This window comes from Rhodococcus sp. HNM0569 (assembly GCF_012726205.1).
GTDB lineage: Bacteria > Actinomycetota > Actinomycetes > Mycobacteriales > Mycobacteriaceae > Rhodococcus_F.
This window is the reverse complement of the sequence record NZ_JAASAE010000003.1, coordinates 285,635-343,041: the sequence shown is the minus strand read 5'-3', so window position 1 is coordinate 343,041 and position 57,407 is coordinate 285,635. Positions and strand designations below refer to the sequence as shown.

The following is a 57,407-nucleotide window of genomic DNA, read 5'->3' as shown; positions in this document are numbered from 1 at the left end:
TCGGCGTCGCCGCGCGACGACCACCCCGACGTCAACTCGACGAACCGGTCGCGCCCCGCGTCGAGAACGGCGCGGGCCAGCGCCTCCTTCGACGCGAAGTGGAAGTACATCGCACCCTTCGTGGCGCCGGACCCCTCGAGGATCGCGTTCACCGACGCGGCGGTGTAGCCGCGTCGCGCGAACTCGTGCGCTGCCGACTCGACGATCGCGGCGCGGGTGCGTCGGGCACGTTCTTGCTGGAGTGGCGCCGGATCGGCACCGTCGGTGTTCCGGCTACGACTGCGGGGCATCTGGGTATCTCCATCGACGGGAACCGGGGTCTCCATCCTCTCGCACGAGAGGGCACGCGAGCGGCTCCGGACTGCGCGGCGCTGTCACCGAATGGTGCCATCACCTGGATGTTCTCATCATGCCGACGTCCCGACTTCGCAGAAAACACACCGACTGGTACTGTTTGTCGCGGCTCGGGTGCGCTGCAGGGGGTGTGCACCCGAGCCGACTGCTGTGCGGGGGATGTCACCACCATGTGGGTGAACTACTTCCGGGCCGACCTGCACCGACGGGCGCCGTCGCACCACGGCGGACCAGCCGGCCGACGTACGACGCGGCGGACGAGATGGTGCCCCCAGTAGGGCTCGAACCTACGACCTGCGGATTAAAAGTCCGTAGCTCTACCAACTGAGCTATAGGGGCGTGCCGCCAGAGTGTAACCGCACGCACCGGCCCGTCACACGGCCACCCGCCGATGTCTCGGACGGGCCCGCACGCGGCGACGATCACCGACGGCCGGTGAAGATCCATAAGTGGTTCGGTGCCTTTTTGGGCATCCCGACCAAGACGCCGCGTACGGCCCCGCAGCCATTGCGCCGCCGGCGAGCGACCGCCCATAATCGGACGCTGGTTCGCGTGCCGACCGGAGGGCCGCGCCCGCGGACCACCGCCACCGAAGCACAGACCGCGCGGTACGAACCGGCCAGTACACTTCACTCGAGGCTCCTGGTTCCGTCACGCTGTTCGGTAAGGACCCGACGGTCGTGGCATGTAACGGCCGGCGGTCCGGACTCGACAACTGCGGAGCGCGTGCTTACGCACCGCCCGCCGACACTCCCTCCACGACGAGGGCGACGAACATCAACCTACGGTGCCGTAGGCTGGGCCACAGACCGATTCGCATGGAGGCATAGGAATGGCGAGGGATCTCACCCAACTCGAGCTGCTGCAAGAGCTGGCGCCGGTTGCCGAGGACAACGTCAACCGCCATCTCTCGATGGCCAAGGAGTGGCACCCCCACGATTACGTCCCGTGGGACGAGGGTCGCAACTTCGCCGCACTCGGCGGTGTCGACTGGGACATCGAACAGTCGCAACTCGACGAGGTCGCGCGGGCTGCGATGATCACCAACCTCCTCACCGAGGACAACCTGCCGTCCTACCACCGCGAGATCGCCGAGAACTTCTCGCAGGACGGCGCGTGGGGCACGTGGGTCGGCCGCTGGACCGCCGAGGAGAACCGCCACGGCATCGTCATGCGCGACTACCTCGTCGTCACCCGCGCTGTCGACCCCGTGCAGCTCGAACGCTTCCGCATGGAGCACATGACCAACGGCTTCGCGTCGCCTGCCGACGTCATGGCGTCGCAGGCGGGATTCCTGTACTCGGTCGCCTACGTCACCTTCCAGGAACTCGCGACACGCGTGAGCCACCGGAACACCGGGAAGGTGTGCAAGGACCCGATCGCCGACCGCATGCTGCAGCGCATCGCGGCGGACGAGAACCTGCACATGATCTTCTACCGCAACATGTGCGGCGCCGCCCTCGATCTCGCCCCCGACCAGGCGCTCGAGGCAGTCACCACGATTCTCGAGAACTTCGAGATGCCCGGTGCGGGCATGCCGAACTTCCGCCGCAACGGTGTCCTGATGGCCAAGAACGGCATCTACGACCTGCGTCAGCATCTCGAAGAGGTCGTCCAGCCGGTGCTGCGCAAGTGGAACATCTTCGACCGCACCGACTTCACGGCTCGTGGCGAGGCCGCGCGCGAACGTCTCGCGGCGCACCTCGAAGAGCTCGAGCGTCAGGCCGCGAAGTTCGAGGAGCAGCGCGACCGCATGCTCGCCCGCGAAGCGAAGAAGCGCGAACAAGCCGCCGCGAAGGCGTCCGCCTGACGCGTTGCCGCGTCACGCCGAGCCGAGGCTCGGCTCCGCGCCGTACGATTGTGCCCGGTACCGGTGTTCCGGTACCGGGCACGATTGCTGTCCGGTACCGGGCACGATCACACCGTCGACCGTCCCCACCAGCAGTGTCCGCACCACCAGTAAGTTCCGAGGTCCCCCCATGCCCGCGCTCCGCATCGGCTCGCTCGAACTCGCGAGCCCCGTCGTCCTCGCTCCCATGGCGGGCGTCACGAATGTGGCGTTCCGCACGTTGTGCCGCGAGCTCGAGATCGCGCGTGCGGGCAGCACGTCCGGGCTGTACGTGTGCGAGATGGTCACGGCGCGGGCGCTCGTCGAACGCCACCCCGCGACGCTCCACATGACCGCCTTCGGGCCCGACGAGAACCCGCGGTCGCTGCAGCTCTACACCGTCGACCCGGACACGACGTACGCCGCGGCGAAGATGATCGTCGACGAGAACCTGGCCGACCACATCGACATGAACTTCGGCTGCCCCGTCCCCAAGGTCACCCGCAAGGGCGGCGGTTCGGCGTTGCCGTACAAGCGGCGCCTGTTCGGGCAGATCGTCGCCGCCGCGGTGCGCGCCACCGAAGGCACCGACGTGCCGGTCACGGTCAAGATGCGCATCGGCATCGACGACGAGCACCACACGCACCTCGATGCCGGCCGCATCGCGGCGGCCGAGGGGGCTGCGGCCGTGGCGCTGCACGCGCGCACCGCGGCGCAGCGGTACTCAGGCGAAGCCGACTGGAGCGAGATCGCGCGCCTCAAAGACCACGTCACCGACGTCCCGGTGCTGGGCAACGGCGACATCTTCGACGCCGCCGACGCCCAGCGGATGATGGCCGCCACCGGCTGCGACGGCGTCGTCGTCGGCCGCGGCTGCCTCGGGCGGCCGTGGCTGTTCGCGGAGCTCAGCGCCGCGCTGAACGGCCGCGAGATCCCCACTCCCCCCACATTGGGCGAGGTCACCGCCGTCATCCGCAGACACGCCGAACTGCTCGCCGCACACCACGGCGAAGACAAGGGCATGCGTGAGCTGCGCAAACACGTCGCGTGGTACCTGCGCGGGTTCCCGGCCGGGTCCGAACTGCGCTCGTCGATGGCTCTGGTGAGCAACCTCACCGAGCTCGACGGACTACTCGCAACGCTCGACCCCACCGTGCCGTTCCCGAAGGACGCCGAGGGGCCACGCGGACGGCAGGGCTCACCTGGCACGGTCGCCTTGCCCGAGGGCTGGCTCGACGACCCCGAGGACACCCTCGTGCCGGTCGGAGCCGACGCGATGCACTCCGGTGGTTGATCGGACGAACCGGACACCGCAGAGTGCCGATCGAGTGGAAGACCGCCCCGGGATCAGTAGTATGGCGTCGATCCGCCGTCGGGGCGGTGTTTTCACTGGCGGAAAGAGCAGGGTTGAGTAGTGGGTGACGATCACGGCGAGGAGCCGCTCGCGCCCGAAGCTCGCGCCCCGTGGGAGCGTCCGCTCGCCGACAGCACCTACCGCGAGCGCGCCCGCATGCGCCTCGGCCGCGAACCGGCGCGCCGCGACGCCCCGCCGCCGCCTCCGGCAGCCCCGTCGTCTCCCCCACCTCCCCCGCCGGCCTCGCCTCCCCCGCCCACCGAGGGCGCGCCGGGAGAGGGCTTCGATCCCGAGCGCACCGAGGTCATCGCGCCGGTCGTCGACGAGCCGCCGATCTCCACGCCGCCCACCGCGACGCCCGAAGCCGTCGGCGACACCGGGCTCACGCGCCTCGCGCTCAACCGCAACCGGCGGCGCAAGCGGCTGCGTGTCGCCGGACGCGTCACGGTCGCGCTGGTCGCGGTGCTCGCGTTCGCGTCCACCGGGGTGGTGTGGGGCTTCGTCCGCAACACCGAGAACAGCTTCGCGCGGGTCGACGCGCTCGACACCGAGTCCGACGACATCGTCGACGCCGGCGGTCAGCTGGGCGACGAGAACTATCTGATCGTCGGCACCGACACGCGGGCAGGCGCGAGCGGCCAGCTCGGTGCGGGCACGATCGACGACGCGGAAGGCGCGCGGTCGGACACCGTCATGCTCGTGCACATCCCCGCCGACCGCAGCCGCGTCGTCGCGGTGTCGTTCCCCCGCGACCTCGACGTCGAACGCCCCGAGTGCAACGGCTGGGACAACGGCGCGGGCGCGTACACCGACGAGGTCTACGACGGCGCGTACGGCGACAAGCTCAACGCGACCTACGCGCTCGGCGGCCCGATGTGTCTGGTGAAAGTGGTCCAGCGCATCTCGGGGCTGAAGATCAACCACTTCGTGGGCATGGACTTCGCGGGCTTCGAGACGATGGTCAACGAGATCGGCGGTGTCGAGGTGTGCACGACGTCGCCGCTCGAAGACGACCTGCTCGGCCCGATCCTGCCGGTCGCCGGCAGGCAGATGCTGGACGGCCACACCGCGCTGAACTACGTGCGCGCACGACATGTCGAATCCGAGGGCAACGGCGACTACGGCCGCATCACCCGTCAGCAGAAGTTCCTGTCGGCGCTGCTGCGCGGTGCCCTGTCCAACCAGGTGCTGCTCAATCCGGGCAAACTCAACGGCTTCGTCAATGCGTTCACCCGCGAGACGTTCGTCGAGAACATCGACACCCGCTCGCTCATCACGCTCGGTCGGTCTCTCCAGAACGTCGACGCGGGCGCGGTCACGTTCATCACGGTGCCCACCTCGGGCACGAACGACTGGGGCAACGAGGTGCCCCGCAAGGACGACATCCAAGCGATCTTCCGCGCGGTCATCGACGACGCGCCGCTACCGGGCGAAGAACGCTCCGCACCGGTACCCACTCCCGAGGCACCGCCCGCGCCTCCCGCGCCCGCCCAGGTGCAGGCGCTCGATCCGCGTGAGGTGTCGGTCGAGGTGTCCAACGCCTCGGGCGTGTCCGGTGCCGCCGCCACCGCAGCCGACACGCTCGCGGTGTACGGCTTCCAGATCGTCAGTGTCGGCAACTACACCGAGACCAGCACCGACACCCTGGTGCGCTTCTCCCCCGGCTACGAGGCCGAGGCCGCGACACTCGCGTCGTCGATGCCCGGCGCGGTGCTCGAGTCGGTGCCGGGACTCGGCTCGACGGTCGAACTCGTGCTCGGGTCGTCCACGTCGGCCGACGTCGTGACGCCCGCGGGTGAGGGCACCGAGCTCGACGCCACGCCGTCGCGCTTCGACGAGGCAGAGGCCGCGGAGATCCCGGCGGACCTCGCCGTCGTCAACGCGGGCGACGCCACCTGCAGCTGAGCGCGGGCGAGTCCACTCGCGCAGTTCACCCGGCGTTCACCGTGCGCTCGTGACTTGTATTCCGGACTTCCGTAGGCTCGTTTGTCATGCGCGTGGCATACAACGACAAGATGACCGAGCTGGCAGACCTGCTCGGTGAGATGGCGGGGCTCGCGGGCCTCGCGATGGAGAAGGCGACGCAAGCGCTCCTCCAAGCCGACCTCACTCTCGCGGAAGAGGTCATCAGTGAGCACGACCGTATCGGCGAGCTCAGCGTGATCGCCGAGGAGCGGGCGTTCGCGCTCCTCGCACTGCAGGCTCCCGTCGCGGGTGATCTGCGCTCGGTGGTCAGCGGGATCCAGATGGTGGCCGACATCGATCGCATGGGCGCGCTCGCGCTGCACGTCGCGAAGATCTGCCGGCGCCGCCACCCCAATCACGTCCTGCCCGAAGAGGTCAACGGCTACTTCTCGGAGATGGGCCGCATCGCGGTGTCGATCGGCGCGGCCGCCAAGCTCGTTCTCGAGACGCGCGACCCCGAACGTGCCGCCCGGCTGCGCGAAGAGGACGAGGCGATGGACGACCTGCACCGGCACCTGTTCACGGTGCTGATGGACCGCGAGTGGAAGCACGGCGTCGCCGCGGCCGTCGACATCACGCTGCTCGGGCGCTTCTACGAGCGTTTCGCCGACCACGCGGTCGAGGTGGGCAGGCGGGTCATCTTCCTCGTCACCGGCAAGCTTCCGGACGACGACGTGCCCACCGAAGCCGACCAGCTCACGACGTACCCCGACGAGAGCTGACCGGCAGGCGCGCACGCGCCGCGAAGCCATACGCACGACGACGGCGTTCGCTCCGATCGGAGCGAACGCCGTCGTCGTGGTCGGGGTGGCGGAGACTCAGCCGAAGCGACCCGAGATGTAGTCCTCGGTGGCCTTCTGCGACGGGTTGGAGAAGATCTTCTCGGTGTCGTCGATCTCGACGAGCCGGCCCGGCTTGCCGGTGGCCTCGAGGTTGAAGAACGCGGTCTGGTCGCTCACGCGCGCAGCCTGCTGCATGTTGTGCGTGACGATCACGATCGTGTAGTCCTGCTTGAGCTCGGTGATGAGGTCCTCGATCGCGAGCGTCGAGATCGGGTCGAGGGCCGAGCACGGCTCGTCCATGAGCAGCACGTCGGGCTTGACCGCGATGGCGCGCGCGATGCACAGACGCTGCTGCTGACCACCCGACAGACCGCCGCCGGGCTTGTCGAGCCGATCCTTGACCTCGTTCCACAGGTTCGCGCCGCGCAGCGACCGCTCGGCGACCTCGTCGAGCGACTTCTTGTTGCGTTCGCCCTGCAGTTTGAGGCCGGCGACGACGTTGTCGCGGATCGACATCGTGGGGAACGGATTGGCCCGCTGGAACACCATGCCGATGGTCTTGCGGACACCGACCGGGTCGACACCCGAGCCGTAGATGTCCTCGCCGTCGAGCATGATCGAGCCGTCGACGCTCGCACCGGGCGTGACCTCGTGCATGCGGTTGATCGTGCGCAGCACAGTCGACTTGCCGCAGCCCGAGGGACCGATGAACGCGGTGACATTGCGGGGCGGCACAGACAGCGACACGTCGGAGACCGCGTGGAACTTGCCGTAGAAGATGTTGACGTCCTTGAGATCCAGACGCTTGGCCATTTACCGGCTCCCTAACTGGTGTGTCTTCGAGTATGCGTGCGGACGGCCGGTCACTTGCTGCGAACCTGCGAGAAGCGTCCGATGACCTTGGCGGCGATGTTGAGGACCGCGATCACGAGGATCAGGGTGAGTGCGGCGCCCCAGATCCGGTCCGCGCCTGCCTGCGTCGGATTGTTCATCTCCGACACCATGACGCCGGGCAGGGTGCCCATCTCGCCGCCGAAAAGGTTGAAGTTGATGAAGGGCGCGTAGCCCACGAGGATCAGTAGTGGCGCCGTCTCGCCCATCACGCGGGCGAGCGCGAGCATGATGCCCGTGATGATGCCGGGTGCGGCGGTCGGCAGCACGATACGCGCGATGGTCTTCCACTTGGGCACACCGAGCGCGTACGACGCCTCACGCAGGTCCTGCGGCACGATGCGCAGCATCTCCTCGGTGCTGCGGACCACGACGGGCACCATGAGCAGCACGAGTGCGAGCGCGACCGCGAAGCCCGACTTGGGCATTCCGAAGGTCGCGACCCACAGCGCGAAGATGAACAGCGCCGCGACGATCGACGGCACGCCGCTGAGGATGTCGACCATGAACGTCGTGACGCGGCCGAGCCGCGACTTGCGGTCGGCGTATTCGACGAGATAGATCGCGACGAACACGCCGAGCGGAATCGAGATGACGGCGCACACGAGGCCTTGGAGCAGGGTGCCGACGAGCGCGTGGTAGATGCCGCCGCCCTGCGACGATGCCGTGAGGCCGCTGAGCGAGTGCGTGAACCACGTCGACGACGTCAGCGCGGGGAGGCCCTTCGCGATGACAGTGACGAGGACCCAGACGAGCGGCACGAGCGCGACGAGGACCGCGAGCGACACGAGGACGGTCGCGGTGATGTTGCTCAGACGCCTGCGCAGTCCGACGCCCTGAAAGGTGGTCGTCTTGATCGGCTGGTCGAGTGTCGAGGTCATGGGTCAGTCCTTCGCCTTTCCGGCGATCACCATGCGCGCGCCCGCGTTGACGACGAACGTGAGCACGAACAGCACGAGGCCCGCGGCGATGTACGCGCCTGCCTGGATGTCGTTGTTGAACTCGGCGTATCCGAGCGCGATCTTCGACGCGATGGTCGAGCCGCTGTCGAACAGCGACCAGCCGAACGGCAGCGACGTCGTGCGCAGGATCAGGTACAGCGCCATCGTCTCGCCGAGCGCGCGACCGAGGCCGAGCATCGACCCGCTGATGTACCCGGACTTGCCGAACGGAAGAACAGTGGTGCGCACCACTTCCCATCGGGTGGCGCCGAGCGCGAGAGCGGCCTCGATCTGCGTCGTCGGCGTCTGCACGAACACCTCGCGCGTGACCGCCGTGATGACCGGCAGGATCATGACGCCGAGCACGATGCCCGCCGTGAAGATCGTGCCACCGCCCGCGATCGAGCCACTGCCGGTGGCGAACAGCGGGATCCACGCGAAGTTCTCGTTGAGCCACAACGCGACCGGACTGATCGCCGGTGCGAACACGAGCAGACCCCACAGGCCGTAGACGACCGAGGGAACGGCGGCGAGCAGGTCGATCACGTAGGCGAGCGGCCGTTTGAGCCAGCTCGGGGCGTACTGAGTCAGGAAGATCGCGATGCCGAGCGCGACGGGCATCGCGAGCACGAGCGCGAACAGCGACACGAGCACCGTGACCTGCAGCAGGTCGAGGACACCGAACGCCATGTGCTCGATGTCGACCGTGGCCCACTCGCTGCTGGTGAGAAAGTTGACCTCGTTGCGCGAGAGCGCCGGAATCGCACGCCACACCAGGAAGAACCCGATCGCGGCGATGACCACGGACACGAAGATCGCCGAGCCGGACGACAGTGTCTTGAAGATGCGGTCACCCGGCCGGGTGGGAATGTTGCGGTCGCCGGGCGGGGTAGGTGCGCCTGCACCGGGATCGGTGCCGACGTCGGCCCCAGTCGAACTCAAGTCGGCCTCCGCGATGCCGTTCGGACCGCGGCCGCCGGCTCGGCGCGAAGCCGAACCAGCGGTGCGGGATGTCGGTCTGACGGGCGCGTCACTCATGTGCGCTCACGTTCTTCTCCTGCTTCCGAATATAACCGGGCATCGAGGGTGCAGCTCTCCGCGGCGGGAAAGGCTGCGCGTCCGCACTCAGGCGATCGCGTCGATCGACGCCGTGAGCCGCGCCTTGACGGCGTCCGGCAGCGGCACGTACCCCTGCTCGTCGAGGCCCTGCTGGCCCTCGGCGACGGCGCTGGTCAGGAAGGACTTGACCGCGGCCGCGGTGTCGGCGTCGTAACCCTTGGAGCACACGATCTCGTAGGTCGCGAGCACGAGCGGGTACGCGTCGGCCGTGGTGTTGCCGTAGATGGAGTCGAGATCGAGCGTGAGATCACCCACACCCTCGCTCTTGAACGACGCTTCCTCGATCGCCTTGCCTGCGGTCTGCACGTTCAGCTCGACCGGGCCCGCACCGTTGTCGATCTTCGCGACGTCGAGACCGTTCTGCTTCGCGAACGACTCCTCGACGTAGGTGATCGAGCCGGGCCCGCCCGAGACGGCCTGCGCGACACCCGCCGAACCCTTCGCTCCCTCGCCGGTGCCGCCGGTGAAGTCGGAGCCGGCACCGCTCGTCCATGCCCCCTTCGACGCCACCGTGAGGTACTGCTGGAAGTTGTCGGTCGTGCCCGACGAGTCGGACCGCACGATCGGCGTGATCGGCTGGTCGGGCAGTGCGACGCCCTCGTTGAGTGCCGCGATCGCCGGGTCGTTCCACGTGCGGATGGTCCCGTTGAAGATCTTCGCCGTCGTCTCGGCGTCGAGCACCAGGTCGTCGACGCCGTCCAGGTTGTAGGCGAGGGCGACCGGGCCGAACACGAGCGGAAGGTTCCACGCCTCGCCACCGGCGCACCGCTGCTGGGCCTGCTCGGCCTGCTCGCCCTTGATCGGGGAGTCGGAGCCGGCGAAGTCGATCTGACTCGCGAGGAACTGCGTGCGTCCGTCGCCCGAACCGCTCGCGGTGTAGGCGACGTTGACGTTCGCGTCCTTCTGCTGGCACGCGGCGATGTAGGTCGCGACGAACTGGTCCATCGCGTTCTTCTGCGCCGACGAGCCCGCGCCGCCGAGATTGGCCTTGCCCTCGCACGAGGCCGACGAGTCGGACACCTGCACCCCGCTGGCCGCGCTGTTGTCGTCGCTGCCGCACGCGGTGAGTGTCATGGCGCCGATCGCAACCATGCCGACGACCGCCGCACTCCGCTCGAGTTTCACGTGTGTCCTCCGAGGTAAGACGCAGGCCACGCTGCGCGTGGCGTCACATGCCTGCACGTGCCGGTGCACGTGCCGACCGGACGGCGGGTGCCGCCCGCGACTCAACGTAGGGGCGCGGGGTGTCCGGATCCGTCACACCGAGTGAACGGAAAGTGAACAGACGTGCCCGCTATCGCGCGCGGGTGTATGCGACGTCGGTGTGGAAGCGCGCGAAGCCGAGGCGCTCGTACGTGCGCAGTGCGGCGGTGTTGTCGCCTTCGACGTACAGCAGCACGTCGGCGAGGTCACGGTCGCGCAGATAGCGCAGGCCCGCGATCGTGAGCACCCGGCCGAGACCGCGCCCCTGCGCGGCGGGGTCGACGCCCACGACGTACACCTCGCCGATCGCGGGTTCGCTGCCTTCGGCCGGATGCACCTTCGTCCAGTGGAAGCCGAGCAGCCGCGCGGGATCGTCCGCGTCGAACGCGAGAAACAGCCCGTCCGGATCGAACCACGGTTCGTCGCGTCGCTCGGCGACGTCGCCCTCGGTCCACCGGCCCTGTTCGGGATGCCACGAGAACGCCGCGGCATTGACCCGCAGCAGCTCCGCGTCGTCCTGCGGTCCGCGATAGGTCCGCAGCGTGACCCCCTGCGGTACTTGCACTTCCGGCAACTCCGGCTGTGCGAGCGGGCGTCTCATCTGCAGTAGTTCGCGTGCACCGGTCAGCCCGAGAGCGGCGGCGACGGCCCGCGCCGCGGGAAGGTCGCCGTGCGCCCACACGCGGGTGTCCGGATCGCCCGCGAGCACCTCCGCGACGAGCGCCGTTCCGATGCCCTTGCCCCGCGCGTCCGGGTCGACGACGACCTCGGCCATCGGCGGGTGTTCGCCCTGCCCCGGCACGAGCTGCGCGTAACCGAGCACGGTGCCGTCACCTCGCCACACGAGGTGACGGGCGTCGCCTCGGCCGTGCAATGCGTGCTCGCCCTGCTCGGAGACGGCCGCCGTCCCGTCGGCCGCGACAGCGCGCGCGAGAATCGCGTCGATCGCGGCGACGTCGTCCGCCGACACCGAGTCGAACCATTCACCCGAGCCGCCGGTCGCTTCGGCCCCTGCCGTGTCGTCGCGTGTCATGCCGTGACCGTACGTGAGCTCAGAGTGTCGAGTCGTCCATCGTGGGTGCCGGGGCGACGTCGGGGTCGTCTTCGTCGGGCACCATGACGCCCGCCGTCTTGCCGCGGGTCGCCGGGCGCACGGCCTTGTAGCCGACATTGCGCACCGTGCCGATGAGCGATTCGTGCTCGCTGCCGAGCTTCGCGCGCAGCCGTCGCACGTGGACGTCGACGGTGCGGGTCCCGCCGAAGAAGTCGTACCCCCACACCTCCTGCAGGAGCTGCGCGCGGGTGAAGACCCGGCCCGCGTGCTGCGCGAGGTATTTCAGCAGCTCGAACTCCTTGTAGGTGAGGTCGAGCGGTTTGCCGCGCAGACGCGCGGTGTAGGTGCCTTCGTCGATCACGAGTTCGCCCAGCGTGATCTTGCCCGCGGACTCGGGGCTGGCCGCGCCACCCGAACGCCCCACGAGCAGACGCAGTCGCGCGTCGACCTCGGCCGGGCCCGTACCCGGCAGCAGGATGTCGTCGACCCCCCAGTCGGAGTTGACCGCGACGAGGCCGCCCTCGGTGAGCACCGCGACGACCGGGACCGCCGAACCGGTGCTGCCGAGCAGGCGGCACAGGCCCCGCGCAGCGGCCAGATCGGTACGCGCGTCGACGAGCGCGACGTCCGCCGAGCCGGCTTCGAGAAGCGACGACACCTCGGTGGGCGCGGGGCGCACGCCGTGCGCGAGGAGCGCGAGCGAGGGCAGGACGGACTCCGGGTTCGGATCGGAGGTGAGAAGCAGCAGCTCCACACGACCTCCTTCTGTCAGCCATCGTGCCCGGGCACGATGGCCGGGCCGTCTTTCACGACCGTCGGGCCGTCATCCGAGGGTGGAACCGTCACGACCGGTCGGAGACAGAGTAACGGCCCACCCGCGGTTATGCCGCTGCTGACCCCTTCGCCACGCCCCGCGCTCGCCGCGCGGGGCGCGCGCCCCGAACCTCACGGACTCCGTCCGTCACAATGGTCGGGTGCGCAAACTCGTGATCGGTCTCGCCCTGCTGATCGGACTCGCCGTCGTCGTCGACTTCGGTGCGGCCGCGTACGCGGAATACCGCGTCTCGCGGCAGGTACGGCACGGCGCCGACCTCCACGCCGATCCCGAGGTCACCGTCCGCGGCTTCCCGTTCCTCACCCAGGTCGCCAACGGCCGCTACGACGACGTGTCGATCCGTGCGCAGGGTGTGCACAGCAATACTGTGGGTGAAGTCACGGTCGAAGCGAACCTGCGGGGCGTCGAGGCGTCACTGTCCGAACTGGTCGACGGTTCGGTCGAGAACCTGCCCGTCGAACGACTCGACGGGCGGTTGCTGATCGGCGCGACCGAGCTCGGCCGCTTCCTCGGCATCCCGGACCTGCAGGTGTCGGCTCCGCCTGCGAGCAAGTCCGACGGCACCGGCGGCTCGGGCGGCTCAGGCATGACGACGTCGGGCGGCGTGGTGCTCACCGGCACGGTCCCCGTCGGCCCGCTCACGACCACCGTGTCGGTGCAGGCCGACCTCGTGCTGCAAGGCGACGAGGTCCAGATCGTCGCGTCCGACTTCTACTTCGGCCCCGAGGGCCATGCCGACTTCACGGTCCCCGAGCCGCTGGCCCCGACCGTGCTCGGGCTGTTCACGCGCACGATCGACACCCAGGAACTGCCGTTCGGGGTGCGGCCGACCAAGGTCACCGCGGAGGGATCGCAGATCGTGATCGAGGGCGTCGGGGACAACGTCACGATCGACCTCCGGGAGATGCAGAACCTGTGAACGTCACCACCGTCGCCGTGCTCGTCGTGGCCGTGCTCGCGGCGCTCGCGGTCGGGCTGGTCCTGCAGAATCGCCAGGGCAGGATCCGCGCGAGCAGCGCTCAGGCGCCGCACGCCGACGCGGCCGGCACCCCGGATCCGCGCCCATCGGCACTCGCCGATGCGGGCGTCGAGGCGGTGCGTGCGCCCTCACCGTCGGGGCCGGTCGTGCTGCATTTCTCGGCCGACTGGTGCGGCCCGTGCGCCGCGGTACGCCGCGTCGTCGGGCAGGTGCTCACCACCTTCGACGACGCCCCGCACCCGCCTGTCGAGTGGGAGGTCGACATCGACGAGCACCCTGCACTCGCAAAGGAATTCGGCGTCCTGTCGTTGCCGACGACATTCGTCCTCGACGGCGACCTCGCCGAGCGCTTCCGCATCGCGGGCGTGCCCAAGGCCGGCGAACTCCGCGCAGCTCTCGAGCCGTTCACGCAGGCCCGGGGTTCCGCATCCGGAAACAACGGGTAAGCTGTCCCCCGTGCAAGCCCGCCACGAGCTGATGCTCACCCGACGCCGCGCAGTCGACCTGTGCCGCCTCGGGGCTTGTTGCTGTACCTGTCGCTGATCACTGCGGCCGCCGCGCCCTCGTCTCTCGGCGCGTTCGCCCTCGCCCGGTGATCCACCTTCCGTCGGCCCCGTGTGGGCTCTCCCGGTTCGTACGACCAGCGCAGGAGCACCATCCATCATGACCAGCACCCTCTCGGCCGAGCAGGTCGACGTTCGCGGCCCCCGATTCGCCGCGTGGACCACGACGGCCGTACTCGTCGTCGTCCTGATCGTCGCATCGCTGTCCACCACGGCCGCCGCGATTCTGCTCGCGTTGCAGACCGTCGTGTTCGCGATCGGTGCGGCACTCGGCCCGCGGCGCAGCCCGTACGGCACGCTTTTCGCGGCCGTCGTCGCACCGCGCCTCGGTCCGCCCACCGAGCGCGAGCCCGTCCCGCCTCTCAAGTTCGCGCAGTTCGTCGGCTTCGTGTTCGCGGCCGTCGGCACGCTCGGTTTCGCATTCGGTGTCGGCACGCTCGGCGCCGTCGCCACCGCGTTCGCCCTGTTCGCGGCACTGCTCAATGCGGCCTTCGGCATCTGCCTCGGCTGCCAGATCTACCCCCTGGTCGCGCGTCTTCGCGGCGCGTGACTCCCCGATCTCGATCCCGCACCATCACCACCCCGAAAGGAACACCATGGCTCGCTCCGACGTCCTAGTCTCCGCCGACTGGGCAGAGCAGAACCTGCACGCCCCCAAGACCGTCTTCATCGAGGTGGACGAGGACACCAGCGCCTACGACGGTGGCCACATCGAGGGCGCGATCCGCCTCGACTGGCGTAAGGATCTCCAGGACGGTGTGCGCCGCGACTTCCTGAACCAGCAGCAGTTCTCCGACCTGCTGTCGGCGCGTGGCGTCGCGAACGACGACACCGTGGTGCTGTACGGCGGCAACAACAACTGGTTCGCGGCGTACGCGTACTGGTACTTCAAGCTGTACGGCCACAAGGACGTCAAGCTCGTCGACGGCGGCCGCAAGAAGTGGGAACTCGACGGCCGTCCGCTGTCGAAGGACCCGGTCACGCGTGAGCGCACCGAGTACAAGGCCGAGGCCCCCGACCTGTCGATCCGCGCGTTCCGCGACGAGGTCATCGACGCGATCGGCAACAAGAACCTGGTCGACGTCCGCTCCCCCGACGAGTTCGCCGGCAAGATCCTCGCGCCCGCGCACCTGCCGCAGGAGCAGGCGCAGCAGCGTGGCCACGTCCCCGGTGCCATCAACATCCCGTGGAGCACCACCGCCAACGAGGACGGCACGTTCAAGTCCGACGACGAGCTCGAGCAGCTCTACAAGGACAAGGGCTACGACGAGACGAAGCCCACGATCGCGTACTGCCGCATCGGCGAGCGTTCGAGCCACACGTGGTTCGTGCTCAAGGAGATCCTCGGCAAGTCCGACGTCAAGAACTACGACGGCAGCTGGGTCGAGTACGGCTCGCTCGTCGGTGCTCCCATCGAGTTGGAGGTCAAGTAACCATGTGCGGTGCCCCCGTCCAGACCCAGACCCTGCCCGCAGGTGTCGACGTCGAGAAGGAAACGGTCATCACGGGCCGTGTCCTCGCGACCGACGGCCAGCCGATCGGCGGCGCGTTCGTACGTCTGCTCGACGGCAGCGGCGAGTTCACCGCCGAGGTCGTCGCGTCCGGCACCGGCGACTTCCGGTTCTTCGCCGCTCCCGGCGAGTGGACCGTGCGTGCGCTGTCGTCGGCCGGTAACGGCACGGCGAAAGTAAGCCCGCAGGGCCCCGGCGTCCACAATGTCGACGTCACGGCGGACGAGCCGAAGTAGTTCGTTCCCGTTCTCCGCGAATGCCCCGGTTCGATCGCGAACCGGGGCATTCGTTGTGTTCCGAGGCCTTTCCCGGACCCCGCACGGTATGCACCGGACACCGTGACGGCAGGCACCGGGCGAGGTTTAGGATGGAGCCGTGGTCATCCTCTTCGAAGTACTCCTCGTCCTGTGCTGTCTGCTGATTACGTGGTTCACGCTGTACGCGATCTACCGACTGGTCACCGACGAATCGTGACGTCGGGGGAGAACACCGGGGCCGAGAACGCACCGGACGAACAGCGGGTCGTCCGGGGTAGCGGCGATGCCGCGGTCGCGAATGCCGCCGAGCGCGCGAAGGAAACCGCGGGCCGCAACATCCCGTCGTTGCCCGGCCTGCCGCTCGCTGCCGACACCGCAAACCTCCGCGAGGGGCCGGATCTCGACCATGCCCTGCTCGCCGTGCTGCCGCTCGTCGGTGTGTGGCGCGGCGAAGGCGAAGGGCACGACCCCGAACTCGGCGACTACCGCTTCGGACAGCAGATCGTGGTCTCGCACAATGGTGGCGACTACCTCGCGTGGAACTCCGAGTCGTGGGTTCTCGACGACGAGGGCAAAGCCGGCCGCGAAGACCTCCGCGAGACCGGCTACTGGCGGGTCAGCGGCGATTCCACCGCGGGCGCCGAGAACGACGAGGTGATCGAGTTGCTGCTCGCGCACAGCTCGGGCGTCGTCGAGCTGTACTACGGCGAGGCCCGCACGCAGTCGTCGTGGGAACTCGCCACCGATGTCGTCATCCGCAGCACGTCCGGTGCGCTCGTGGGCGGTGCGAAGCGGCTGTACGGCATCGTCGAGGGCGGCGATCTCGCGTACGTCGAAGAACGCGTGCTCGCCGACGGCGAACTCGCGCCGCGCGCGTCCGCGCGGCTGCAGCGCTACATCGGCTGATCAGGCAGATCGACACGCCTCCGGACATGGGACAGCCCCCGAGCCGTTCCACATCCCGCAGGGGACGCGAACCCGGTCTGGACTGACCGGGGGCTCGGGGGCCGGGTAGCTGCCTGGGATTCGCCGGCCGCATGCGCGGTGGGTGAACCCTCGGCGTGACTACACGACGGTGGACCACCGTCGGAGTTTGCGGCTAGCTGGCAGCCACCTCACGTGTCCAACAGTCATTCATGTCTCGGACCACCTCCTTCCTCGTGTACGCCCGAACGTACTCGCGGCTCACGGGGCAGGCAACGTATTTTCCGTCGCCTTCCCGTCGAGGGTGAGAACGACGTCGGCGTCGGTACCGGTGGGCAGCTGATGCGTCACGACGACCACCGTGCGCGCCTCGTCGACCAGTCCGCCACCGCGCGACAACAGGGCCCGCAGCAGCTCGGCGCCCGCGGCCGCGTCGAGGTGTTCGGTGGGCTCGTCGAGCAGCAGGATCGGTGCGGGCGAGAGCAGCGCCCGCGCGAGCAGCAACCGACGACGCTGACCGCCGGACACGGCGCGCATCCCCCCACCGAGGCGCGTGTCGAGGTCGTCGGGCAGGTCGTCCAGCCACTCGGCGAGGCCGACTCGGTGCAGCGCGTCGCGCGCCTCCGCTTCGCCGACGTCGCCGCGCACGACCCGCAGGTTCTCGAGCACCGAGGTGTCGAACACGTGCGCGTCTTCGGCGAAGAACTGGAGGTGCCTGCGCAGATCGCCGGGCGCGATCGACGCTTCGTCTACACCGTCCACGGTCACCGTGCCGGACACCGGCGGCAGCAGCCCGGCAAGCGTCATGAGCAGGGTCGTCTTGCCGACCCCGCTCGGTCCGACGACCGCGATGCGCGCGCCGGGCCCGAGGTCGAGGTCGATCGGCGGGGTGACGCGGCCGCCGGGCCAGCCGCAGCGCACCGCGTCGGCCCGCACCACGCCCGTGCCGTCCCACGCCGCACCGCCGGTCGGCTCGGCGTCTCCCGCGGCGTCGAGCAGGTTCACGACACGTCTCGCGGCGCTGCGTGCGTGCCCGAGGGCTTTCGCTGCGTCCGGCAGCGGCGCCGTCGCCTCGAATGCCGACAACGGCAGCAGCACGAGGATGCCGAGCGCCATCGGGCTCATGTCGGTCGATCCGTAGAGCGCCGTGCCGATCACGAGCGACGCGAGGACACTCGCGCCGATCGCGAGTGGTGTCGCGGCGGCGGCGAACGCATTCGGCACCGCGCTGCGGTCGCGTGCGTCGCACGCCGCACGTTCGGCTGCGCTCGCGCGTCCGAGTGCCGCGTCGAGATGTCCCGTGACGCGCAGTTCTGCTGCGTGATCGAGTGCGGTGACCGCGGCGTCGGCGTACCGGGCACGCGACCCGACCGTCCGCTCCTCGGCCGTGCGCGCGGCGCGCGCGGACATCATGGGCGCGGCGACGCCGGATGCGACGAGCGCGAGCGCGAGGACGGCGGCCGCGGCGGGCGAGATGACGGCGAGCACGCCCACCGCGGCGAGCGCGAGCACGACGGCGACCGCGATGGGGACGAGCGCTTTGACGATGACGTCGCCGATCGTGTCGACGTCGGCACCCGTGCGCGCGAGCAGGTCGCCGCGGCGCAGCCCGGCCGCCGCCGAGGGCTCGCCCTCCGCGAGTCGCCGGTACAGGCCTGCGCGCGCCGCCGTCGTACCGCGCAGCGCGGTGTCGTGGGTACTGAGACGTTCGAGATAGCGGAACAGGCCCCGTGAGATGCCGAGCGCGCGGACCGCCACGACCGCGACGGTCAGGTCGAGCACCGGCGGCATCTGCCACGCCCGGGTGATGAGCCATGCCGACAGCGCGGCGAGCGCGAGCGCGCTGCCGAGCGTCGCGATGCCGGCCAGGATCGACCGCGTGACGCGCCACGCGTCGAGTTCGAGGAGGCCGAGCGCGCGAACGAGCGGGTCAGCGGTGCGCATGCGCGACCTCCGCGTGGACTTCGACGATGCGGTCGGCCACGGCGAGCACCGACCGGCGGTGCCCCACGACGATCACGGTGCGGCCTTCGGCCGCGAGTGCCTGCAGCGAGTTCAGGACGGTGCGCTCGGCCGCCGCGTCGAGGTGCGCGGTGGGTTCGTCGAGCAACAGCACCGGGCGGTCGGACGCGAGCGTCCGGGTGAGCGCGAGCCGCTGCCGTTGGCCGAGCGAGAGGCCGACACCGCCGGTGCCGACCATGGTGTCCCACCCGTTCGGTAGTTCGTCGACGACGGCGTCGAAACCGGTCTCGCGACACACGCGCGCGGTGTCGTGCACGGGCCCGGCGAGATCGAGGTTGGCACGCACGGTGCCCGGCACGAGCACGGGATGCTGCGGCAGCCACGCGACACACGACCACCACGCGTCGAGGTCCAGTACACCGACGGGCACGCCCCCGATCGACACCGAACCCGAGTCCGGCTCGGTGAGGCCGAGCACGACCTGCAAGAGGGTCGACTTGCCCGCGCCGTTGGGACCGGTGAGGACGGTGAGCGTCCCGGGTTCGAAGGTCGCGGAGAAATTTGCGGGTGCGTCGCCGCGGCGCGCGGCGACCGACACGCCGTCGACGACGATCGACGCGGGCCGTTCCGGGGGTGTGCGGATGCCACCGGCCGCCGACGCGGGCGGCGCGGCGTCGACAACGGCGAACGCGCGGCCCGCGGCGGCAAGACCGTCCTCGGCGGCGTGGAACCGTTGGCCCACCATGCGCAGCGGCAGGTACACCTCGGGCGCGAGGATCAGCGCGACGATGCCGGGTTCGAGTTCCATGTTGCCGAACACCAGCCGCAGCCCGATGCCGACCGCGACGAGCGCGACGCTCAGTGTCGCGAGCAGCTCCAGCACCATCGACGACAGGAAGGCGACGCGCAGGGCCGACATCGTGGTCCGGCGGTGTTCGTCGCCGAGCGCGCGCACGCGGCCTTCGGGGCCGCGCTCGCGGCCGAGCGCACGCAACGTCGGCAACCCCGCGAGCAGGTCGAGCAGTTGTGACGACAGTGTCGTCATCGCGGCGAGCGTGCGCTGCGACCGGCCCTTCGTGAGCATGCCGATGAGGATCATGAACACCGGGATCAGCGGCACCGTGATCGCCACGACGATCGCGGACGTCATGTCCTGCCACGCGATCACCGCCCACGTGATCGGGGTGAGGGTGCAGGCCGCGACGAGCGCGGGCAGGTAACCGGTCAGGTACGGCGCGAGGGCGTCGAGGCCGCGGGTCGTGACGGTCGCGATGTCGTCGCGGCGCGCGTCGAGCTCCCGCGGCGGCATCCTGGTCGCCGCGGCGAGCACTTCACCCTTCAGTTCGGCGACGACCCTCCCGGCCGCACGGTCCGCGTACCGCGTCTGCAGCCACGACGCGGCGACCCGTACCGCGATCGCGATCGCGAGCACCGTCAGTTCGCCCGACCAGTGCGAGAGCGCCACCTCGCGCGTCGTGATGACGCCCGCGAGCACGCGCCCGACCGACAGTGCGATTGCGACGATCGCGAGCACGTCGACGAGTGCGAAGACCGTCGTGGACACGAGATAGCCGCGCACGGAGGCGGAGTACCGCCACAGCCGCGGGTCCACCGGGCCGCGGGCGCGCTCGCGCGCGGGCTCGGTGGCTGCGGCCGTACTCACTTGCGCTGGATCTGCAGACCCACCGACGGCGGAATCTGCTCGGTCGAGATGCGTTGGCGGAACACCCAGTACGTCCAGCCCTGGTAGATCAGCACCACCGGGGTGATCAGCACCGCGGCCCACGTCATGACGACGAGCGTGTAGTGACTCGACGACGCATTGTCGACGGTGAGACTGAACGCGGGATCGAGCGTCGACGGCATGACGTCGGGGAACAACGACCCGAACAGCAGGACGACGGTGCCGATGATCGCGATCGTGGTGAGCACGAAAGCCCAACCTTCACTGTCGATCCGCACGAGCGCGACGACGCCGACGAGTGCGACGGCCGCGAGTACGAGCGGCACCCACGTCCATCCGCTGCCGTGCGCGAACTGCGTCCACAGCACGAACACCGCGGCGACGACGAGCGTGGGGATCGCGAGACGCCGCGCCCACGACACCGCATCGGTGCGCACCTCGCCCGCGGTCTTGAGCGCGAGGAACACGGCCCCGTGCAGCGCGAACGCGAGCGTCGTGGTGAGGCCGCCCAGCAGCGCGTAGGGATTGAGCAGATCCCACAGCGGAGAGAGCACCTGCTTGTCCTCGTTGATCTCGACGCCGCGCACGATGTTCGCGAAGGCGACGCCCCACAGGAACGCCGGGACCCACGAGCCGATCACGATGCCCCAGTCGGCGCGTCTGCGCCATGCGGGATCGTCGATCTTGCCGCGCCATTCGATCGCGCAGATCCGCAGGATGAGTGCGACGAGGATGATCAGCAGTGGCAGGTAGAAGCCCGAGAACAAGGTCGCGTACCACTCGGGGAAGGCCGCGAACAGTGCGCCGCCCGCGGTGATGAGCCACACCTCGTTGCCGTCCCATACCGGGCCGATCGTGTTGAGGACGACGCGTCTGCGTACCTCGCCGTCGGGCCGCGAGCGCTTGCCGATGATCGGCATGAGCATGCCGACGCCGAAGTCGAAGCCCTCGAGCACGAAGTACCCGGTGAACAGGACGGCGATGAGAATGAACCAGAATTCGGGGAGTCCCATGACCGTCTCCTAGTAGGCGAACGACAACGGCTTCGAGTCGCCGGAGTCGTCCGGCGGTGTCTCGTCACTGCTCGGTGGTTCGTCGGATGCCAGCAGGCCTTCGCGTGCGTATCGGCGGATCAGGTAGTACCACACCACGAACAACGCGCCGTAGAGCACGGTGAACGTGATCAGCGATACCCACACGGTCCACGCCGAGTGGTCGGACACACCCATGTCGACGGTCAGCCGCACGAGGTCGACGCCGGTGGGGTTGGGGTGCACGACCCAGGGTTGGCGGCCCATCTCGGTGAAGATCCAGCCGGCGCTGTTGGCGAGGAACGGGAAGGGGATCGCGAGGATCGCGAGCCTGCCGAACCACTTCTGGTCGGGCACACGGCCCTTGCGAGTGACCCACAGTCCGGCGAGCGCGAGGGCGAGCGACCCGGCCGCGAGACCGATCATCGCGCGGAACGACCAGTACGTGACGAACAGGTTGGGGCGGTAGTTTCCCGGCCCGAACTGCTGCTCGTACTGCGCCTGGAGGTCTTCGACGCCCGCGAGTTCGACGTCGGTGAACCGGCCTTCCGCGAGGTACGGCAGTACGTACGGCACTTCGAGGACGTGCGTGACACCGTCGCAGTTGTTGTGCGTGCCCACCGTCAGGATCGAGAAGTCGGGGTCGACCTCGGTGTGACACAGCGATTCCGCGGACGCCATCTTCATCGGCTGCTGCTCGAACATGAGCTTGCCCTGGATGTCACCGGTGACGATCACCGCGACACCGGACACGATCATCACGAGCAGACCGAGCCGGGTGCCCGGCCGGAACACGGTGCGCGCCTGGGTCTCGGCGAGCTCGGCGTCGGCGGGTGACGTGTCGGCGGCCCTGGCACGCCGCATGTTCCGCACCATCCACCAACCGCCGATGCCTGCGACGAAGGTGCCCGCCGTGAGGAAGGCGCCCGCGAGCACGTGCGGGAAGGCCGCGAGCGCCGTGCTGTTGGTGAGAAGGGTCCAGATGCTCTGCAACTCGGCCCGCCCGGTTTCCGGGTTGAAGTCGGCTCCGACGGGATGCTGCATGAACGAGTTCGCGACGATGATGAAGTACGCCGACGCGTTCACACCGATCGCGGCGAGCCAGATCGTCGCGAGGTGAACCGCTTTCGGCAGTCGTCCCCAACCGAAGATCCACAGACCGATGAAGGTCGATTCGAGGAAGAAGGCGACGAGACCTTCGAGAGCCAGTGGCGCACCGAAGATGTCGCCGACGAAGCGCGAGTACTCGCTCCAGTTCATGCCGAACTGGAACTCCTGCACGATGCCGGTGGCGACGCCGAGCGCGAAGTTGATGAGGAAGAACTTGCCGAAGAACTTGGTGAGCCGGTACCAGTGGTCCTTCTTCGTCGCGACCCACATGGTCTGCATGATCGCGATCATCGGTGCGAGACCGATCGTCAACGGGACGAAGATGAAGTGGTAGACGGTCGTGATGCCGAACTGCCACCTCGCGACATCCAAAGCATCCATGGTCACTCCGTAGGTGCGCCCGCGCTACAGGCCGGGAGCGAGACGTGGGCGTGCGCTCGCTCTTCCGCACAAAGCTACTGCCGACACTCTGTTCGGCGTGGCCGATTGCCACGGTTCCGCTTTGTTACTACGGAATGTAGTAGATGTGTCAAGAGGGCTGCGCGGCAGCCCCCTCGCCCTCGACCGCCGCGTCGATCAGCTCGGCGAAATCGGCGGCGATGTCGGGCTCGCGCAGCGCGAGTCCGTCGAGTTCGCGCACCCGCGCCGCGAGCGTGATACTCGACACGAGCCACACGCCGTCGGCCGTGATCAGATCCGCGGGCCGCAATGCGGCGTATTCGCACGTGATCCCGCGGGCCGTCGCGACGTCGAACAGTGCACGCTGGGTCGTGCCGGACAGGATGCCCTGGGACACAGGAGGCGTCACGAACGTGTCGTCGCGCGCGATCACGACGGTCGAACGCGGGCCCTCGAGCACGAAACCCTCACTGCTGACGAACACGACGTCGTCGGCGCCGTTCGCCTCGGCATGCCGGATCGCCGCCATGTTCGTGGCGTACGACAGCGTCTTGGCGCCCAGCAACTGCCACGGCGCGACCGATGCGAGATCCACCGAGATCCCCCGGGTGAGAGTGAGCGCCGCGACCCCTTCCTGCCGCACGCGCAACACGCGCTCGGACACCGCCCCCACCGTCACGAACGCAGTTGGATCACCACCGCTTTCGCGGCCTCGCGTGAGCACCAGCCGCAACGCGCCTTCGTCGCCCGATCCCCACTCCTCGGCAGCGAGTTCGATCGCGAGCCGCCAGTCGTCGAGATCGCCGACCTGCAGCCCCGATGTGCGCGCGGAGTCGGCGAGCCGTGCGAGATGCGCGTCGACCTGCAGAGCGCGTCCGCCCCGGACGAGCAGGGTCTCGAACGCGCCGTCCCCGCGCACCAGGCCGAGATCGTCGGCACACACGAACGGGGCGTCCGCGTCGTGCACTTCGTGGTCAAGGGTCACCAGCACTCGATCAGCCATGCCGATCAGCCTAAGGCGACGGGGCGGCCCGAACCGAGCGACGGTCACTAGACTGGTGCCGTGGCCGACACACATGATTCGTCAGAGCTCACCCGGGGCGGGCTTCCCCGAGACGAGGCGCCGCAAAGCCCCTTGCTGTCTCGCCCCGACGCCGTCCCCGCACCCGCCGAGTCACTCGACGCGGGCGTCGCGTGGCACTACGGCGATCCACTCCGCGAGCAGCGCACCGCCGAGCGATCCGCCGCGGTCGTCGACCGATCGCACCGGTTCGTCGTCGCGCTGGCGGGCGCCGAGCGGCTGAGCTGGTTGCACACCATCTCATCGCAGCACGTCACGGACCTGCCCGACGGCGCGAGCGCCGAGAACCTCAGCCTCGACATCAACGGCCGCGTCGAACACCACTTCGTGCTCACCGACCTCGAAGGCACGACGTGGATCGACACCGAGGCGGGGCGGGGCCCCGATCTCCTGTCCTTCCTGCGCAAGATGGTGTTCTGGTCGCAGGTCGACCCCCGGGACGGCAACGACCTCGCGGTGCTGAGCCTGCTCGGCCCCGACGCGCCGTCGGTGCTCGCGGCGCTCGAGCTCGACGTGCCCGCCGAGCCGTACCGCGCGGTCGCGATCGCGGGCGGTGGTTTCGTGCGCCGCATGCCGTGGCCCACCTCGTCGTCCTTCGACCTGCTCGTGCCACGCGCCGCGCTCGGTGAGTGGTGGGACAGGCTCACCGCGGCAGGTGCCGCGCCCGCCGGCTCGTGGGCGTTCGACGCGCTGCGCGCCGTGGCGCTGCGTCCGCGCATCGGCCTCGACACCGACGAGCGCACGATCCCGCACGAGGTGCATTGGATCGGTGGTGCGGAGGCGCACGGCGCGGTACACCTCGACAAGGGTTGCTATCGCGGGCAGGAGACCGTCGCGCGCGTACACAACCTGGGCAAGCCGCCGCGGCATCTGGTGCTGCTGCACCTCGACGGCAGCGCCGACACCCGGCCCGAACCGGGCGCCGACGTCAGCGCGGGCGGCCGCACGATCGGCCGTCTCGGCACAGTCGTCGACCATCACGAACTCGGCCCCGTCGCACTCGCCTTGATCAAGCGGTCGGTGCCCGCCGACACTCCGCTCGAGGTCGCGGGCGTGGCCGCCGCGATCGACGCCGACTCCATCGTCGCGGACAACCGCGTCCAGGCCGGGCGCGCGGCGATCGAGAAGTTGCGCGGCCGATGAGCCTGCTCGGCACCGTCACGGCGGTGTGCGTGCTGTTCGCCGAACGCGACAGCGGTGTACGCCGGGTACCGCGCACCGCGATCGACAAGCGGCCCGTCGCGGGCCCCGTCGACGTGCACATCACCGGCCTCGCCGGCGACAAGGTCTGCGACGTCGAGTTCCACGGCGGCGCGTCGAAGGCGGTGTACGCGTACGCCAAGGGCGAAGCCGACCGATGGGCCGCAGAATTGGGCCGCGACCTGCCCGCAGGCTGGTTCGGCGAAAACCTGCGTGTCGACGGCTTCTCCCCCACCGACGCCGTGCTCGGCGAGCGGTGGCGGGTCGGCGAGTGCGAACTCGAGATCACCAGCCCCCGCACACCGTGCGCCACCTTCGGCAACTGGTCGGGCGAACCGCGCTGGGTGCGGCGATTCACCGAGCGCGCCGACACCGGCGCCTACCTCGCGGTGCGCCGGGAGGGCCGCGTCCGGGCAGGCGACCGCGTCGAACTGCTCGAGCGGCCGGCACACGGTGTCACGGTGCGCGACGTGTTCGCGGGCACCGACCCCGACGTCCTGGCGCGCCTGCGTGCGAGCGGCGCGCCTCTTGCGGACAGCACGATCGAACGCATCGACTACCACCTCGCCCGCCACGACGCGCAGGTACGGGGAACGGAGGCCCGCTCGTGAGTGTCGACCTGGTGGAAGTGGTGCGTTCCGGGGTTCGCGAGTGCGTCCATCGCGGCTCGCTCGTCGTCCTCGACGCCGAGCAGCGTCCGCTCGTCGCCCTCGGCGAGGTGCACACGCCCATCTTCCCGCGCTCGGCGAACAAGCCGTGGCAGGCGGTCGCAGCGATGCGCATCGGGTTCGCCCCCGAGTCCGCCGAGGAGGTGGCGCTGTCCACCGCGTCGCACTCGGGCGAGTCCGATCATCTCGACGTCGTCCGTGGGATCCTCACGCGGCACGGGCTCGACGAGTCGGCACTGCGCTGTCCACCTGCGCTGCCGGCCGACGAGTTGTCCCGCGCCGAACTGATCGCCGCGGGCGAACTGCCGCAGCCGCTCTACATGGAGTGTTCCGGCAAGCACGCGGCGATGCTCGCGGCGTGCGCCGTCAACGGTTGGCCGCTCGGCGACTACCTCGACTCGGCGCACCCGATGCAGCTCGCGGTCGCCGACGTCTTCGCCGCGCTCACCGGCGACGCCGACGGCGAGTTCGCGATCGACGGCTGCGGCCTGCCGATCATTCCGCTCTCGCTCTCTCAGTTGGCGAACAGCTATCGCGTGCTCGCGTCGGCACCCGCTGACACGCCCGAGTCGGCGGTCGTGTCGTCGGTGCGCGAGTTCCCACGGCTGATGTCGGGCACCGGCACCGACGATCTCGCCCTCATGACGACGGTGCCAGGCCTGTTCTGCAAGTCGGGAGCAGACGGCGTCCATGCGGGCGTGTTCGACGACGGCACGTCCTTCGCGTTCAAGATCGACGACGGCCACGAACGCGCACGGTTGCCGCTCGTCGCCGCCGTCGCCCATCGCGTGCTCGGCGAATCGAGCGAGGATCTCGCGGCCCTCGCGTCGCGACCGGTGCTGGGTGGCGGGGCCAGGGTCGGCACGGTGCGCGCGATACCCGGAATCCTCTGAAACCACGCGCTGCGCGGGCAGAAACAGACCACACAGGCTTTTTTCCGAATCGCGAAAGCTTCTTCGCAGTCCGCAGGCGCTTTTCCGCTGCTCGCACGCGTGATGAGAGCAATCAGACACATCGGTGCCGGGCGGATGGAGGCACGAGCGCGCTTTCCACGCTAAAGTGTGGGGCAGGAACTTACACATTCAAACGGGGCCGCCAAATTCCCCAGGCCGCCCCGCGAAAGCGCGAGGGGGTCAGCCATGGGCCGCGGCCGGGCTAAGGCAAAGCAGACCAAGGTTGCACGCGAGCTGAAGTACAGCGTACCGACCACCGATTTCGACAGCTTGCAGCGCGAGCTGTCGGGTGCGTCGAGCTCGCATCGAGACGACGCCTACTCGGATCAGCGAGACGACGAGGACGACTGGCGCCGCTGAGTACTCGATACACGAAGAGGGGGAGCCACTACAGTGGCTCCCCCTCTTCGTGCTGTCGCGGGTAGTCCGAACACGCCTCTCCTGGTCGCCCGCTCCCCCATACCCGGTCGCAATGTCACATCATGTGCATCCAGCGCACACAATGTGACATCGCGACGGGAAAGAGGGGTGCGGACAGTGGGTCAGAAGCGCGGGTGATCGCCCAGCAACACGGCGCGCTCGTCGTTCGCCGCCTGCCCCTTTTCGACGTCATGCGCCTTCTTGATGCTGCCGAGCGTCCAGCACTCGATGTGCCGGGCCGTGAGCACGGCGAGCGCGCGGTCGACGTCCTCGGGCGCGACGATCGCGACCATGCCGACGCCCATGTTGAACGTCTGCTCCATCTCGGCGCGTTCGACGCGGCCGCGCTGCGCGATCATCGCGAAGATCGGGGCGGGGCTCCACGTGCCGCGGTCGAGTTCGGCGACGAGGCCCTTCGGCATGACGCGCGCGAGGTTGTTGGCGAGTCCGCCGCCGGTGACATGGCAGAACGTGCGGACGTCGGTCTCCGCGGCCAGCGCGAGGCAGTCCTTGGCGTAGATGCGGGTGGGTTCGAGCATCTCTTCGCCGAGCGTGCGGCCGAACTCGTCGACGTGTGCGTCGAGGTTCATGTGGTCGATCTCGAGGAGCACCTTGCGGGCGAGCGAGTAGCCGTTCGAGTGCAGGCCCGACGAGCCCATCGCGATCGCGACGTCGCCGGGGCGCACGCGGTCGGGGCCGAGCAGCTGATCGGCTTCGACGACACCGACGCCGGTGGCGGACAGGTCGTAGTCGCCGTCCGCCATGACGCCGGGGTGCTCCGCCGTCTCGCCGCCGAGCAGCGCGCACCCGGCCTGGACGCAGCCTTCGGCGATACCGCCGACGATCTGGGCGACGCGCTCGGGAACGACCTTGCCGACCGCGATGTAGTCCTGCAGGAACAGCGGCTCGGCGCCGCACACGACGAGATCGTCGACGACCATCGCGACGAGGTCGAGACCCACCGTGTCGTGCTTGTCGAGGGCCTGCGCGATCGCGAGCTTGGTGCCGACGCCGTCGGTCGACGCGGCGAGGATCGGCTCGGTGTAGTCGCCCTTGAGCGAGAACAGGCCGGCGAAACCACCGAGGCCACCGAGCACCTCCGGGCGCCCGGCCTTCTTGGCGAGCGGCGCGAACAGTTCGACGGCGCGATCGCCCGCCTCGATGTCCACGCCCGCTTCCGCGTACGAAGCGCCTGTGCGACGTGTCGGGTCCTCGGTCATGGGGTTGTGCTCCAGCCTGTCGTGCTCGGGTGATTCGTCTGGGATCGCACGCAGCGGCGATGACGCCGACCAGTGCGTTCTCACGGTACCGGAGCGGTGCTAGGGACGACTGAGTGCGTCGACGTTGTCGTTGGCGTGCGACAGCGGCTCGCCCGCCGCGAGCAGGCCCTCGAGCACGTTCTTGCCCATGCGGCTCTCCGCGGGCAGCTCGATCGGGTACTCGCCGTCGAAGCACGCCGCGCACAGCCGGGACGCGGGCTGCTCGGTGGCGGCGATCATGCCGTCGATGGAGATGTAGCCGAGCGAGTCGGCGCCGATCGACCTGCGGACGCCGTCGATCATCTCGGCGAAGCTGTCGTGCTCGGTGCCCCCCGCGCCGTTGGCGATGAGCTCGGCGGGCGACGCGAAGTCGATGCCGTAGAAGCACGGCCACTTCACCGGCGGTGACGCGATGCGCACGTGGATCTCGAGTGCGCCGGCCTCGCGCAGCATCCGGATGAGCGCGCGCTGCGTGTTGCCGCGCACGATCGAGTCGTCGACGACGATGAGCCGTTTACCGCGGATGACCTCGCGCAGCGGGTTGAGCTTGAGACGGATGCCGAGCTGACGGATGGTCTGCGACGGCTGGATGAAGGTGCGGCCGACATAGGCGTTCTTCATCAGGCCCTGGCCGAACGGGATGCCCGAGCCCTGCGCGAAACCGACGGCGGCGGGCGTACCGGACTCGGGCACGGGGATGACGAGATCGCCCTCCGCGGGGTGCTCCTTCGCGAGGCGGCGGCCGATCTCGACGCGCGTGGCGTGCACCGAGCGGCCCGAGATGACGCTGTCGGGGCGGGCGAGGTAGACGTACTCGAATACGCAGCCCTTCGGCTCGGGCGGCGCGAAGCGCGAGGACCGCACGCCGTCGGCATCGATCGCGAGGAGCTCGCCGGGTTCGATGTCGCGCACGAATGCGGCTCCGACGATGTCGAGCGCCGCGGTCTCGCTCGCGACGACCCATCCACGGTCGAGCCGGCCGAGGCTCAGCGGACGGACGCCGTGCGGGTCGCGTGCCGCGTACAGCGTGTTCTCGTCCATGAACGTGAGGCAGAACGCGCCCTTCAGGGTGGGCAGCAGTTCGAGTGCGGCCTGCTCGATTGTGGTGTCGGCGGCGGTGTGCGCGAGCAGTGCGCCGACGACGTCGGAGTCGGACGTGGCCCCGGGCATCGACCCGTTGACGAGCCCGGCGGTGCGGGCCCGTTCGGACAGTTCGGCGGTGTTGACGAGGTTGCCGTTGTGCCCGAGCGCGATGCCTGTGCCCGCCGACGTGGTGCGGAAGATGGGCTGCGCGTTCTCCCACGTGGTGGAACCGGTGGTGGAGTATCGGCAGTGCCCGACCGCGACATGGCCCTGCATCGCGGCGAGGTTCTGCTCGTCGAACACCTGGCTGACCAGGCCGAGATCCTTGAACACGAGCACCTGGGAGCCGTCGGCGACCGCGATGCCCGCGGCTTCCTGACCGCGATGCTGCAACGCGTAGAGCCCGTAGTAGGAGAGCTTCGCGACGTCCTCGCCAGGCGCCCACACCCCGAAGACGCCGCACTCTTCGCGCGGCTCGTTCTCCGGCTGCTCGGGTTCGGGTGTACTCGGGGCGAGGAGATTTCGACTGTGGACCGACAGGTCGGCTCGAGTCACCGGAACTCCCTTGTGGTCGGGGCGAGGTGGGTGCCACTCCAGTCTACGTGGCGGTGCGACACGGCTCACCGTCCGTAGTGCGGATTCCCGACCCGACGTGAGGGGACACACACGATCACATCCGCAGCAACGGCAGCCAGTGCGCGATCTCGCTCGCACGCGTGCCCGAGGCGGTGACCGCGCGTCGCGTGTCGTCGTCCTCGACGCTGCGCAGGCCCACGACGAGTTCCAGCCACGTGCGTGGGTCGGTCTCGACGATGTTGGGCGGTGTGCCACGGGTGTGCCGCGGGCCCTCGATGCACTGGACGGCGACGAACGGAGGCACCCGCACCTCGACGCTCGACCCGGGCGCGATCTGTTCGAGGGTGCGTGCGCTGAGCCGCACGGCCGAGGCGAGCACCGCGCGCGGCGGCGCCTCGTCGGTCTCGCCGCGCAGCCACGGCACGACGACGAGCAGGGCGGAGCGAAGATCGGCGGGATCGACACGGCGACGAGCAGGCATGGTCCTCCGAACCTACGACAGCGCCCGCGCGGCCACGAGGACCGCCCCGGCGCCAGCGGCGTTGACGGCGAAATGCAGCAGCATCGGCGCGACGACGCTGCCCGTGCCGCGTCGCAGCGCGTCGAACACGAGCGCCGACGCGGCCGTGACCACGACGGTCCCGGCGACGGACTCGCCCGCGACGCGCGCGCCGCGCACGTGCCACAGCCCGAATGCCGCAGCATGCAGCGCGCTCCCCCACCCGGCGGGCCAGGCCAGGAGCGATGCCGAGAGCGCGCCGCGGAACAGCAGTTCCTCCGTGAGAACGGTGCCGATCGGAATATGCACGAGGATCCATTCGGCCGCGTCGCTCCGTTCGACGGCCCCGGCACTCCGCGACGGCGAGCCGACGCGTCTCCGCGCGGCCGGTACCGCGGTCGCCGCGGCGAACACAGCTGCGGGTGCGAGGGCCGCCCACGCGCCGACGCGAGCGCCGCGGCCGACGCAGGCACGAGCGAGCCCGAGGTCGCCCGCGGTGTATCCGGCGGCGCGTGCGGCACCGACTGCACCCAACGCGAGCGCGGCACCCGACGCGGCCCGCACGCGCGGCCCGGCGCCGGTTGCGGGCAGCACGACGTTGTTCCACGCGACCGCGGCCGCGGTGAGCGCGACGGCATGCCACCGCCGCGGACGCAGGCCCGTCACTTCTCGGGACCCTCGGTGTCTCGGTAGGCGTCGAGCGTCGCGCGCGCCCGTTCGGTGTCGTCGGGCGTCCAGCCTTCGGGTTGCGCCACCGAGACCCAGCCGTCGAGCACGAGCGTGCCGTAGTTGTGGCCGTGCCCGTCCGGCACTCCCGCGGCGTTCGCAAGGTCGGCGGAGACCTGCCAGAAGGTGACGAACGGGAACCATTTCATCGACGGCGTGCGGTCGTAGCCGGGCACCTCGTGCAGCCAGTCGGGCCGGTTGAACAGCAGGTCGGGCGACCACCACACCACCGGGTCGGACGGATGTTGCACATAGAGCACGCGCGGCGTGAGCCACGTGTCGCCGCCGCGTCCGATCCCCGCAGCATCGTTGGCGAAGCGCACGACCAGACCGTCCGCGTAGGTGGGGTCGATCTCCCGAGTACCCGGATCGCGTCGTTCGACGAGACTGCGCCACAACGGGTTCGAATTCGGCGGCCCGACCCACAGCACGCCGTCGACCTTCGCGCGCAGCTCGGCGAGGTTCGCGAACGCCCCTTCTCCGGCCTGCGTGCCGAGACTTTCGCCGTAGACCATGAGCTTCGGCCGCGTCTCGACCGGCTCCTGCAGCCACCGGTCTCGCACCTTGTCGACGAGCCTGCGGCCGGCCTCGGCGGCTTTGTCACGGTCGGCGAGGAACGAGATCCAGCTGGGCAGGTACGAGTACTGGGCGGCGACGAGCGCGCTGTCGCCGTTGTGGACGAGCTCGATCGCTTCCGCGGCCGTGGGATTGACCCAGCCGGTGCCGGTCGTGGGAATCACGACGAGCACCTCGCGCTGGAAGGCCCCGGTGCGTTCGAGTTCCTTGACGACGACGTCCAGCCGCGCATCGGTGTCCTCGGCAGTCTCGAGGCCCGCGTACACCCGGATCGGTTCCTTCGCCGGCTTGCCGCTCGACTGTTCGAGTCGCGTCGAGTCGAGCCCGCGGGCGACGAAGTTGCGGCCCTGCAGGCCGAGCGTGTCCCACGGCGCGAGGGAGTCGGGGCTGCCGGATTTCTCCGGACTCGACGGTTGCTCGATGCCCTCCTGCGTGCCGTCGTTCTCGAGACTGAACGCACTGTTGACGGCGGAGTACGTGCCGCGCAGCAGGATTCCGTCGACGAGCAGCAGCGACAGCACGACCACCACGACGACGCCGATCGTGGTGGCGACGGGGACCGACAGCCGCAGCGTCCGGATGAGCCGGCCGGCGATCCAGCGCACGATGTCGCGCAGCACGCGCCACAGCGCGACGAGTGTGGCCGCGACGAGGGCGCTCAGTGCGATGGTGCGGATGTACCCGGACGTCGTGGTGCCCTCGACGTCCATGAGCCGCGCGATCTCGCGTTGCCAGCCGGCCGAGTACACGAGCATCACGAGCGACACGAGCGCCGACGTCACGACGACGAACGCCTTCCCGGCGGTGGCCCACGGTTCGCGGACGGGCCACCACGTGTAGCGGCGCAGCACGTACCGACGGGCGAGCGCCGACACGACGGTGCCGATCGCATAACCGATGGCCGCGTCGATGCCGCCGATGATGCCCTGGAACAGCCAGTCTCGTGGGAGGAGCGACGGCGTGAGCGACCAGCAGAAGAACAGCGCACCGAACGCGATGCCGAGGAAGTCGAGCCGGAGGATGTCCCACGTGCTGTCGAGGATCGGACCGTGCAGACGTGCCGGATCGATCAGTCGCGGGTGGCGTTCCCGCGACCGATCAGCTGCATGAGAGTCGGTCCGATAATCGGTCACGCATCACCCGAACAGCGTGGGCAACGTGCCTTCGTGTGCCTTCCGCAGCTCGTCGAGCGTGACGGAGAACTGGCCCTGGATCTCGACCGAATCGGAGCCCTCGTCGGCGACACCGATGCGCACGCACGGCAGACCGCGCGCGGAACACATTCCGGTGAAGCGGGTTTCCTCGGTGCGCGGCACCGCGACGAGCACACGGCCGGACGACTCCGAGAACAGCGTGACGAACGGGTCCTCGTCTTCGGGCAGCAGGATGCGGCAGCCGGTCTCGCCCGCGAGCGCGGCTTCGACGACGGCCTGCGCGAGACCGCCTTCGGACAGATCGTGCGCGGCCGACACCAGGCCGTCGCGCGACGACGCGAGCAGGATGTCGGCGAGCAGCCGCTCACGTTCGAGGTCGACCTTCGGCGGAACGCCCCCGAGGTGACCGTGTGCGACCTGGGCCCAGATCGAGCCGTCGAACTCGTCGCGCGTGTCGCCGAGCAGGAACAGAGTTTCGCCCGGCTCGAGGCCGATGCCGGTGGGGATGCGGCGGTGGACGTCGTCGATGACGCCGAGCACCGCGACGACCGGGGTCGGGTTGATCGCGGTGGCGCCGGTCTGGTTGTAGAACGACACGTTGCCGCCCGTGACCGGGATGCCGAGCTGCGCGCAGCCGTCGGCGAGACCTCGCACCGCCTGCTGGAACTGCCACATGACCGCGGGATCCTCGGGCGAGCCGAAGTTGAGGCAGTTGCTGACGGCCTTGGGCGTCGAGCCGGTGACGGCGACATTGCGGTACGCCTCGGCGAGCGCGAGCTGGGCGCCGGTGTACGGATCGAGCTTGGTGTAGCGCCCGGATGCGTCGGTGGCGAGCGCGATGCCGCGACCGGTCTTCTCGTCGATGCGCACGACACCCGAGTCGGCGTTCTCCGCCAGGACGGTGTTGCCGCGCACGTAGCGGTCGTACTGCTCGGTGATCCACTTGCGGCTGCACAGTGCGGGCGAGCCGATCATCGTCAACAGCGTGGCGCGTAGCTCGTCGGCGCCCTCGGGGCGCGTCAGGTTCTTCGTGGTGTCGGCCACGAGGGCGTCCTGCCACTCGGGTCGGGCGACGGGCCGCTCGTACACGGGGCCTTCGTGCGCGACGGTGCGCGGCGGCACGTCGACGACGGTCTCGCCGTGCCAGTCGATCACCAGGTGCTCGCCGTCGGTGACCTCACCGACGACGGTCGCGAGCACGTCCCACTTCTTGCAGACCGCCATGAACTCGTCGACGTCCTCGGGCTTGACGACGGCGCACATGCGTTCCTGCGACTCGCTCGACAGCACCTCGGCGGGCGTCATGCCGTGTGCACGGGTGGGCACCTCGTCGAGCCGGATGTGCATACCCCCGTCGCCCGCAGCCGCGAGTTCCGAAGTGGCACACGACAATCCGGCGCCACCGAGGTCCTGGATGCCGACCACGAGCTCTTCGCGGTACAGGTCGAGGCAGCACTCGATGAGAACCTTCTCGGTGAACGGGTCGCCGACCTGGACGCTCGGGAGCTTCTTGCGGCTGGGACCGCCGTCGCCGTCGAAGGTCTCGGACGCGAGAACGGACACACCGCCGATGCCGTCGAGGCCCGTGCGAGCGCCGAACAGGATGATCTTGTTGCCGACGCCCGACGCGAACGCGAGGTGCAGATCCTCGACCCGCATCGCGCCCGCACACAACGCGTTGACGAGGGGGTTGCCGTTGTAGCACTCGTCGAAAACGGTTTCGCCGCCCACATTGGGCAGGCCGAGCGAGTTGCCGTAGCCGCCGATTCCGCGCACGACGCCGTCGACGACACGGCGCGTGTCGGGGGCGTCGGCCGCACCGAAGCGGAGCTGGTCCATGACCGCGATCGGACGCGCGCCCATCGCCATGATGTCGCGCACGATGCCGCCGACACCCGTCGCGGCGCCCTGGTAGGGCTCGACGTACGACGGATGGTTGTGGCTCTCGACCTTGAACGTGACGGCCCAGCCGTCGCCGATGTCGACGACGCCTGCGTTCTCGCCGATGCCCGCGAGCATGTGGGCACGCATCTCGTCGGTGGTGGTCTCGCCGAAGTAGCGCAGATGCACCTTCGACGACTTGTAGGAGCAGTGCTCGCTCCACATCACCGAGTACATTGCGAGCTCGGCGTCGGTGGGGCGGCGGCCCAGGATCTCCCGGATACGGACGTACTCGTCCTCCTTGAGACCCAGCTCCTTCCACGGCTGTTCGACGTCGGGCGTCGCTGCGGCATTGGAGACGGTATCGACCTGCGGAGACACTGAGCGGTGGTCCCTTCCCGTGGACAGACGTAGCCGGCGCGCCGCACACATCGGGCAATCTGCACCGCGCTGCCGGTGGTCAGTCTACCGGGGGCGGGCCACCGATTTTCCCGGCCTGCCTCGGCCGCGTGCGTCGGGTGACGCAGAGCACACACGCGATCAGCCGAGCACCTTGCCCTTGGTCTCGGGCACGAACCGCGCCACGAACAGCAGCGCGAGGACGCCGAAGACCGCATACAGCAGATACGCGAACGACAGGCTCACGTCGGACAGCGTCGGGAAGGTCTGGGTGACGGCGAAGTTCGCGAGCCAGTTGACCGCGACGGTGAGCGACAGCGCCGCGGTGCGGACGCGGGTGTCGAACAACTCGCCGAGCACGACCCACATCAGCGGGCCCCAGCTGACCCCGAAGAACACCACGAACAGGTTCGCGGCGACCAGCGCGACGGGCCCGTAGCCGCCCGGCAGCAGGCCGTCGGCGTCGATCTTCGAGAAGCAGAACGCCATGACCGCGAGTGTGACGGCGATGCCGCCGCTGCCGACGAGCAGCAGCGGCCGTCTGCCGACCCGGTCGACGAGACCGATCGCGACGATCGTCGCCGCGATGTTCACGACGTCGGTGACGATGCCCGTCTGGAAGGAGTCGTCCGGCGAGAAGCCGACCGACTGCCACAGCGTCGTCGAGTAGAAGAAGATGACGTTGATGCCGACGAACTGCTGCAGCGCGGCCATCGCGATGCCGACCCACACGATCGGCACGAGACCGAACGCACGGCCCCGCAGCACCGACAGCCGCGCGGTACCGCTGTCGCTCGCGCGCTGCCGGTGGTGTTCGCTGTCCGGCAGGCGCGACGCCACGAGCACCTGGGCGACCGCGACGAGCGCCAGGGCCCCGAACATCCACCGCCACGACGCGCCACCCCACAGCAGAGGTTCCACCTCGCCGCCCGCCGCGCGGCGCAACAGGTAGTCGACGACGAGGCCGCCGCAGATACCGATCACGATCGACAACTGCCACAGCGACGAGAGCCTGCCGCGGATCGCGGGCGGCGCGATCTCGGTGATGTACCCGGGTACGACGACGCTGAGCAGACCGATGCCGGTGCCGCTGACGATGCGGAAGACGATCAGCATCGGCGTGCCGACCGACAGCGCCGCGCCCACCGCGCCCACCACGACCAGCAGGCCGCCGAGGCACATCGTGTTGCGCTGTCCCAGCGGATGCGCCACACGGGACGCACAAGTCGCGCCGAGCGCACAGCCGAGCAGGGAGATCGCGACGACGAGACCGGTCGATCCGCTCTCGAGCCCGAAAGCCGTTTCGAGGCCGGTGACGGCGCCGTTCATCGTCGACGTGTCGGCGCCGAACAGCAGGCCGCCGAGAGAGGCGCCGAGCGCGATCGCGGTCACCCGCCGCCTGACATCCATTCGACGATTCTCGCGGACGCAGCGCTGTCGTAGGCCGAATTCCGCGGCCCGGGCGCCCTACACGGCGGGTCGGGTCACGGAACCGGGCTGAGGAAGGCCGCCAGCGCGTCGGAGTACATGCGGACGTCCGCGGCGCCCATCAACTCGCGCGCCGAGTGCATCGCGAGTTGCGGCGCGCCGACGTCGACCGTCGTGATGCCGGTGCGTGACGCGGTGATCGGGCCGATCGTCGAACCACACGGCAGATCCGCGCGGTGGACGTACCGCTGCAACGGCACCCCGACGTGCGCGCACGCGAGCGCGAACACGGCTTCCCCGTCGGCGTCCGACGCATACCGCAGGTTCTGGTTGACCTTGAGTACCGGGCCGCCACCGACCCGGATGCGATGCGCGGGTTCGTGCCGCTCGGCGTAGTTGGGGTGTGTCGCATGTGCCATGTCGCCCGACGCGACCGTCGAACCCGCCTTCGCCTGCAGATACTCCTCGCGTCCGCCGCCGCGCCCCAGCACGATGCGTTCGAGCACCGTGTTCAGCAGGTCCGAGAACGCGCCGCGCTCGGACATGCTGCCGACCTCTTCGTGGTCGAACAGTGCGAGCACCGGGACGTATTCGCTCGGGTTGTCGGCCGCCGCGAGCAGCGCGTGAGTGCCCGCGTAGCACGTGCCCTGGTTGTCGAGACGCGGAGCACTGACGAACTCTTCCTCGGGGCCGGTGAGTGCGCTCGGCGCGAGATCGTGCGTCATCAACTCCCAGCCGAGGACGTCGTCGGGTGCGACTCCCGCACGGTCCGCGACGAAACCGACGAACGAGCGCGGCTCGTCGCCGATCCCCCACACCGCGTTGACATTTCGCTGAGGGTCGAGAGCCACTCCCTTGCGGTCCTCGGACAGGTGGATCGCGAGTTGCGGCACCCGTAGTACCGGGTCGTCGATGCGGACCAGGACGTCCTCGGCGGTGTTGCCGCGGCGCACCGACAGCCGCCCCGAGACGCCGAGGTCGCGGTCGAGCCACGAGTTGAGCCACGCGCCTCCGTACGGCTCGAGGCCGACGAGTTGCCAGCCGGCGACCGCGAGATCGGGATGCTGTTTGACGCGCAGGTTGGGGCTGTCCGTGTGACCACCGACGACGCGGAACGGTGCGGTGCGACCGACACCCTCGGTGCTCCACGCGATGAGCGAACCACCCCGCACGACGAAGTAGCGGCCCGGTTCGGTGGGCCACGACTGTGTTTCGTCGAGCCGCGTGAAGCCCGCCGAGGTGAGCTCCGACGACACCGTCGCGCACACATGGAAAGGCGACGGCGACGCGTCGACGAATCGGCAGAGTCCTTCGGCATTGGTCCACGTGGTCAACGACGGCATGGGTACATCATGACAGGGCCGCGCCCGGGCGCCGCACGACCTGTGAGCGTTTTCGGCGTACCTGGACTCGTCAAGTGCTCACAGCTGGCGGTTTCGGAATCGATAGGTGGCGCGCAGATCCCGGGTGATCTGCTTCTTCTCGTCGCTGCGCTTACCCGACCGGCGAGCGTCTCCTCGGGCAGCAGCCCGCTCGCTTTCGCGCAACAGCTTGCGGTACCGATCGAGCCTGCCCACATCCAGTGCGCCGGCGACGATGGCGTCCTGGACCGCGCAGTCGGGTTCGCTCCGGTGCTCACAATCGCGGAAGGCGCAATCCCGCGCATAGGTTTCGATGTCGGAAAACACCCGATCGACACCATCCGCAGCATCCTGGATCCCGATACCTCGCAGGCCCGGGGTGTCGATGAGCACGCCGCCACCCGGCAGCGGCAGCAACTCGCGGTGTGCCGTCGTGTGCCGGCCTTTGCCGTCCGCGGCGCGCACCTCGCTGGTATCCATGAGCTCTCGTCCGAGGAGGGCATTCGCGAGAGTGGACTTCCCCGCGCCCGACGGGCCGAGCAGCACCGTGGTCCCCGCGACTACTGTCCGTAGATCGTCCAGTCCCGCACCCGACGCGCCGCTTGTGGCGACGACGTCGACGCCGGGGGCCAGAGCAGCGACTGCTGTCGAGGCCGTGGACGCACCGAGTTCGTCCACGGTGTCCGATTTCGTGAGTACGACGACCGGTTTCGCACCGCTGTCCCAGGCCAACGCGAGCAGGCGCTCGATGCGTGCCTCGTTGAGCGGCATCGCCAGCGAGACCACGACGACGACCGAATCGACGTTCGCCGCCAGCACCTGCTGATGCGAGGTCCGGTCCGCCGATGCCCGGACGATCGCGGTGCGGCGCGGCAGCAGCGCGACCAGTTCCGGATCCGGGCCCGGGCGAAGTGCTGCCCAGTCGCCGGTGCAGACGGAATGGACGGGGTCCGCAGACGTCACCGCCGCGCCGGCGGCGCGGACCGGCCCCGAGGCGGTGAGCGTGTCGCAGCGGCCGCGATCGACCCGGGTGACGCGAGCGGGCACCAGGCCCGCGGCCGCGTGCTCGGCGAAAAGCGCTTCGAACGAGTCGTCCCAGCCGAGCGCGGACAACGAACCGGCCGACGAGGACGCAGGTGAGGAGTAAGGCGAGTTCACGGTGGGATCCTTCGAGGAGGAGCCCCTTTCGATCAGACCGGGGCCCGGGAGGTCAGCTTGGTCGGGGTGCTGCACTGGGCAGCGGTCTTCGCCGTACTCATCAGCCCACCTCCTGTCTCGTCGCACTACAGATTCGAACCACACGGGTCAGGCCCCCCCGGGGGGGGCGAACTCGGATGGACCGGACCGTAACACCGGTCGATCATCGCCCACCAGCGATTTTCGCCGCAGCCCAGTCCGCCTGCTCGAGCGCGGATTCGATTACGGCCACGGCAGCGGCGGCCCCGCCCGCGGCGCGCATCTCGTCCGCCAGCTCCCGCGACCGGGTACGGACGGATTCGGACGTGATGTGGTCGAGCGCCTCGCGCAACTCCTGCGGCGTCACGGTCTCACTGTCGACGCGCACAGCGACACCGGCCTCGACGAGCGCGTCCGCGTTGCCGAACTGGTCGACGGCCTGCGGCGCGCAGATCATCGGCGTCCCGGTCGCGAGGCCCTCGCTCGAGCCGCCCATACCCGCATGCGTGACGAATGCGTCGGCGTGCCGCAGGATGTCGAATTGCGGCACCCACCGGTGGACTTCGACGTTGGTGGGTAGTTCGCCGAGGTCGTCCGGGTCCACGGTCCTGCCGATCTGCAGGATCAGTCGCCAGCCGTCCATCGGGCCGAACGCGTCGATGCAACGCCGGTAGAACCCGGCGTCGGCAGTGAACGCTGTGCCGAGCGACACCAGCAGCGCGCGCTCGCCCTCGGGCGGGGTCCAGTCTCCGTCGGCGTCGCGGTGTTCGGGCAGTGCGGGGCCGACGAAGGTGTACACCGATTCGTCGACGCGATCGGCATTGGGCTGCATCGACTTCGCGATGAGGACGACGGCGCGCGGTGGCCTGCCGAGGAAGCTGTCGGCGTCCGCGTCGATCCCCTCGTTGCGAAGGAACTGCTGCTGCCGTTCGTGCAGGGCCGCGCCACGCGGGTCGGCGCGCATCGACCGCGTGAACTCGGCCATGTCGGCCTCGTACCCTTCCCACGCGACGTAGGTGGGCGAGATCTGCACGATCGGAATCCCCCACTGCTCGGCGAGGATCCGCGCAGGCATTCCGGCGATGTCGTACAGGAACAGGTCGGGCCGGTCGTTCTCGTAGAGGGCCCGCAGTTGCGGAAGCATCGACTCGTACTCGGTCTGGAAGAGCGTGAGCGCGTCGATCGCGTCGCTCCCCCAGTCCGCTTTCTCGGCGTCCTCGACCCCCTCGGACTCTTCCGCGGCCGCCGCGTGGTTGACCTTCGGAAGTGTGCTCGCGTACGGCCGCAACTGCGCGCCGGTTCGTTCTACGACGGCACGCATCGAGGGATCGTTCGCGTACGTGACGCGATACCCACGCGCGACGAGGGCGCGGACGACCTCGAGGCTCGGGTTGACGTGGCCGGGGGCGGGAATGCTCACGACAGCGATGTGTGCGGGCATGGACGACTCCATTCTCAAGACGGTCCGTCTCGTCTCATCTACTGAGCGGCACGATGTGCTCCCTGTCAAGACGGAACGTCTCGTCTACACTCGCGTCATGTCCGAGGCAGCCCATCCCCGCAGGTCCGAACGTGCCCGCACCGCCGTTCTCGACGCCACCGCCGAGCTGATTCGTGAGGTGCCCTACCCGAAGATCACCGTCGAAGGGATCGCCGCGCGGGCGGGAGTCGGCAAGCAGACGATCTACCGCTGGTGGCCGTCGAAAGGCGCGGTGGTGGTCGACGTCCTTGCGCGCGACCTGCCCGACGGCGACGCCTACGCCCTGCCGGACACCGGCGATCTCGCCGTCGACATGCTGAACGTACTGCGCGCCACCGAGAACGAATTCGCCGGCGAGGAGTTCAGCGCGTTCTACCGTGCGATCCTCATCGAGGCCATGGGCGATGCACCGCTGCGCGCACGCATCGCCGAGGTGCTCTTCAGTCGGCAACTCGACGCCGCGCACACCCGCTTCGCGTCGGCGCGTGCCGCGGGACAGATGCGCGACGACGTGGCCGACGCCGTCGCCTTCGAACTGTTCTTCGGCCCCACGACGCACCGCTGGCAGACCGGCGCGCTCCCCCTCGGCGACGAGCACGCCGACGCCGTCGTCGCTCTCGCGATGCGCGCGATCGCGCCGTGAACGCTCACTCCCCTTCGGGGTAGTCGATCCGCAGCAGTTGCGCCTCGCCGGTGGTGGCCGGGTCGGGACGGTCGGCCGCGTCGGTCGCGGCCCGCTGCAGACCGTTCAGGTCCGTGCGCATGTAGAGCACGTTGTACCGGTCCCACGTCGTGAGCACGAAGTTCAGGTAGCGGCCGTCCGACCAGGGGTGCATGAAACCGCCGTAGAGCGACGGCAGCAGCACCGAGCTGAGGATCGTCTCGGTACCGCTCCACGGTCCTTCGAGCTGTTCGGCCTGCCGGATCACGAGGCCCTTGACCGGATCGGTGTACATCGCCACGAACTTGTTCAGGTAGCTGTTCCACTGCACCGACAGTTCGCTCACCGAACCGGGGATGACGTCCGCGGCGGCCGAGATGTCGGGCTCCCACGTCGAGCCGTTCCAGTACTCGTACGCGGCCAGGTTGTCGATGTCGGCACCCTGCACGCGCGCGAGCCGCGCGGGCCCGAATCGCCCCGAAGGCGTGCCGAATTCGTACAGCCAGCCGTCGGCGCCGTGCACGAACGCGCTCTGCTGGAAGTTCTCGTTGCCTGCCGCCACCGCGGGCAGTCCGGGCACGTCGACACCCGGCGTGTTCGCGCGCGCGGTGGCCGGATCGACGGTCCACGTCTCGCCGTTGTCCGTCGACCGCGCGAGGCCCGAATAGTTGGTGGTCCAGTTGCCCGGCGTGTCCCAGCTGCGCACCGACATGAACCGCACGTACTGATCTGCGCCGACGGCGATGCCCGCGGTGGGGATGACGGTGTACTCGATCGGGCTGCCCGGCGGCAGGTTCAGCAGTCCGTGGATGACCTGCTTCGAGTGGTTCGGCGCATCGAGCGGCGACGAGTCGATGCGCATGCCGTCGGACAGGTCCTGGTCGGCACTGCGGAACAGCACATTGCTGCGCCAGTCGCCGCCCGGGGAATCGCAGTCGCCGACGGTGTCGCCGAATGCCATGAGGGTCTGGCCCGCCCCACCGTCCCACATGATCCCGAGGTCGGTGCCCGAGACGTTGAACCGCTCGATCGTCTCGTTCGGGGAGCCGGGGCCGGTGACCATCTCGAGCGCCTGGGTGCGGCCGGTCAGTTGCGGCACACCACCGTCAGGACGGCCACTGAGCCACGGAATACCGAGGCCGGCAAGCGAACCCGTCGAGCTGCCCGTGCTGCTTCCCGAACTGCCGGAGCCGTCCTGCCCGCACGGCCCGCCCTGTGCGCCCGAGGGGGCCGCGACCGCGACCGACAGTGTCGTCGCGACGCCGACAGCCACCGCGGCCGACACCCATCGGGAGCGGACGGACGACTGCGTCCGAGCCTGTGCGGAGAACCGTGTTCGTTGCGGGGACCGGGTGGTGCGCACAGGGCGTCCTTTCGCTCGGAGATCGAGACCACCGCGGGCAGCGGCGTACCGATGTCGAGCAACACCCAATCATGCACGTGCGTCCGATTCGTCACTTCGGCGCCAATCGTTATCAACGCTCTCGCGAGCACCATCGGCACCCCGCGTCACACGGTCACCGTCTCGCCTTCCTCGCGCTCGGACGTGGTGGCGTCGGCAGTGACGGCGTCGGCCGATTCGCGCTCGCGGTCCTGCAGGTAGGCGCGCAGCGAGTACGCGAACGCGGCGACCCAGACCACGACGATCACGACGTAGACGACCGTCGTGATCGCGCCGGACACGTCGAGCCAGTCGCTGCGCATGAGGCTGCGTGCGTTGGTGAGAACGATGATGCCGCCGACCGACGCACCGAGCAGGCGCGGCGGGACATGACGCACGAGCCACGCCGCGATCGGCGCGGCGATCACACCGCCCGCCAGGATCGCGAGCACCCACGTGAAGTCGATCCCCTGCGAACCGAGGCTGAACAGGAATCCGAGGCTTGCGGCGACGGCGACGAAGAACTCGCTCGCGTCGATCGAGCCGATCACCTTGCGCGGCTCGAGCCGGCCGCTCGCAAGGATTGCCGGCGTTCCGACGGGCCCCCATCCGCCGCCACCGGTCGCGTCGGCGAAACCCGCAACCAGGCCGAGCGGCGCGAGGAACCGCTTGCGCAGCGGCCTGCCGAGCCGATGACGCGGGATCCCGAGCAGCGTGAAGCGCACGAGGATGTAGAGACCGAGCAGCAGCAGGATCGTCGCCATGACGGGCGCGGCCGCCTCGGTCGACAGAGTGGACAGCACGGTGGCGCCGACGAAGGCGCCCACGGCGCCGGGCAGCGCGATCTTCGCGACGACGCGCCACTCGACGTTGCCGAACCGCCAATGCGACAGACCCGACACGAGAGTCGTTCCGATCTCGGCGAGGTGCACCGTGGCCGACGCCGCAGCGGGGTTGGTACCGATCGCGAGGAGCAGGGTCGTGGTGGTGACGCCGTATGCCATGCCCAGGCTGCCGTCGACCAGCTGGGCGGCGAGCCCGACCAGACCGATGAGGATCAGGGTTCTCACGTGCTCACTCCTGTGTGCTGCTGCGATATCCCGCCCTGACGGCGGGCAAGGGTGGACGCCCCGGGTATCGAGGCAGATACGCAACCGTAGGCACCCTCACGCGGCACGAACAGGGAAAACACCCGACTGATCGCAACTGTTGACAGGGTGCAGATGTGCGATCAGGCCGGCACCGCGTCGTTGTACCGGGTGTCGACGTAGTCGCCGAACGACGCCTCCGTCCGGATCTCGCCACTGTCGACAAATGCGTCGAGAAGCTCCTGCTCCGACGCGATCACGTCGTCGTCGAGCGCGATGGCCGGGCGCAGGCTCCGGCCCTGGGCGAGCTTCGCTGCCTCGGGATCGATACCGACGGCAGCGGCATAGTCGGCGGACCACTCGTCGGGATGCTCGACCGCCCACTGCGACGCGCGCGCGATGCGCGTGACGAGATCCCGGAGAGCGGTGTTCTTCGCCGGGTCCGCGAGCGCCTGATCGGACGCGATGCCGAATCCGTAGCCGTTCGACACGCCCTCGGCCGTGGTGAGAGTGTCGACGCCGGAACCGAGTTGCGCGATCGCGGTGTACGGATCCCACACCGCCCACGCGTCCACCTGCCCCGCCTGGAATGCGGTCTGCGCGTCGGCCGGCTGCAGGAAGGCCCACTCGAGGTCGTCGACCGCCAGGCCCGCCTTCTTCAACTGCAGCAGTAGGTGCCCGTGCGCGGAACTGCCCTTGCCGACGGCGACGCGCTTGCCACGCAGGTCCTGCACCGACTTCAGCGGCGAGCCGGGCGCGACGAGGATCCGGTCGCCCGAGGCATTGTTCGCATACGCCGACACGACCTTGATGCGCGCGTCCGATGCGACGCCGAACACCGGCGGTGTGTTGCCGGTGACCGCGAAGTCGATCTTGCCTGCGGTCGCGGCCTCGATCTGCGGCGGCCCGGAGATGAACGTCGAGAAGGCGACGGTGTACGGCGCGTCGTCGAGTTGGCCCGACGCACGCAGCAGCGCCTCGGTACCTCCCTTCTGGTCCCCCACCTGCAGGGTGACTTCCGACAGCTGGTCCGTCGGAACGAGTTCGGGAGCGTCGGTCGCGCCGGCATTCGACTCACGCTGCACGCAGCCCGAGAGGGTCGCCGTCGCGAGGACCAGGCCCGTGACGACGGCGGCGACACGGGTCCATCGGGGGCTGCCCGGCCGGGCAGCACGCGGTGAGGAGGCGGAACGCATGGAGACTTCCTTTTCGATCACGGGCTTCGACAACGGAGCGCGGTGGCGGGTGGGGTTCAACCGGCGTGGACGCCGAGAGCGGTGAGCAGGCGTGAACGGTGGCGGCCGAATGCCGCGGTCCCGCGCTCACGCGGGCGCGGCAGATCGACGTGCACGTCGTCGGCGATCGCACCGTCGTCGAGGACGACGACCCGGTCGGCCAGCGCGACGGCCTCGTCGACATCGTGGGTCACGAGCAGGACACCGAAGCCGTGCCTTCGCCACAGCGCCAGCAGCAGGGCATGCATGTCGAGTCGCGTGAGCGCGTCGAGCGCACCGAAAGGCTCGTCGAGCAACAGCAATTCGGGCTCACCCACGAGCGCACGGGCGAGCGCGACGCGCTGCGCCTGACCGCCCGACAATGTGAGCGGCCACGCGTCGCGTTTGTCGGCGAGACCGACCTCGTCGAGTGTGCGGTCGGCGGCGGCGAGCGCCTCCGCACCGCGGACACCCGCGGTGTTGAGGCCGTACGCGACATTGCGGCGGACGCTGCGCCACGGCAGCAGCCGCGGTTCCTGGAATGCGACCGCGGGCGAGCCCGCGACGTGCCGGTCGCCCGTGTGATCGCGCGAGAGCCCGGCCAGCACACGCAGCAGCGTGGACTTACCGGAGCCCGAGCGGCCCACCAGCGCAACGATTTCGCCGCGCGCGATGTCGAGATCGACGTCGGCAAGCACCTGATTGTCGCCGTACCACTTGTCGATTCCGCGCAACGACGCGGCGAGTTCGATTCGCGCTGCGGTCACTTCGTGTCCCCTTCGCCTCGGTACCGCAGCGCGCGCTTCTCGAGCAGTCGCACGATGCCGTCGGTCGCGATGCCCATCAACGCGTAGACCACGAGCCCGAAGATGATCGTGTCGACGCGCAGGAAGTCGCGTGCGTGATTGATGATGAAGCCGAGGCCCGCGTCCGAGTTGATCTGTTCGGCGACGATCAGCGAGAGCCACGCGATCGCGAGCGACTGGCGCAGCCCCACGAGCAGTTGCGGCGCGGTACTCGGCAGGATGATCGTGGTGAACCGCTGCCACCACGAGAAGCCGAGCACGGATGCGGTCTCGAACAGCTTGGCGTCGATCTGCCGGATTCCCGAGAAGGTGTTGAGGTACAGGGGGAATGCGACGCCGAGTGCGACGAGCAGGATCTTGGGCGTCTCGCCGATTCCGAACCACAGGATGAACAGCGGGATGAGTCCGAGATGGGGCAGGGCGCGCAGCATCTGCAGCGGCGGGTCGACGGTCGCCTCCGCGACCCGCGACAGGCCCACGAGGGCACCGAGCGCGACGCCCACGACGCCCCCGAGCAGCAGACCAAGCGCCACTCTCAGCCCGGACACCCCGAGCGCGTCGACGAGTTCGCCGTTCCGCACCAGTTCGAGGCCCGCATCGGCGATCAGTGACGGCGCGGGCAGGATGCGCTGCGAGATGAGGCCCGCGGCGCTGCCGATCTGCCACAGCACGAGGAGCGCGACCGGCGAGAGCAGCCGGATGACGGTCCATCGGTGGCGCGCCCAGAACCCGCCACGGGCCGGTGCCTCGCCAGGATCGACGGGAGTCGGTGGGTTCACGACTGCGGCGCCTGCGGCGCGCACGGTGTCGGTCGTTGTCGCGGTCATGTCGCAGCGAACCCCTCGGAAATCGGCGGCAGGTTCGGGCCGCGGCACGTCGATCGGCCGCGGTCCGAACCTTCACCGTGCCGGGAGGATCACCGGTTCACGAGGGTTTGCGTCACCGTGATTTTTTGCTGCCTACCCTCCGTTGGACTGCCTGATACCTTCCGCGAACGCATCGAACCGGTACACGTAGCCGCCTTCCGGACCGCTGACCGTCACGTACGCGTCGGTCGTGCCCGGCCGGATCGCGATGTTCGTCGCCGACTCGAGGCCCTGCGCGTCCGGGAACTCGACGGTCGCGAGGCGCTCGCCGTCGGGCCGGTACACGAGAATCCGCGGTTCGCCGTGGATGCCCTGGTAGACATTGCCGTCCGCGTCGACAGCATTCGAATCGGTTTGTGTCGTACCGCCGTCCACGTGCATCGCGGTGTGCGCTCGCGCCACCGTGGTGCGATCCGGGCCGAGTGTGAGGTAGTCGATGCGATTGGCGTCGAGCTGGCTCACCCACAGCGCACCGCCGTCCCGGTCGAACGAGATGCCGTTCGGATTCGGTTGGCCGTCCGCGAGAACGGTGGCGTGTGCGGTGGCGCGATCGAACCGCAGCACCCGGCCGGTGGGCGTGCCCTCGGGATATGCCGTGTACGACGAGTCGGTCGCATAGAGGTTTCCGTCGTCGTCGAACGTGAGATCGTCGAGTTGCATACGTCGCCCGTCGATCTCGCCGTCGGCGAACACTCTCGGGTCGGTGCCGTCGGGCGCGACGCTCACGATGCGTCCACGAAAGTCGGTGAGGTACAGCCGACCGTCGTGCGCGCTGAACTGCGCCGAGGTGAACGCACCGGCGTCGTCGGTGAACACCTGCTCGACGCGATCGGTGTCGAGGTCGACGGCCATCACCTTCGCGTCGCCCGCGGGCGCAGTGACGTCGACGAGGTAGAGCCTGCCGTCGTCGCCGAAGGTCGGCCCCTCGAGAAGCGTCATGCCCGTTTCGGGGTGGACGTCGGTCACCTGGAGGACACGCTCCGCGGTGCGGGTGTCCGGCGCGGCTTCCGACGCATCGGAATCCGAGCACGCCACGAGCGAGAACGCGGTGGCCATCGTGACGAGTGCCGCGCCGCCGCGGATCGCCGCGGTCACCGGCCCGCTCCGGCAGCCGGGGCGACGAGCACATCGCTCATGTCGCCGGTACGCCACTGCGCGAGCAGCCGGTGGAAGGCTATGGGGCCGGGTCCGTAGGACGACGGCGTCGCGGTACGGCGAGTGCCCTCGCCGTTGTAGTAGCCGGGCGTGCACTCGGCGAGGAAGGTGCCGTTGTCGATCGCGGTGTCCCGGATCGTGTCGCACCACGCGTCTTCGGCTTCGGCGGTCGGTTCGACGCACTCGGCGCCGCACTTGCGCGCCTCGGCGACGACCGCCGCGATGTGGTCTGCCTGCTCCTGCAGGATGTGGGCGAAGTTGACCGAGTTCGCGTTCTGCATCGACGCGAGGTGGAACAGGTTCGGAAAACCGTGCGAGTAGAAGCCGTGCAGCGTGCGTGGGCCGGCCGCCCAGTGATCGAGCAGCGCGCGGCCGCCGCGCCCGTACACGGGCAACGTGCCCGACCGCACGCCCGACACACCGGTCTCGAATCCCGTGGCGAACACGACACAGTCGACCTCGTACTCGACGTCACCGACGACGACTCCGCGTTCGGTCATGCGCGTGACACCACCGTGGTCCGCGGTGTCGACGAGAGTCACATTCGGGCGATTGAAGGTCTGCAGGTAGTGGTCACTGAAGCCGGGGCGCTTGCACATGTAGCGGTACCACGGTTGCAGCGCAGCGGCGGTCTGCGGGTCGTCGACGACCTCGGCGACGCGTGCGCGAATCTCGTTCATCTTCGCGAAATCGGCCGTCTCGTCGAGACGTTCCCGCTCGTCGGGCTCCAGCGTCGTGTCGACGGCGCCGGTGATCATCTTGCGTTGCAGCCGCGCCGTCGACGTCCACCGGTCTCCCACCAGGTCGACGTCGACGTCCTCGCCCGCGAGGATCGCGAGAAAGTTCTCCATGCGTTCGCGCTGCCAGCCCGGTCGCAACGACGCCGCCCACTCGGGGTCGGTGGGCCGATTGTCGCGCACGTCCACCGACGACGGCGTGCGCTGGAAGACGTACAGATGCTCGGCATCTCGCGCGACGAACGGAATCGCTTGCAGGCCCGTCGCGCCCGTACCGACGATGCCGACCCGCTTGTCCGCGAGCCGGTACAGACCGCCGTCGGCGTCGCCGCCGGTGTACCCGTAGTCCCACCTGCTGGTGTGGAAGGTGTGTCCGCGGTAGTTCTCGATTCCCGGGATTCCGGGAAGCTTCGGCTGGCTCAGCGTGCCGGAGGACACGACGACATACCGTGCACGCATCTCGTCGCCGCGGTCGGTCGACACGAGCCATTCGTTCTCTTCGTCGTCCCACCGCAGTTCGGTTGCACGCGTGTGGAACACCGCGTCCCGATACAGGCCGTAATGCTCGGCGATCGCGACACAGTGCCGCCGGATCTCGTCGCCCGGAGCGTATCGCCACTTCGGGACGTAGCCGACCTCTTCGAGCAACGGCATGTACACGTACGACTCGATGTCGCAGTGGATCCCGGGATAGCGGTTCCAGTACCACGTTCCGCCGAAGTCGCCGCCCTCGTCGATCAGCCGCACGGACTCGACACCCGACTCACGCAACCTCGCGCCGGTGAGCAGCCCCCCGAAGCCGCCGCCGACCACGAGGACGTCGACACGGTCGGTCAGTGGTGCGCGTTCGGTGAACGGTGTGTAGGGGTCTTTCGCGTAGTACCCGAACTCGCCCGCGGCGCGACGGTACTGGGTCTTGCCGTCCGGGCGCAGGCGTCTGTCGCGCTCGTATCGATACTTCTCACGCAGGGCGTTCGGGTCGAGGTGGGGGCCGGATGATGCGCAGTCGCGATTCGCCGCGTCCGTCACGAGGTGCCTTTCGTCGAGGATTCGTCGCCGTCCTCGAACCGTACGTCAATGTACGTTTTTGCGACCGCACAGGGGTCGCACCAGCGCGGTGGATACCCTCCGAGCATGGACAACCCGACCCGCCGCGATGCCGCACGCAATCGCGAGCGCCTCGTCTCGGCGGCTCGCCGCGCGTTCATGACGCTCGGGCCGGACGTCCCGCTCGAGGAGATCGCGAAGCTCGCCGAGGTCAGCCGGACCACGCTGCATCGGCACTTCGCCGACCGGGAGGCGCTGGCGTCGGCGGTACTCGAGCACAATGTCGACGAGATCGAGGCTCGCGCGACCGCCCTCGCCGGCACCGACGATGGCGCCGAGCGGCTCTACCACTACCTGCTCGACGTCCAGCTCGAGTCGCCGTGGCTGTCCCGGATCGTGGCGACAGCGGGCGACCCCGCCGGACTCGGCAGACTCGGCGAGCTCGCAGACCGCACCGCAGCCGCCCTCGAACCGCTGCTCGCCGAGGCCCACGAACGGGGGCGGGCACACCGATCGGTGACGATCGACGACGTGCTCGTGACACTTCCGATGGCGATGGCAGCTCAGGGTCCGGGCGTGCGGCGCGAGCGAGGCTGCGCGCACGTGCGCGCGGTGCTGCACCGCGGGTTGTTCACGACGGAACCGCCCGCGGGCAGCTGACGATCACGCCGAGACGATGGCCTCGAGCGCCGAGTAGAAGATGCCGAGGCCGTCGTCGCTGGGCCCGGTGAGCGGTTCGGTGGCGTGCTCGGGGTGCGGCATGAGGCCGACGACGCGTCCGTTGGCGGACGCGATGCCGGCGATGCCGCGCTGGGAGCCGTTCGGGTTGTCGCCCGCGTACCGGAACACGACGCGACCTTCGCCTTCGAGTTCGTCGAGGACGGCGTCGGACGCCTGGTAGCGGCCCTCGCCCGACTTGAGGGGGACGAGGATCTCGGCGCCGCTGTCGTAGCGCGTCGTCCAGGCCGTCGTGTTGTTCTCGACCTTCAGCCACTGGTCGCGGCACACGAAGTGCAGGCCCTCGTTGCGGGTGAGCGCGCCCGGCAGCAGCCCTGCCTCGCACAGCACCTGGAAACCGTTGCAGATGCCGAGGACCGGCATGCCGCCACCGGCCGCCTCGACGACCTTGCCCATGACTGGGGCGAACCGTGCGATCGCGCCTGCGCGCAGGTAATCGCCGTACGAGAAGCCGCCGGGCACGACGACCGCGTCGACGCCCTTCAGGTCGGCGTCGCCGTGCCACAGGCTCACGGCCTCGCCGCCCGCGAGGCGCACTGCGCGCGCCGCGTCGACGTCGTCGAGTGTGCCGGGGAAGGTGATGACTCCGATGCGTGCGCTCATGGCCGCGCTCACGCCTCGGTGGAGACGCGACGGACGGTCCAGTTCTCGATCACCGTGTTGGCGAGGAGGGCCTCGGCGATCTGTTCGAGCTGCGCGTCGTCGACACTGCCGTCGACCTCGAGCTCGAAGCGCTTGCCCTGGCGGACGTCGGTGATCCCGTTGAACCCGAGCCTCGGGAGCGCACCGGCAATGGCCTGCCCTTGCGGGTCGAGAATCTCGGCCTTGGGCATGACTTCCACGACGACACGAGCCACGTGCTGCTCCTCGGTAGTTGCGTTGCGTTCCGGCAGAGCACCGGACCGTCGCCAGTCTACCGACCGACTCCCCTGCGTTCCGCGCGTGGTAGGGGCGATACTCGGGGCATGCGACTGACCCACTTCGGACACAGCTGCGTTCTCGCCGAACTGAACGACACGACTGTCCTGTTCGACCCCGGCAACTTCTCGCACGGCTTCGAGGGCATCACCGGGCTCGACGCGGTCATGATCACCCACCAGCACCCCGACCACGTCGACGTCGCGCGACTGCCCGCGCTCGTCGAGAACAACCCGGGCGCGGCACTGTACTGCGATCCGCAGACCGCCACGCAGCTCGGCGACACGTGGACGCCGGTGCGGGCGGGCGACGAGTTCGACGTCGGCGGCATCCACGTCACCGGATCGGGCGGCATGCACGCGACGATCCACCCCGAACTGCCCACGATCGACAACACCGTCTACCTACTCGGCGACGCCGAGAATCCGGCTCGCCTGATGCACCCCGGCGACTCGCTGTACGTTCCCGACGTCGAGGTCGACGTGCTCGCGCTGCCCGCAGCGGCGCCGTGGCTGAAGATCTGGGAGGCCATCGACTACCTGCGCGCGGTCGCGCCGCGCGTCGCGGTGCCGATCCACCAGGCGATCATCGCGAACGAGGCCACCGGCATCTTCTACGGTCGCTACTCCGAGATGGCGGCCGAGCGCACCGAGTTCCGCGTCATGCCGGAGGAGAACTCGATCGAGGTGTGACGGGCTCGTCCGCCTCCCATTCGTTGACATCCGACACTTTGCGGCGCAAAGTGGACCCATGAACTCTGCATCGCAAAGTGAACCGAGCGCTGCAGCCGCCCGCGCGCTCACAGCCGATATCGCGCAGTGGTCGAGGCAGGGCAGGCGCATGGCCACGCCGTCCTGGTTCGTCCTGCTGTGCGTGTCCATCTCGATACTCGCGTGGATCCCCGCCTCTCTGCTGCTCGGCGACGCGAGCCACCTCTACTGGTATGCCGTCGCACCGTTGTCCGCCCTCGTCTCGGGCTGGTACTACGCCACCCGTCCGGCGCAACCCGCCGCGTGGCCGGGACTCGTGGGAATCGCGACAGGCGCGGTGATGCTGGTCGCGGTGCTCGCGATCGTGGCATTCGTCCGCGGTGACTGGGCCGACGCGGGCCCATGGCTCGTCCTCGGCTCAGGCCTGGGTGTCTTCGCGTCGTCGTGGCGTTCGCCGACCCTCGGAGCGGTCGCCGCGGCCACGCTGACCACGGTCGCAGTCGTCGCCGTCACCGATCCCGCACAGGGGCAGGCGATCCTGGCACTGGTCGTCGGTGTCGCGGCCGCACTCGGCGCTGCCGTCGACCTGGTGCGCGCCGAGGGCCTGCCGCGTTCCGCGGAACGCACGGCATGAGCGACCCGCACCCCGCTGTGAGCCTCGACGACGTGGTCCACCAACGCACCAGGCTCGGCGTTCTCGCACTCCTCAATTCAGGCGTGTCCCTGGAGTTCGGCGCCTTGCGGGACACACTGCACCTCACCGACGGCAACCTCAACCGGCACCTCAAGGTGCTCCAGGAAGCAGATCTCGTCGGCAGCGAGCGCCGCGGTTCCGGTCGGCCGAAAACCTGGGTGCACATCACCGACGCCGGCCGCAGTGCTCTTGCGGCCGAACTCGCCGCGCTGCGCGCCGTCATCGCCGCGGCCGAACATGCACCGGACGCCGACGGGTAGACCGCAGCGACCGCGACTCACGCCGCTGCGGCACTTCGTTCCCAGCGGTAGACACGCGGCACCGCGCCGTGCGCGAGGGCCGCGTCGACGGCATCGAGCAGAGCGGCGCGTGGCGCGGAACGTTGCAGCTGTCGGGCCGACACCGCGAGCCGGACCAGTCCGCCGTGCCGCGCACGTCGCCCCGCCGCGAGGACGAGTGCACGGCACCACCACTGCTCGCGGGGGTAACCGTCACCGATCGCGAGGATCCGCGAACGCACGCACGTGCCGCGCACGAGATCGTGCAACCCGTCCGCGGTGGCGAGCAGCCGGAACCCGGTCTGCGGCAAGGCCGCGACGGCGCCGGACGACGCCGTCCACCGCGGCGGCGCGAACAGCCGAGTACGCACACCGACGTGTTCGAGCACGCGGTCGGCGGCCAGTAGCCGGAGCCTGGCCTCGTGTTCGCCGAGTGCCGCGAACTCCGCTCGCCTGCGCTTGGTGGCGGCCTGGTCGTAGCCGTGCAGCACGATCGCGTCGCCGTGCTCGCGACGCGCGCGCAACCACTGCTGAGTGTCGTCGTCACGCACGAGCCGGTACGAGTCCTTCAGCCGCGGCGCGACGAGCAGAGACAGGGCGACTCCCCGCGCGTCCAGCTCGGATGCGAAGTCCGCCGCCGCGTCGCGAGTCGCGTCGCGGATCCCGGACACCGACACGATCAGCTGCGCCGTCATGTGCCCGAGTGTGCGCGCTCTGAATGAACGCCCGGCAAATCCGGCGTGTGGCGCACGCGACGAGCATGCGACCCGGCCGAGCCGATCTCGTCGAAGACCGCCGACGCCGCCTCCCTTCGCCCGCACCGGCTCTTGCTCTTCGCGCGGAGACGAACTCCGCCGAGGCAAGAACCGGAAAGCCCCGCAGGTGTTCGCAGTGAAGTACCGCATGCACGCCGAAGCGTCCACTCTGGGCGGGTGCATGGGGCCTGCTTGCGTACTACGCGCGTCTATGCGAGTAGTGGAATCGAATTCCTCTGCGCCGGTAGCGGTTCGCACGGTCCGAGTGGTGTCGGTGGTGGAGTGAACCACGGCATCTTGTCGTCGTCGTGGATCTCGACTCTCCATTTGCTGTGATGCAGGAATCGATGATGATGCCCGCACAGCAGCACGAGGTTGTCGAGATCGGTGGGTCCACCGTCGATCCACGGCACGATGTGGTGGGCTTCGGTCCATCCGGTCGGCACCCCGCACCCCGGGAAGGCGCAGCCACGATCGCGCACCCGCAGTGCTCGGCGCTGCGACGGCGTGACCAGGCGGGTGGTGCGGCCCATCGCGAGCGGCACACCCGCGTCGTCGACCACCACCGGGGTCACCTCGGAATCACACGCGGTCTTCCGGGCAGCCGCGAGGGACAAGGTTCCACCCCACGGCGTCCAGGGCACACGTGGCCCGTCCACACGGAGGCCGGAGGCGCCGTCGATGGCAGGCCCCTGGTTCTCCCGCAGGTCCCGCTCCCGGATCACCACCGTCAGGTGCGGTCGTTCGCCGGCCTCGTCACCCGTGCGCCCCGCGCCGAGGAACCGGCGTGCCACCTCCGTCAAAGCATCAGCACGCCGCTGCGACGGCGGCCGAGGGTCCCGGGTGCCGGCCTCGGCCGGGCGTGGCGCCGACAGCTTCGACAATGCCGCCTGCAGCAACTCACCCGACTCGGCATCCAAGTCGCCCCGCAGCAGGTAGCGGCCGTGCAGGGTGCGCGAGAGGTCGAACCGGTTGAGGTCGGCACGTTCGCTGTGTGGTGCCTCGTCGGTTTCGAACGTCGCCTCGAGGGTCGCCTTCACCCGCTGCATCCCACCGACCGTCCCGCGGAAGCCGGAGGCGAGGAAGAACGCCTCGCGGCACTCCCGCTTCGCTTCGACGAAAGCCTCCGGTTCCTCGACAGCGTTCGGAAAACCACCGGGTAGGTGTTCGAAGAAGTCGCACATGATCTGCGCATGCTTCGCCGACACCTCCACCGAGGCAACCATTTCCGCGATCTCCGGCGCCTGCAACAACGACCCTGCCAGAGCGACGATCCCCCGCGCCTCACCGATCTCCAACAGGGTGTGCGCTGCCAACCACGCGGCACTGTCGCGATACCCGGCGTCGACCGCCACGCGGCGAACCTCGACCTCGCCCATCACCGCGACACGCCGCGCCTGCAATTCGGCGATCACCCGCGACAGCTCGACCGCTTCCGCGAGCAACTCGCCGTCAGCCGACTGCCACGGCTCACCGCCAGATGCGTCTACTGCTGATTCCCCCGACCCCATGAAACGACATTAATAGAACGAATGTTCGAAGTCAACGGTTCGACGCGAACAATTCCGAGCAAGTCTGCGATCGAATTCGGCGATCACAGGCAGTGCGTTGATGCCTACGCCTCCGGGTAGCGATCGGGTCACCCGCGATACCGCACGCGGCGGCAGACAGGTTAGCCTTACCTGTGCGTACCCCGAGGTTGGGCTCACCGGGAACAGCGCAGACAATGCACAGGACAAGGACGGTTCCGGTATGAAGAAGACCCTCGTCGCGCCGATCGCGCTCGCTTCCGTGCTCGCGCTCGCCGCGTGTGGCTCGAGCGACGATTCCGGCGACGCGGCGACCGGCGGCGTCGGCTTCCCCGTCACGATCGCGCACAAGTACGGCGAGACGACCGTCGAGTCGGCGCCGTCGCGCGTCGTCAGCGTGGGCTTCAACGACCAGGACTTCGTTCTGGCGCTCGGCGAGGAGCCCGTCGCGACGCGCGCGTTCAGTGGCTACGACTACAAGCAGCGTCCGTGGGCGCAGGAGCAGCTGGGCGGCACCGAACTGCCCGAGGTGGGCGAGATGACGCTCGACGTCGAGAAGGTGGCGGCGCAGGATCCCGACCTGCTGCTCGGCACGTACTCGCTGCTCGAACAGGGCGAGTACGAGCAGCTGTCGGCTCTCGCGCCGACCGTCGGCGACGTGCAGGGACCGGACGGCGGCTCGGGCACCTGGCAGCAGCAACTCGACGCGATCGGCCGCGCGCTCGGCAAGCACGACGAGGCGCAGCAGGTGCAGGCGAGCGTCGAATCCGCATTCACCGACGCCCGGTCGGCCAACCCGCAGTTCGAGGGCCGCACCGCCGCGATCGCGATGTACATGGACGACGGCACGTTCTACATCTTCGAACCCGAGGACCCGCGCGCCCACTTCTTCGCCGACCTCGGCTTCGCCGCTCCCGCGCAGACCGGCAAGGTGAGCCCCGAGCGGCTCGACCTCCTCGACCAGGACACGCTCGTCGTGCTGGGTGCCACGAAGGAGAAGCTGGCGTCCGATCCCGCGTTCGCGGCACTGAATGTCGTCGAGGACGACCGCACCGTCTACCTCGGCGAGTTCGGCACCGACGTGCCCGCAGCACTCGGATTCGCGAGCCCGCTCAGCTTCCCGTTCGCGCTCGACGCGACCGTGCCTGCATTGTCGGCCGCGACCGACGACGACCCCGCGACCGCAGTGCCTGCCGTCGGCTGACCGGCTCTGGCCGGCTGACCACGCAGGGTTTTCGACAACGCCACGCCCACGAGCAGCACGGCACCGACGACGGCGATGAAGACGCCGATCCGGTGCAGGCCGCCGTCGGTGAACCCCGTGTGGTGCGTGGCGAGTTCGATGACGACGGCGGCGAGGTTGGCACCGATGTACTGGATCATGCGGTAGAGCCCCAGCGCGGTGCCGACCTCGCGCACACTCGTGACGGCGTTGATCAGATTCTGGTTGCCCATGTTGTTGAACCCGTTGGGCACACCGAGCACGCACGCGACGAGCAGCAGGACGAGCACCGGCGTCGAATCACGCTCGACGACCGCGAGCAGGACGCCGCCGAGCAGCAGGCCCGCGGTGCCCACCGCGAGCGTCGGCCGGGCGCCCGAGACCGCGAACAACCGCGACGCGAGAATCGTCGACACGATCCCGATGCCTGCGACCGGCAGCATCAACAGGCCCGCGGTGCCCGCCGAGAATCCGCGGGACACCTGTAGCCACTGCGGCAGGCCGAAGAAGATGCAGTAGAAGGCCGTGTAGGTGACGAGGGTGCGCGCCAGCGTGAGCCCGAGGGCAGGATTCCCGGCGATCGTACGGACGTCGATGAACGGCTCGTCGGCGTGCATCTCCCACGCGACGAACACCACCGCAGTCGCGACGACCACCGGCACGAGCCACCAGAGCGGCGCGCCGGTGAGCGAGAGCAGCAGGAACATCACACTCGTGACCACCCCGACGAACAACGCCATGCCGACCGGATCCATCGAGTGCACGAATCCGGCACGAGCGCGTACGGCCGTCTCGTCGCGCGGCCGGTCGCGCGGCACGGTGCGCAGCACCCACACCGCGGTGAGCACGACCATCGGGATGTTGACCCACATGATCGACTGCCAGCCGAACACGCCGACGAGCACACCTCCGACGGTCGGCCCGAGGGCGACCATCGACTGG

53 protein-coding genes, 1 tRNA gene and 1 pseudogene (2 of these 55 running past the window's edge) are annotated in these 57,407 nt (G+C 69.3%); 20 read left to right on the top strand and 35 right to left on the bottom strand.

What is annotated here, in order from left to right:
- Positions 1 to 290 carry the 5' portion of a TetR/AcrR family transcriptional regulator gene (locus HCA44_RS06220; protein WP_169647648.1) on the bottom strand. The gene continues 406 nt to the left of window position 1, outside the view, so 290 of the gene's 696 nt are visible here — the first part of the coding sequence; its start codon is at positions 288 to 290; the stop codon falls past the left edge of the window.
- Between the two features lie 327 nt (positions 291 to 617).
- Positions 618 to 693, bottom strand: a tRNA-Lys gene (locus HCA44_RS06215).
- A 493-nt stretch (positions 694 to 1,186) separates the two neighbouring features.
- Between HCA44_RS06215 and HCA44_RS06210 the strand changes: the two genes are divergently transcribed.
- From HCA44_RS06210 to phoU, 4 genes are all read left to right on the top strand, one after another.
- Complete coding sequence (locus tag HCA44_RS06210) at positions 1,187 to 2,164, top strand: acyl-ACP desaturase (RefSeq protein WP_169647647.1); 978 nt, start codon at positions 1,187 to 1,189, stop codon at positions 2,162 to 2,164.
- 169 nt (positions 2,165 to 2,333) lie between these two features.
- Complete coding sequence (dusB, locus tag HCA44_RS06205; protein WP_169647646.1) at positions 2,334 to 3,476, top strand: tRNA dihydrouridine synthase DusB; 1,143 nt, start codon at positions 2,334 to 2,336, stop codon at positions 3,474 to 3,476.
- 120 nt (positions 3,477 to 3,596) lie between these two features.
- Positions 3,597 to 5,441: an LCP family protein gene (locus HCA44_RS06200; protein WP_169647645.1), complete on the top strand. Its 1,845-nt coding sequence runs from the start codon at positions 3,597 to 3,599 to the stop codon at positions 5,439 to 5,441.
- Between the two features lie 86 nt (positions 5,442 to 5,527).
- Positions 5,528 to 6,223, top strand: coding sequence for a phosphate signaling complex protein PhoU (phoU, locus tag HCA44_RS06195; RefSeq protein WP_169647644.1), 696 nt, complete (start codon positions 5,528 to 5,530; stop codon positions 6,221 to 6,223).
- A gap of 96 nt (positions 6,224 to 6,319) precedes the next feature.
- Here phoU and pstB read toward each other — a convergent pair whose 3' ends face one another.
- From pstB to HCA44_RS06165, 6 genes are all read right to left on the bottom strand, one after another.
- The gene (pstB, locus tag HCA44_RS06190; protein WP_169647643.1) at positions 6,320 to 7,096 is read right to left on the bottom strand and encodes a phosphate ABC transporter ATP-binding protein PstB; all 777 of its coding nucleotides are present in this window, start codon (positions 7,094 to 7,096) and stop codon (positions 6,320 to 6,322) included.
- A 50-nt stretch (positions 7,097 to 7,146) separates the two neighbouring features.
- Entirely contained in the window at positions 7,147 to 8,055 is a 909-nt protein-coding gene (gene pstA / locus HCA44_RS06185) for a phosphate ABC transporter permease PstA (protein ID WP_169647642.1), read from the bottom strand.
- A gap of 3 nt (positions 8,056 to 8,058) precedes the next feature.
- Entirely contained in the window at positions 8,059 to 9,153 is a 1,095-nt protein-coding gene (gene pstC, locus HCA44_RS06180) for a phosphate ABC transporter permease subunit PstC (protein WP_169647641.1), read from the bottom strand.
- An 87-nt stretch (positions 9,154 to 9,240) separates the two neighbouring features.
- On the bottom strand, positions 9,241 to 10,359 hold the full coding sequence (pstS, locus tag HCA44_RS06175; RefSeq protein ID WP_169647640.1) for a phosphate ABC transporter substrate-binding protein PstS: 1,119 nt from the start codon (positions 10,357 to 10,359) through the stop codon (positions 9,241 to 9,243).
- A gap of 169 nt (positions 10,360 to 10,528) precedes the next feature.
- Positions 10,529 to 11,470, bottom strand: a complete 942-nt coding sequence (gene mshD / locus HCA44_RS06170) for a mycothiol synthase (RefSeq protein WP_169647639.1) — start codon at positions 11,468 to 11,470, stop codon at positions 10,529 to 10,531.
- A 19-nt stretch (positions 11,471 to 11,489) separates the two neighbouring features.
- A complete protein-coding gene (locus HCA44_RS06165; RefSeq protein ID WP_169647638.1) occupies positions 11,490 to 12,245 on the bottom strand; it encodes a response regulator transcription factor in 756 nt (251 codons plus the stop codon).
- 220 nt (positions 12,246 to 12,465) lie between these two features.
- On the opposite strand from HCA44_RS06165, the gene HCA44_RS06160 reads away from it, so the two are divergent.
- The 6 genes from HCA44_RS06160 (at position 12,466) to HCA44_RS06135 (ending at position 16,542) form a co-directional block, all read left to right on the top strand.
- Positions 12,466 to 13,245: an LmeA family phospholipid-binding protein gene (locus HCA44_RS06160; RefSeq protein ID WP_169647637.1), complete on the top strand. Its 780-nt coding sequence runs from the start codon at positions 12,466 to 12,468 to the stop codon at positions 13,243 to 13,245.
- The gene (locus HCA44_RS06155) at positions 13,242 to 13,751 is read left to right on the top strand and encodes a thioredoxin family protein (RefSeq protein WP_346764598.1); all 510 of its coding nucleotides are present in this window, start codon (positions 13,242 to 13,244) and stop codon (positions 13,749 to 13,751) included. Before HCA44_RS06160 ends, HCA44_RS06155 begins: the two co-directional genes overlap by 4 nt.
- Before the next feature lie 217 nt (positions 13,752 to 13,968).
- Entirely contained in the window at positions 13,969 to 14,418 is a 450-nt protein-coding gene (locus HCA44_RS06150) for a DUF4395 domain-containing protein (RefSeq protein WP_169647636.1), read from the top strand.
- 46 nt (positions 14,419 to 14,464) lie between these two features.
- Entirely contained in the window at positions 14,465 to 15,301 is an 837-nt protein-coding gene (locus HCA44_RS06145) for a sulfurtransferase (RefSeq protein ID WP_169647635.1), read from the top strand.
- A 2-nt stretch (positions 15,302 to 15,303) separates the two neighbouring features.
- Entirely contained in the window at positions 15,304 to 15,615 is a 312-nt protein-coding gene (locus HCA44_RS06140) for a DUF1416 domain-containing protein (protein WP_169647634.1), read from the top strand.
- A 231-nt stretch (positions 15,616 to 15,846) separates the two neighbouring features.
- Positions 15,847 to 16,542 (top strand): FABP family protein, encoded by a 696-nt coding sequence (locus HCA44_RS06135; RefSeq protein ID WP_169647794.1) that lies wholly within the window; start codon positions 15,847 to 15,849, stop codon positions 16,540 to 16,542.
- A 279-nt stretch (positions 16,543 to 16,821) separates the two neighbouring features.
- Here HCA44_RS06135 and cydC read toward each other — a convergent pair whose 3' ends face one another.
- The 5 genes from cydC to HCA44_RS06110 form a co-directional block, all read right to left on the bottom strand.
- Positions 16,822 to 18,504 (bottom strand): thiol reductant ABC exporter subunit CydC, encoded by a 1,683-nt coding sequence (gene cydC, locus HCA44_RS06130; RefSeq protein WP_169647633.1) that lies wholly within the window; start codon positions 18,502 to 18,504, stop codon positions 16,822 to 16,824.
- Positions 18,491 to 20,185, bottom strand: a complete 1,695-nt coding sequence (gene cydD, locus HCA44_RS06125; protein ID WP_169647632.1) for a thiol reductant ABC exporter subunit CydD — start codon at positions 20,183 to 20,185, stop codon at positions 18,491 to 18,493. Before cydD ends, cydC begins: the two co-directional genes overlap by 14 nt.
- The gene (gene cydB, locus HCA44_RS06120) at positions 20,182 to 21,219 is read right to left on the bottom strand and encodes a cytochrome d ubiquinol oxidase subunit II (RefSeq protein WP_169647631.1); all 1,038 of its coding nucleotides are present in this window, start codon (positions 21,217 to 21,219) and stop codon (positions 20,182 to 20,184) included. The genes cydD and cydB overlap by 4 nt, the downstream gene beginning before the upstream one ends.
- A gap of 9 nt (positions 21,220 to 21,228) precedes the next feature.
- Positions 21,229 to 22,728 carry a cytochrome ubiquinol oxidase subunit I gene (locus HCA44_RS06115; RefSeq protein ID WP_169647630.1) on the bottom strand — a complete coding sequence of 500 codons (1,500 nt, stop codon included), beginning with the start codon at positions 22,726 to 22,728 and terminating at the stop codon, positions 21,229 to 21,231.
- Between the two features lie 148 nt (positions 22,729 to 22,876).
- On the bottom strand, positions 22,877 to 23,749 hold the full coding sequence (locus HCA44_RS06110; protein WP_169647629.1) for an aminodeoxychorismate lyase: 873 nt from the start codon (positions 23,747 to 23,749) through the stop codon (positions 22,877 to 22,879).
- 132 nt (positions 23,750 to 23,881) lie between these two features.
- On the opposite strand from HCA44_RS06110, the gene HCA44_RS06105 reads away from it, so the two are divergent.
- The 4 genes from HCA44_RS06105 to HCA44_RS06090 all read left to right on the top strand — a co-directional run bounded on the left by HCA44_RS06105 (position 23,882) and on the right by HCA44_RS06090 (position 27,008).
- The gene (locus tag HCA44_RS06105; RefSeq protein WP_206037820.1) at positions 23,882 to 24,970 is read left to right on the top strand and encodes a folate-binding protein YgfZ; all 1,089 of its coding nucleotides are present in this window, start codon (positions 23,882 to 23,884) and stop codon (positions 24,968 to 24,970) included.
- Complete coding sequence (locus tag HCA44_RS06100) at positions 24,967 to 25,638, top strand: MOSC domain-containing protein (RefSeq protein WP_169647627.1); 672 nt, start codon at positions 24,967 to 24,969, stop codon at positions 25,636 to 25,638. Before HCA44_RS06105 ends, HCA44_RS06100 begins: the two co-directional genes overlap by 4 nt.
- Complete coding sequence (locus HCA44_RS06095) at positions 25,635 to 26,588, top strand: asparaginase (RefSeq protein WP_169647626.1); 954 nt, start codon at positions 25,635 to 25,637, stop codon at positions 26,586 to 26,588. The genes HCA44_RS06100 and HCA44_RS06095 overlap by 4 nt, the downstream gene beginning before the upstream one ends.
- Before the next feature lie 246 nt (positions 26,589 to 26,834).
- Entirely contained in the window at positions 26,835 to 27,008 is a 174-nt protein-coding gene (locus HCA44_RS06090) for a DUF3073 domain-containing protein (protein WP_169647625.1), read from the top strand.
- Positions 27,009 to 27,190: 182 nt separating this feature from the next.
- Here HCA44_RS06090 and purM read toward each other — a convergent pair whose 3' ends face one another.
- The 10 genes from purM to HCA44_RS06040 all read right to left on the bottom strand — a co-directional run bounded on the left by purM (position 27,191) and on the right by HCA44_RS06040 (position 40,627).
- Positions 27,191 to 28,288 carry a phosphoribosylformylglycinamidine cyclo-ligase gene (gene purM / locus HCA44_RS06085; protein ID WP_169647624.1) on the bottom strand — a complete coding sequence of 366 codons (1,098 nt, stop codon included), beginning with the start codon at positions 28,286 to 28,288 and terminating at the stop codon, positions 27,191 to 27,193.
- A gap of 99 nt (positions 28,289 to 28,387) precedes the next feature.
- Entirely contained in the window at positions 28,388 to 29,965 is a 1,578-nt protein-coding gene (gene purF / locus HCA44_RS06080; RefSeq protein ID WP_169647623.1) for an amidophosphoribosyltransferase, read from the bottom strand.
- A gap of 115 nt (positions 29,966 to 30,080) precedes the next feature.
- Positions 30,081 to 30,467: a sterol carrier family protein gene (locus tag HCA44_RS06075; protein ID WP_169647622.1), complete on the bottom strand. Its 387-nt coding sequence runs from the start codon at positions 30,465 to 30,467 to the stop codon at positions 30,081 to 30,083.
- Positions 30,468 to 30,479: 12 nt separating this feature from the next.
- On the bottom strand, positions 30,480 to 31,151 hold the full coding sequence (locus HCA44_RS06070; protein WP_346764597.1) for a CPBP family intramembrane glutamic endopeptidase: 672 nt from the start codon (positions 31,149 to 31,151) through the stop codon (positions 30,480 to 30,482).
- Positions 31,148 to 32,860 carry an alpha/beta hydrolase gene (locus HCA44_RS06065; protein ID WP_206037817.1) on the bottom strand — a complete coding sequence of 571 codons (1,713 nt, stop codon included), beginning with the start codon at positions 32,858 to 32,860 and terminating at the stop codon, positions 31,148 to 31,150. Before HCA44_RS06065 ends, HCA44_RS06070 begins: the two co-directional genes overlap by 4 nt.
- Before the next feature lie 63 nt (positions 32,861 to 32,923).
- Positions 32,924 to 35,203 (bottom strand): phosphoribosylformylglycinamidine synthase subunit PurL, encoded by a 2,280-nt coding sequence (gene purL / locus HCA44_RS06060; RefSeq protein WP_169647620.1) that lies wholly within the window; start codon positions 35,201 to 35,203, stop codon positions 32,924 to 32,926.
- 159 nt (positions 35,204 to 35,362) lie between these two features.
- Positions 35,363 to 36,631 carry an MFS transporter gene (locus HCA44_RS06055; RefSeq protein WP_169647619.1) on the bottom strand — a complete coding sequence of 423 codons (1,269 nt, stop codon included), beginning with the start codon at positions 36,629 to 36,631 and terminating at the stop codon, positions 35,363 to 35,365.
- Between the two features lie 74 nt (positions 36,632 to 36,705).
- Positions 36,706 to 37,992, bottom strand: a complete 1,287-nt coding sequence (locus tag HCA44_RS06050) for a M18 family aminopeptidase (RefSeq protein ID WP_169647618.1) — start codon at positions 37,990 to 37,992, stop codon at positions 36,706 to 36,708.
- A 78-nt stretch (positions 37,993 to 38,070) separates the two neighbouring features.
- Positions 38,071 to 39,168: a ribosome small subunit-dependent GTPase A gene (rsgA, locus tag HCA44_RS06045; RefSeq protein ID WP_169647617.1), complete on the bottom strand. Its 1,098-nt coding sequence runs from the start codon at positions 39,166 to 39,168 to the stop codon at positions 38,071 to 38,073.
- Positions 39,169 to 39,370: 202 nt separating this feature from the next.
- The gene (locus tag HCA44_RS06040; RefSeq protein WP_169647616.1) at positions 39,371 to 40,627 is read right to left on the bottom strand and encodes a macrolide family glycosyltransferase; all 1,257 of its coding nucleotides are present in this window, start codon (positions 40,625 to 40,627) and stop codon (positions 39,371 to 39,373) included.
- Between the two features lie 97 nt (positions 40,628 to 40,724).
- Between HCA44_RS06040 and HCA44_RS06035 the strand changes: the two genes are divergently transcribed.
- Positions 40,725 to 41,309 carry a TetR/AcrR family transcriptional regulator gene (locus HCA44_RS06035; RefSeq protein ID WP_169647615.1) on the top strand — a complete coding sequence of 195 codons (585 nt, stop codon included), beginning with the start codon at positions 40,725 to 40,727 and terminating at the stop codon, positions 41,307 to 41,309.
- A 4-nt stretch (positions 41,310 to 41,313) separates the two neighbouring features.
- On the opposite strand, the gene HCA44_RS06030 is transcribed toward HCA44_RS06035, so the two are convergent.
- From HCA44_RS06030 to HCA44_RS06000, 7 genes are all read right to left on the bottom strand, one after another.
- The gene (locus HCA44_RS06030; protein WP_346764596.1) at positions 41,314 to 42,600 is read right to left on the bottom strand and encodes a DUF4185 domain-containing protein; all 1,287 of its coding nucleotides are present in this window, start codon (positions 42,598 to 42,600) and stop codon (positions 41,314 to 41,316) included.
- 236 nt (positions 42,601 to 42,836) lie between these two features.
- Entirely contained in the window at positions 42,837 to 43,778 is a 942-nt protein-coding gene (locus HCA44_RS06025) for a sulfite exporter TauE/SafE family protein (protein ID WP_169647614.1), read from the bottom strand.
- Positions 43,779 to 43,939: 161 nt separating this feature from the next.
- Entirely contained in the window at positions 43,940 to 44,992 is a 1,053-nt protein-coding gene (locus tag HCA44_RS06020) for an ABC transporter substrate-binding protein (protein WP_169647613.1), read from the bottom strand.
- A 56-nt stretch (positions 44,993 to 45,048) separates the two neighbouring features.
- Positions 45,049 to 45,777: an ABC transporter ATP-binding protein gene (locus HCA44_RS06015; RefSeq protein WP_169647612.1), complete on the bottom strand. Its 729-nt coding sequence runs from the start codon at positions 45,775 to 45,777 to the stop codon at positions 45,049 to 45,051.
- Positions 45,774 to 46,643 carry an ABC transporter permease gene (locus tag HCA44_RS06010; RefSeq protein ID WP_169647611.1) on the bottom strand — a complete coding sequence of 290 codons (870 nt, stop codon included), beginning with the start codon at positions 46,641 to 46,643 and terminating at the stop codon, positions 45,774 to 45,776. Before HCA44_RS06010 ends, HCA44_RS06015 begins: the two co-directional genes overlap by 4 nt.
- A gap of 132 nt (positions 46,644 to 46,775) precedes the next feature.
- Entirely contained in the window at positions 46,776 to 47,777 is a 1,002-nt protein-coding gene (locus HCA44_RS06005; RefSeq protein WP_206037761.1) for an SMP-30/gluconolactonase/LRE family protein, read from the bottom strand.
- Complete coding sequence (locus tag HCA44_RS06000; RefSeq protein WP_169647610.1) at positions 47,774 to 49,603, bottom strand: NAD(P)/FAD-dependent oxidoreductase; 1,830 nt, start codon at positions 49,601 to 49,603, stop codon at positions 47,774 to 47,776. Before HCA44_RS06000 ends, HCA44_RS06005 begins: the two co-directional genes overlap by 4 nt.
- 105 nt (positions 49,604 to 49,708) lie before the next feature.
- Here HCA44_RS06000 and HCA44_RS05995 point away from each other — a divergent pair, with 105 nt between their 5' ends.
- Positions 49,709 to 50,281 carry a TetR/AcrR family transcriptional regulator gene (locus HCA44_RS05995; RefSeq protein WP_169647609.1) on the top strand — a complete coding sequence of 191 codons (573 nt, stop codon included), beginning with the start codon at positions 49,709 to 49,711 and terminating at the stop codon, positions 50,279 to 50,281.
- Positions 50,282 to 50,284: 3 nt separating this feature from the next.
- Here the strand turns inward: HCA44_RS05995 and purQ are convergent, their stop codons facing one another.
- Both purQ and purS read right to left on the bottom strand, forming a co-directional pair.
- A complete protein-coding gene (purQ, locus tag HCA44_RS05990) occupies positions 50,285 to 50,962 on the bottom strand; it encodes a phosphoribosylformylglycinamidine synthase subunit PurQ (RefSeq protein ID WP_169647608.1) in 678 nt (225 codons plus the stop codon).
- 8 nt (positions 50,963 to 50,970) lie between these two features.
- Positions 50,971 to 51,216, bottom strand: a complete 246-nt coding sequence (purS, locus tag HCA44_RS05985; protein WP_169647607.1) for a phosphoribosylformylglycinamidine synthase subunit PurS — start codon at positions 51,214 to 51,216, stop codon at positions 50,971 to 50,973.
- 108 nt (positions 51,217 to 51,324) lie between these two features.
- On the opposite strand from purS, the gene HCA44_RS05980 reads away from it, so the two are divergent.
- The 3 genes from HCA44_RS05980 to HCA44_RS05970 are packed head-to-tail and all read left to right on the top strand — an operon-like array spanning position 51,325 to position 52,941.
- A complete protein-coding gene (locus HCA44_RS05980; RefSeq protein WP_169647606.1) occupies positions 51,325 to 51,969 on the top strand; it encodes an MBL fold metallo-hydrolase in 645 nt (214 codons plus the stop codon).
- A gap of 58 nt (positions 51,970 to 52,027) precedes the next feature.
- Complete coding sequence (locus HCA44_RS05975; RefSeq protein WP_169647605.1) at positions 52,028 to 52,621, top strand: hypothetical protein; 594 nt, start codon at positions 52,028 to 52,030, stop codon at positions 52,619 to 52,621.
- The gene (locus HCA44_RS05970) at positions 52,618 to 52,941 is read left to right on the top strand and encodes a transcriptional regulator (RefSeq protein WP_169647604.1); all 324 of its coding nucleotides are present in this window, start codon (positions 52,618 to 52,620) and stop codon (positions 52,939 to 52,941) included. The genes HCA44_RS05975 and HCA44_RS05970 overlap by 4 nt, the downstream gene beginning before the upstream one ends.
- Before the next feature lie 17 nt (positions 52,942 to 52,958).
- Here HCA44_RS05970 and HCA44_RS05965 read toward each other — a convergent pair whose 3' ends face one another.
- Together HCA44_RS05965 and HCA44_RS05960 are read right to left on the bottom strand one after the other, a co-directional pair.
- Positions 52,959 to 53,654 (bottom strand): DUF2334 domain-containing protein, encoded by a 696-nt coding sequence (locus tag HCA44_RS05965; protein WP_169647603.1) that lies wholly within the window; start codon positions 53,652 to 53,654, stop codon positions 52,959 to 52,961.
- 269 nt (positions 53,655 to 53,923) lie between these two features.
- Positions 53,924 to 55,225, bottom strand: coding sequence for an HNH endonuclease signature motif containing protein (locus tag HCA44_RS05960; protein WP_169647602.1), 1,302 nt, complete (start codon positions 55,223 to 55,225; stop codon positions 53,924 to 53,926).
- A gap of 100 nt (positions 55,226 to 55,325) precedes the next feature.
- On the opposite strand from HCA44_RS05960, the pseudogene HCA44_RS20935 reads away from it, so the two are divergent.
- A pseudogene (locus HCA44_RS20935) lies at positions 55,326 to 56,246 on the top strand (ABC transporter substrate-binding protein); the annotation flags it as partial.
- Positions 56,247 to 56,299: 53 nt separating this feature from the next.
- Here HCA44_RS20935 and HCA44_RS05955 read toward each other — a convergent pair.
- Positions 56,300 to 57,407, bottom strand: the 3' portion of a protein-coding gene (locus HCA44_RS05955; RefSeq protein ID WP_169647790.1) for an MFS transporter. It continues 374 nt past the right edge of the window; only the last 1,108 of its 1,482 coding nucleotides appear in the window; the start codon falls outside the window, past its right edge — the gene reads right to left on this strand; it ends in the stop codon at positions 56,300 to 56,302.

Bases quoted from the DNA above. Each gene is read 5' to 3' on its own strand.
- pstB (WP_169647643.1), bottom strand. From the start codon at position 7,096: ATGGCCAAGCGTCTGGATCTCAAGGACGTCAACATCTTCTACGGCAAG.
- mshD (WP_169647639.1), bottom strand. From the start codon at position 11,470: ATGACACGCGACGACACGGCAGGGGCCGAAGCGACCGGCGGCTCGGGT.
- HCA44_RS05975 (WP_169647605.1), top strand. From the start codon at position 52,028: ATGAACTCTGCATCGCAAAGTGAACCGAGCGCTGCAGCCGCCCGCGCG.
- HCA44_RS05980 (WP_169647606.1), top strand. From the start codon at position 51,325: ATGCGACTGACCCACTTCGGACACAGCTGCGTTCTCGCCGAACTGAAC.
- HCA44_RS06115 (WP_169647630.1), bottom strand. From the start codon at position 22,728: ATGGATGCTTTGGATGTCGCGAGGTGGCAGTTCGGCATCACGACCGTC.
- HCA44_RS06100 (WP_169647627.1), top strand. From the start codon at position 24,967: ATGAGCCTGCTCGGCACCGTCACGGCGGTGTGCGTGCTGTTCGCCGAA.
- purM (WP_169647624.1), bottom strand. From the start codon at position 28,288: ATGACCGAGGACCCGACACGTCGCACAGGCGCTTCGTACGCGGAAGCG.
- dusB (WP_169647646.1), top strand. From the start codon at position 2,334: ATGCCCGCGCTCCGCATCGGCTCGCTCGAACTCGCGAGCCCCGTCGTC.
- HCA44_RS06145 (WP_169647635.1), top strand. From the start codon at position 14,465: ATGGCTCGCTCCGACGTCCTAGTCTCCGCCGACTGGGCAGAGCAGAAC.
- cydB (WP_169647631.1), bottom strand. From the start codon at position 21,219: ATGGGACTCCCCGAATTCTGGTTCATTCTCATCGCCGTCCTGTTCACC.
- HCA44_RS06140 (WP_169647634.1), top strand. From the start codon at position 15,304: ATGTGCGGTGCCCCCGTCCAGACCCAGACCCTGCCCGCAGGTGTCGAC.
- HCA44_RS05965 (WP_169647603.1), bottom strand. From the start codon at position 53,654: ATGACGGCGCAGCTGATCGTGTCGGTGTCCGGGATCCGCGACGCGACT.
- HCA44_RS05995 (WP_169647609.1), top strand. From the start codon at position 49,709: ATGGACAACCCGACCCGCCGCGATGCCGCACGCAATCGCGAGCGCCTC.
- cydC (WP_169647633.1), bottom strand. From the start codon at position 18,504: ATGCGCACCGCTGACCCGCTCGTTCGCGCGCTCGGCCTCCTCGAACTC.
- HCA44_RS06090 (WP_169647625.1), top strand. From the start codon at position 26,835: ATGGGCCGCGGCCGGGCTAAGGCAAAGCAGACCAAGGTTGCACGCGAG.
- HCA44_RS06055 (WP_169647619.1), bottom strand. From the start codon at position 36,631: ATGGATGTCAGGCGGCGGGTGACCGCGATCGCGCTCGGCGCCTCTCTC.
- HCA44_RS06075 (WP_169647622.1), bottom strand. From the start codon at position 30,467: ATGCCTGCTCGTCGCCGTGTCGATCCCGCCGATCTTCGCTCCGCCCTG.
- HCA44_RS06110 (WP_169647629.1), bottom strand. From the start codon at position 23,749: ATGGCTGATCGAGTGCTGGTGACCCTTGACCACGAAGTGCACGACGCG.
- HCA44_RS05970 (WP_169647604.1), top strand. From the start codon at position 52,618: ATGAGCGACCCGCACCCCGCTGTGAGCCTCGACGACGTGGTCCACCAA.
- pstC (WP_169647641.1), bottom strand. From the start codon at position 9,153: ATGAGTGACGCGCCCGTCAGACCGACATCCCGCACCGCTGGTTCGGCT.
- HCA44_RS06150 (WP_169647636.1), top strand. From the start codon at position 13,969: ATGACCAGCACCCTCTCGGCCGAGCAGGTCGACGTTCGCGGCCCCCGA.
- pstA (WP_169647642.1), bottom strand. From the start codon at position 8,055: ATGACCTCGACACTCGACCAGCCGATCAAGACGACCACCTTTCAGGGC.
- purQ (WP_169647608.1), bottom strand. From the start codon at position 50,962: ATGAGCGCACGCATCGGAGTCATCACCTTCCCCGGCACACTCGACGAC.
- HCA44_RS05960 (WP_169647602.1), bottom strand. From the start codon at position 55,225: ATGGGGTCGGGGGAATCAGCAGTAGACGCATCTGGCGGTGAGCCGTGG.
- HCA44_RS06010 (WP_169647611.1), bottom strand. From the start codon at position 46,643: ATGACCGCGACAACGACCGACACCGTGCGCGCCGCAGGCGCCGCAGTC.
- HCA44_RS06210 (WP_169647647.1), top strand. From the start codon at position 1,187: ATGGCGAGGGATCTCACCCAACTCGAGCTGCTGCAAGAGCTGGCGCCG.
- HCA44_RS06035 (WP_169647615.1), top strand. From the start codon at position 40,725: ATGTCCGAGGCAGCCCATCCCCGCAGGTCCGAACGTGCCCGCACCGCC.
- HCA44_RS06050 (WP_169647618.1), bottom strand. From the start codon at position 37,992: ATGCCGTCGTTGACCACGTGGACCAATGCCGAAGGACTCTGCCGATTC.
- HCA44_RS06040 (WP_169647616.1), bottom strand. From the start codon at position 40,627: ATGCCCGCACACATCGCTGTCGTGAGCATTCCCGCCCCCGGCCACGTC.
- HCA44_RS06020 (WP_169647613.1), bottom strand. From the start codon at position 44,992: ATGCGTTCCGCCTCCTCACCGCGTGCTGCCCGGCCGGGCAGCCCCCGA.
- phoU (WP_169647644.1), top strand. From the start codon at position 5,528: ATGCGCGTGGCATACAACGACAAGATGACCGAGCTGGCAGACCTGCTC.